General features: G+C 50.1%; 50 protein-coding genes and 3 tRNA genes (2 of these 53 cut by a window edge). 27 read left to right on the forward strand and 26 right to left on the reverse strand.

Annotated elements, in window-relative coordinates:
- A protein-coding gene (gene rlmKL / locus HNR75_RS07960; protein WP_188026452.1) for a bifunctional 23S rRNA (guanine(2069)-N(7))-methyltransferase RlmK/23S rRNA (guanine(2445)-N(2))-methyltransferase RlmL crosses the window boundary here: on the reverse strand, window positions 1–608 show its 5' portion. It extends 1,522 nt beyond the left edge of the window; only the first 608 of its 2,130 coding nucleotides appear in the window; the start codon lies at window positions 606–608; the stop codon falls past the left edge of the window.
- 189 nt (window positions 609–797) lie between these two features.
- Between rlmKL and HNR75_RS07965 the strand changes: the two genes are divergently transcribed.
- The 3 genes from HNR75_RS07965 (at window position 798) to HNR75_RS07975 (ending at window position 2,182) form a co-directional block, all read left to right on the forward strand.
- Window positions 798–874: transfer RNA gene (locus HNR75_RS07965), tRNA-Met, on the forward strand.
- Between the two features lie 131 nt (window positions 875–1,005).
- Window positions 1,006–1,389 (forward strand): YidH family protein, encoded by a 384-nt coding sequence (locus tag HNR75_RS07970; RefSeq protein ID WP_188026453.1) that lies wholly within the window; start codon window positions 1,006–1,008, stop codon window positions 1,387–1,389.
- A gap of 49 nt (window positions 1,390–1,438) precedes the next feature.
- On the forward strand, window positions 1,439–2,182 hold the full coding sequence (locus HNR75_RS07975) for an SPL family radical SAM protein (RefSeq protein WP_188026454.1): 744 nt from the start codon (window positions 1,439–1,441) through the stop codon (window positions 2,180–2,182).
- 2 nt (window positions 2,183–2,184) lie between these two features.
- On the opposite strand, the gene HNR75_RS07980 is transcribed toward HNR75_RS07975, so the two are convergent.
- Together HNR75_RS07980 and HNR75_RS07985 are read right to left on the reverse strand one after the other, a co-directional pair.
- Window positions 2,185–3,066 carry a DUF1848 domain-containing protein gene (locus HNR75_RS07980; RefSeq protein WP_188026455.1) on the reverse strand — a complete coding sequence of 294 codons (882 nt, stop codon included), beginning with the start codon at window positions 3,064–3,066 and terminating at the stop codon, window positions 2,185–2,187.
- 2 nt (window positions 3,067–3,068) lie between these two features.
- Window positions 3,069–3,530, reverse strand: coding sequence for a YccF domain-containing protein (locus tag HNR75_RS07985; RefSeq protein ID WP_188026456.1), 462 nt, complete (start codon window positions 3,528–3,530; stop codon window positions 3,069–3,071).
- Between the two features lie 161 nt (window positions 3,531–3,691).
- Between HNR75_RS07985 and HNR75_RS07990 the strand changes: the two genes are divergently transcribed.
- Together HNR75_RS07990 and rsuA are read left to right on the forward strand one after the other, a co-directional pair.
- On the forward strand, window positions 3,692–4,321 hold the full coding sequence (locus HNR75_RS07990; RefSeq protein ID WP_188026457.1) for a YigZ family protein: 630 nt from the start codon (window positions 3,692–3,694) through the stop codon (window positions 4,319–4,321).
- Between the two features lie 68 nt (window positions 4,322–4,389).
- A complete protein-coding gene (rsuA, locus tag HNR75_RS07995; RefSeq protein ID WP_188026458.1) occupies window positions 4,390–5,085 on the forward strand; it encodes a 16S rRNA pseudouridine(516) synthase RsuA in 696 nt (231 codons plus the stop codon).
- On the opposite strand, the gene HNR75_RS08000 is transcribed toward rsuA, so the two are convergent.
- Together HNR75_RS08000 and HNR75_RS08005 are read right to left on the reverse strand one after the other, a co-directional pair.
- Entirely contained in the window at window positions 5,082–5,966 is an 885-nt protein-coding gene (locus tag HNR75_RS08000; RefSeq protein WP_188026459.1) for a DMT family transporter, read from the reverse strand. The genes rsuA and HNR75_RS08000 overlap by 4 nt on opposite strands.
- 63 nt (window positions 5,967–6,029) lie before the next feature.
- Window positions 6,030–7,169, reverse strand: a complete 1,140-nt coding sequence (locus tag HNR75_RS08005; RefSeq protein ID WP_246358835.1) for a PilT/PilU family type 4a pilus ATPase — start codon at window positions 7,167–7,169, stop codon at window positions 6,030–6,032.
- Between the two features lie 199 nt (window positions 7,170–7,368).
- On the opposite strand from HNR75_RS08005, the gene HNR75_RS08010 reads away from it, so the two are divergent.
- The 4 genes from HNR75_RS08010 to hxpB all read left to right on the forward strand — a co-directional run bounded on the left by HNR75_RS08010 (window position 7,369) and on the right by hxpB (window position 10,701).
- Window positions 7,369–8,235 carry a fructosamine kinase family protein gene (locus tag HNR75_RS08010; RefSeq protein WP_188026461.1) on the forward strand — a complete coding sequence of 289 codons (867 nt, stop codon included), beginning with the start codon at window positions 7,369–7,371 and terminating at the stop codon, window positions 8,233–8,235.
- Window positions 8,236–8,306: 71 nt separating this feature from the next.
- Window positions 8,307–8,516, forward strand: coding sequence for a YaeP family protein (locus HNR75_RS08015; RefSeq protein ID WP_188026462.1), 210 nt, complete (start codon window positions 8,307–8,309; stop codon window positions 8,514–8,516).
- 43 nt (window positions 8,517–8,559) lie between these two features.
- Window positions 8,560–9,918 carry an MATE family efflux transporter gene (locus HNR75_RS08020; protein WP_188026463.1) on the forward strand — a complete coding sequence of 453 codons (1,359 nt, stop codon included), beginning with the start codon at window positions 8,560–8,562 and terminating at the stop codon, window positions 9,916–9,918.
- A 132-nt stretch (window positions 9,919–10,050) separates the two neighbouring features.
- A complete protein-coding gene (gene hxpB / locus HNR75_RS08025; protein ID WP_188026464.1) occupies window positions 10,051–10,701 on the forward strand; it encodes a hexitol phosphatase HxpB in 651 nt (216 codons plus the stop codon).
- Between the two features lie 55 nt (window positions 10,702–10,756).
- Here hxpB and aroG read toward each other — a convergent pair whose 3' ends face one another.
- A complete protein-coding gene (gene aroG, locus HNR75_RS08030; RefSeq protein WP_188026465.1) occupies window positions 10,757–11,809 on the reverse strand; it encodes a 3-deoxy-7-phosphoheptulonate synthase AroG in 1,053 nt (350 codons plus the stop codon).
- Between the two features lie 194 nt (window positions 11,810–12,003).
- Between aroG and HNR75_RS08035 the strand changes: the two genes are divergently transcribed.
- Window positions 12,004–13,374: a DEAD/DEAH box helicase gene (locus HNR75_RS08035; protein WP_246358816.1), complete on the forward strand. Its 1,371-nt coding sequence runs from the start codon at window positions 12,004–12,006 to the stop codon at window positions 13,372–13,374.
- A gap of 24 nt (window positions 13,375–13,398) precedes the next feature.
- On the opposite strand, the gene HNR75_RS08040 is transcribed toward HNR75_RS08035, so the two are convergent.
- Genes HNR75_RS08040 through HNR75_RS08050 form a run of 3 tightly spaced genes read right to left on the reverse strand, consistent with a single transcriptional unit; the run spans window position 13,399 to window position 17,941 of the window.
- Window positions 13,399–15,417, reverse strand: coding sequence for a response regulator (locus HNR75_RS08040; RefSeq protein ID WP_188026467.1), 2,019 nt, complete (start codon window positions 15,415–15,417; stop codon window positions 13,399–13,401).
- On the reverse strand, window positions 15,395–16,525 hold the full coding sequence (locus HNR75_RS08045; protein ID WP_188026468.1) for an FIST signal transduction protein: 1,131 nt from the start codon (window positions 16,523–16,525) through the stop codon (window positions 15,395–15,397). Before HNR75_RS08045 ends, HNR75_RS08040 begins: the two co-directional genes overlap by 23 nt.
- A gap of 33 nt (window positions 16,526–16,558) precedes the next feature.
- Window positions 16,559–17,941, reverse strand: coding sequence for a sigma-54-dependent transcriptional regulator (locus HNR75_RS08050; RefSeq protein WP_188026469.1), 1,383 nt, complete (start codon window positions 17,939–17,941; stop codon window positions 16,559–16,561).
- 188 nt (window positions 17,942–18,129) lie between these two features.
- Between HNR75_RS08050 and pabB the strand changes: the two genes are divergently transcribed.
- Together pabB and HNR75_RS08060 are read left to right on the forward strand one after the other, a co-directional pair.
- Entirely contained in the window at window positions 18,130–19,449 is a 1,320-nt protein-coding gene (pabB, locus tag HNR75_RS08055) for an aminodeoxychorismate synthase component I (RefSeq protein WP_246358818.1), read from the forward strand.
- Between the two features lies 1 nt (window position 19,450).
- A complete protein-coding gene (locus HNR75_RS08060) occupies window positions 19,451–20,017 on the forward strand; it encodes a CoA pyrophosphatase (protein WP_188026471.1) in 567 nt (188 codons plus the stop codon).
- Between the two features lie 46 nt (window positions 20,018–20,063).
- Here the strand turns inward: HNR75_RS08060 and HNR75_RS08065 are convergent.
- The 4 genes from HNR75_RS08065 to sohB all read right to left on the reverse strand — a co-directional run bounded on the left by HNR75_RS08065 (window position 20,064) and on the right by sohB (window position 24,128).
- A tRNA-Cys gene (locus tag HNR75_RS08065) sits at window positions 20,064–20,137 on the reverse strand.
- 5 nt (window positions 20,138–20,142) lie between these two features.
- Window positions 20,143–20,218: transfer RNA gene (locus tag HNR75_RS08070), tRNA-Gly, on the reverse strand.
- A gap of 124 nt (window positions 20,219–20,342) precedes the next feature.
- Window positions 20,343–22,952 (reverse strand): type I DNA topoisomerase, encoded by a 2,610-nt coding sequence (gene topA / locus HNR75_RS08075; protein WP_188026472.1) that lies wholly within the window; start codon window positions 22,950–22,952, stop codon window positions 20,343–20,345.
- A 156-nt stretch (window positions 22,953–23,108) separates the two neighbouring features.
- Window positions 23,109–24,128, reverse strand: coding sequence for a protease SohB (sohB, locus tag HNR75_RS08080; RefSeq protein WP_188026473.1), 1,020 nt, complete (start codon window positions 24,126–24,128; stop codon window positions 23,109–23,111).
- A 114-nt stretch (window positions 24,129–24,242) separates the two neighbouring features.
- Here sohB and HNR75_RS08085 point away from each other — a divergent pair, with 114 nt between their 5' ends.
- A complete protein-coding gene (locus tag HNR75_RS08085; RefSeq protein ID WP_188026474.1) occupies window positions 24,243–25,199 on the forward strand; it encodes a LysR family transcriptional regulator in 957 nt (318 codons plus the stop codon).
- On the opposite strand, the gene HNR75_RS08090 is transcribed toward HNR75_RS08085, so the two are convergent.
- Window positions 25,186–26,355: a sugar efflux transporter gene (locus tag HNR75_RS08090; RefSeq protein ID WP_188026475.1), complete on the reverse strand. Its 1,170-nt coding sequence runs from the start codon at window positions 26,353–26,355 to the stop codon at window positions 25,186–25,188. The genes HNR75_RS08085 and HNR75_RS08090 overlap by 14 nt on opposite strands.
- 86 nt (window positions 26,356–26,441) lie before the next feature.
- Here HNR75_RS08090 and HNR75_RS08095 point away from each other — a divergent pair, with 86 nt between their 5' ends.
- The gene (locus tag HNR75_RS08095; RefSeq protein ID WP_188026476.1) at window positions 26,442–27,596 is read left to right on the forward strand and encodes a MalY/PatB family protein; all 1,155 of its coding nucleotides are present in this window, start codon (window positions 26,442–26,444) and stop codon (window positions 27,594–27,596) included.
- A 50-nt stretch (window positions 27,597–27,646) separates the two neighbouring features.
- Window positions 27,647–28,642, forward strand: coding sequence for a TAXI family TRAP transporter solute-binding subunit (locus tag HNR75_RS08100; protein ID WP_188026477.1), 996 nt, complete (start codon window positions 27,647–27,649; stop codon window positions 28,640–28,642).
- Between the two features lie 79 nt (window positions 28,643–28,721).
- Here HNR75_RS08100 and tyrA read toward each other — a convergent pair whose 3' ends face one another.
- The 6 genes from tyrA to HNR75_RS08130 all read right to left on the reverse strand — a co-directional run bounded on the left by tyrA (window position 28,722) and on the right by HNR75_RS08130 (window position 35,893).
- Window positions 28,722–29,849, reverse strand: coding sequence for a bifunctional chorismate mutase/prephenate dehydrogenase (tyrA, locus tag HNR75_RS08105; RefSeq protein WP_188026478.1), 1,128 nt, complete (start codon window positions 29,847–29,849; stop codon window positions 28,722–28,724).
- Window positions 29,850–29,914: 65 nt separating this feature from the next.
- Window positions 29,915–30,982, reverse strand: coding sequence for a 3-deoxy-7-phosphoheptulonate synthase (locus HNR75_RS08110; protein ID WP_188026479.1), 1,068 nt, complete (start codon window positions 30,980–30,982; stop codon window positions 29,915–29,917).
- Between the two features lie 197 nt (window positions 30,983–31,179).
- Window positions 31,180–32,145: an ABC transporter permease gene (locus HNR75_RS08115; RefSeq protein WP_188026480.1), complete on the reverse strand. Its 966-nt coding sequence runs from the start codon at window positions 32,143–32,145 to the stop codon at window positions 31,180–31,182.
- Complete coding sequence (locus HNR75_RS08120; RefSeq protein ID WP_188026481.1) at window positions 32,145–33,251, reverse strand: ABC transporter permease; 1,107 nt, start codon at window positions 33,249–33,251, stop codon at window positions 32,145–32,147. The genes HNR75_RS08115 and HNR75_RS08120 overlap by 1 nt, the downstream gene beginning before the upstream one ends.
- The gene (locus tag HNR75_RS08125; RefSeq protein ID WP_188026482.1) at window positions 33,248–34,810 is read right to left on the reverse strand and encodes an ATP-binding cassette domain-containing protein; all 1,563 of its coding nucleotides are present in this window, start codon (window positions 34,808–34,810) and stop codon (window positions 33,248–33,250) included. The genes HNR75_RS08120 and HNR75_RS08125 overlap by 4 nt, the downstream gene beginning before the upstream one ends.
- An 81-nt stretch (window positions 34,811–34,891) precedes the next feature.
- Window positions 34,892–35,893 (reverse strand): BMP family lipoprotein, encoded by a 1,002-nt coding sequence (locus HNR75_RS08130; protein WP_188026483.1) that lies wholly within the window; start codon window positions 35,891–35,893, stop codon window positions 34,892–34,894.
- A 201-nt stretch (window positions 35,894–36,094) separates the two neighbouring features.
- On the opposite strand from HNR75_RS08130, the gene HNR75_RS08135 reads away from it, so the two are divergent.
- The 3 genes from HNR75_RS08135 to HNR75_RS08145 all read left to right on the forward strand — a co-directional run bounded on the left by HNR75_RS08135 (window position 36,095) and on the right by HNR75_RS08145 (window position 40,502).
- Window positions 36,095–37,816 (forward strand): sensor histidine kinase, encoded by a 1,722-nt coding sequence (locus HNR75_RS08135; RefSeq protein WP_188026484.1) that lies wholly within the window; start codon window positions 36,095–36,097, stop codon window positions 37,814–37,816.
- The gene (btsR, locus tag HNR75_RS08140) at window positions 37,804–38,520 is read left to right on the forward strand and encodes a two-component system response regulator BtsR (RefSeq protein WP_188026485.1); all 717 of its coding nucleotides are present in this window, start codon (window positions 37,804–37,806) and stop codon (window positions 38,518–38,520) included. Before HNR75_RS08135 ends, btsR begins: the two co-directional genes overlap by 13 nt.
- Before the next feature lie 161 nt (window positions 38,521–38,681).
- Window positions 38,682–40,502, forward strand: coding sequence for a carbon starvation CstA family protein (locus tag HNR75_RS08145; protein WP_188026486.1), 1,821 nt, complete (start codon window positions 38,682–38,684; stop codon window positions 40,500–40,502).
- A 69-nt stretch (window positions 40,503–40,571) separates the two neighbouring features.
- Here HNR75_RS08145 and HNR75_RS08150 read toward each other — a convergent pair whose 3' ends face one another.
- Window positions 40,572–41,768, reverse strand: coding sequence for an acetate kinase (locus tag HNR75_RS08150; protein ID WP_343043268.1), 1,197 nt, complete (start codon window positions 41,766–41,768; stop codon window positions 40,572–40,574).
- Between the two features lie 524 nt (window positions 41,769–42,292).
- Window positions 42,293–42,892: an HAD family hydrolase gene (locus tag HNR75_RS08155; protein ID WP_188026488.1), complete on the reverse strand. Its 600-nt coding sequence runs from the start codon at window positions 42,890–42,892 to the stop codon at window positions 42,293–42,295.
- A 251-nt stretch (window positions 42,893–43,143) separates the two neighbouring features.
- Here HNR75_RS08155 and serA point away from each other — a divergent pair, with 251 nt between their 5' ends.
- Window positions 43,144–44,376: a phosphoglycerate dehydrogenase gene (gene serA / locus HNR75_RS08160; protein WP_188026489.1), complete on the forward strand. Its 1,233-nt coding sequence runs from the start codon at window positions 43,144–43,146 to the stop codon at window positions 44,374–44,376.
- 299 nt (window positions 44,377–44,675) lie between these two features.
- Entirely contained in the window at window positions 44,676–45,887 is a 1,212-nt protein-coding gene (locus HNR75_RS08165) for an aldose 1-epimerase family protein (protein ID WP_188026490.1), read from the forward strand.
- Between the two features lie 69 nt (window positions 45,888–45,956).
- Here HNR75_RS08165 and aroA read toward each other — a convergent pair whose 3' ends face one another.
- From aroA to HNR75_RS08185, 4 genes are all read right to left on the reverse strand, one after another.
- A complete protein-coding gene (aroA, locus tag HNR75_RS08170; protein WP_188026491.1) occupies window positions 45,957–47,240 on the reverse strand; it encodes a 3-phosphoshikimate 1-carboxyvinyltransferase in 1,284 nt (427 codons plus the stop codon).
- 173 nt (window positions 47,241–47,413) lie between these two features.
- Window positions 47,414–48,502 (reverse strand): 3-phosphoserine/phosphohydroxythreonine transaminase, encoded by a 1,089-nt coding sequence (serC, locus tag HNR75_RS08175; protein ID WP_188026662.1) that lies wholly within the window; start codon window positions 48,500–48,502, stop codon window positions 47,414–47,416.
- 335 nt (window positions 48,503–48,837) lie between these two features.
- A complete protein-coding gene (locus tag HNR75_RS08180; RefSeq protein ID WP_188026492.1) occupies window positions 48,838–49,584 on the reverse strand; it encodes a hypothetical protein in 747 nt (248 codons plus the stop codon).
- A gap of 799 nt (window positions 49,585–50,383) precedes the next feature.
- Window positions 50,384–51,256 carry a hypothetical protein gene (locus tag HNR75_RS08185; RefSeq protein ID WP_188026493.1) on the reverse strand — a complete coding sequence of 291 codons (873 nt, stop codon included), beginning with the start codon at window positions 51,254–51,256 and terminating at the stop codon, window positions 50,384–50,386.
- Between the two features lie 128 nt (window positions 51,257–51,384).
- Between HNR75_RS08185 and HNR75_RS08190 the strand changes: the two genes are divergently transcribed.
- The 7 genes in view from HNR75_RS08190 to HNR75_RS08220 are tightly spaced (at most 18 nt apart) and all read left to right on the forward strand, a layout consistent with a single transcriptional unit that may run on beyond the window.
- Window positions 51,385–52,410: an efflux RND transporter periplasmic adaptor subunit gene (locus tag HNR75_RS08190; protein WP_188026494.1), complete on the forward strand. Its 1,026-nt coding sequence runs from the start codon at window positions 51,385–51,387 to the stop codon at window positions 52,408–52,410.
- On the forward strand, window positions 52,407–53,651 hold the full coding sequence (locus HNR75_RS08195; protein ID WP_188026495.1) for an ABC transporter permease: 1,245 nt from the start codon (window positions 52,407–52,409) through the stop codon (window positions 53,649–53,651). The genes HNR75_RS08190 and HNR75_RS08195 overlap by 4 nt, the downstream gene beginning before the upstream one ends.
- Window positions 53,648–54,322, forward strand: coding sequence for an ABC transporter ATP-binding protein (locus tag HNR75_RS08200; protein WP_188026496.1), 675 nt, complete (start codon window positions 53,648–53,650; stop codon window positions 54,320–54,322). The genes HNR75_RS08195 and HNR75_RS08200 overlap by 4 nt, the downstream gene beginning before the upstream one ends.
- Before the next feature lie 18 nt (window positions 54,323–54,340).
- Window positions 54,341–55,486: an MlaE family ABC transporter permease gene (locus tag HNR75_RS08205; RefSeq protein ID WP_188026497.1), complete on the forward strand. Its 1,146-nt coding sequence runs from the start codon at window positions 54,341–54,343 to the stop codon at window positions 55,484–55,486.
- Window positions 55,486–56,277, forward strand: a complete 792-nt coding sequence (locus HNR75_RS08210; RefSeq protein WP_188026498.1) for an ABC transporter ATP-binding protein — start codon at window positions 55,486–55,488, stop codon at window positions 56,275–56,277. Before HNR75_RS08205 ends, HNR75_RS08210 begins: the two co-directional genes overlap by 1 nt.
- Before the next feature lies 1 nt (window position 56,278).
- Window positions 56,279–57,217, forward strand: a complete 939-nt coding sequence (locus tag HNR75_RS08215) for an MlaD family protein (protein ID WP_188026499.1) — start codon at window positions 56,279–56,281, stop codon at window positions 57,215–57,217.
- Window positions 57,214–57,671 carry the 5' portion of an ABC-type transport auxiliary lipoprotein family protein gene (locus HNR75_RS08220; protein WP_188026500.1) on the forward strand. Its footprint extends 181 nt past the window's final position, so 458 of the gene's 639 nt are visible here — the first part of the coding sequence; it begins with the start codon at window positions 57,214–57,216; its stop codon lies off the right edge, out of view. Before HNR75_RS08215 ends, HNR75_RS08220 begins: the two co-directional genes overlap by 4 nt.

Below are 57,671 nucleotides of genomic sequence, written 5' to 3' on the forward strand. Positions count from 1 at the left end.
AGCAAAGTACCGGAACCACACATCGGGTCCAGCAATGGTTCATTCTGCCAGCCACTACGCGCCAGCACGGCAGCCGCCAGATTCTCTTTCAGTGGTGCTTCGCCGGTTTCATCACGGTAGCCACGCTGGTGCAGCGCCGGGCCGGATAAATCCAGAGAGACGCTGACCGTCTCTTTTTTCCAATGAACCAGCACACGGGCATCAGGGATTTTCTTGTCAACGGACGGACGAATACCGGAGCGCTTGGTGAAGCGATCCACAATGGCATCTTTGACCTTTAAGGCACCATACTGGGTATTGTTGATGGCTTTTGACGTACCGGAGAAATCGACCGCAAAGGATTGATCGACAGAGAAATGCGTTTCCCACGGCACATTGAAACAGCCAAGATAGAGATCCAGATCGGTATCAGCGCGGAAGGAAGTCAGCGCCAGCGCGATACGGGACGCATAACGACTCCACAAACATGCCCGGTACGCCACTTCCAGTTCACCACTGAATGCGACACCTGCGACGGTTTCTTTTACGTCGGATGCGCCCAGTTGGGTTAATTCAGCAGCCAGTATAGATTCTAACCCTTTCGGGCATGTTGCAAAAAAGTCAGCCATTCGTCTCTAATTCATTGGAACAAATAAACGCGTATTATAGCCGTGAATTGCTAAAACAGATATGAATTGCAGGTAAGTTACTGATTGCTGAAATTTAACGCGAATTGCCAACTTATTGAGCAATTGACTAATAATCGGAAAATACCGCTTGCCATCCGTGATCATGATCACTAATATGCGCTCCATTGACGCGGGATGGAGCAGCTTGGTAGCTCGTCGGGCTCATAACCCGAAGGTCGTAGGTTCAAATCCTGCTCCCGCAACCAAATTTAAAAGGCCACTCAGACGAGTGGCCTTTTTCGTTTGCGCTTCCCGTACAAACCTCTGTATGACTGCTGATTTCCGCTATCCTTAATGAAGAAAAACGATGCTTTGACTCATTCAGGACACCATCTTTATGCCCATATCCGAATCTGATCCTCGTGTATTTTTTGCTGCCGAGCGTACCCTGCTGGCATGGTTACGCACAGGACTCACCATTATTGCTCTTGGTTTTGTTGTATCCCGCTTTGGATTATTTATTCAATTGTTTGAAACTCAATTACAAAGCACCCCGGCAGTATCACATACGTCTTTATCCGCCTTCATGGGTATCCTTTTTGTTCTCACCGGTTCGTTGACCATCATTGTGGCCGCCATTCAGCACTACCGGTATATCTCTCTGTTACCTCAGGCCGATCTGCCCCCCAGATATTCCAAATCGTTTGTCGTCTTTTTATCGTTTCTGCTTGGAATACTCGGGATAGGCCTTGCCGGCTATCTGCTACTGAGTCAGCCCTGAGTCATGAGATCACAGCCTTCATATACTTTTTCCTGAGGGTAAATAATGTATGAACGTAAACGAGATTCAATCAAAGTCGATTCTTTCTGCATCTAAAGTGTATGACTATGTGATTAATCCTTATGTGGGATGCCAGCATGGTTGCTCATATTGTTACGCGCGATATATGAAACGGTTTACCGGACATAAAGAACCCTGGGGCGAATTTGTTGATGTAAAAGTTAATGCTCCCGAGCTATTACAAAAGGAAATCATCAGAAAAAAGAAAGCCCAGGTATGGATCAGCGGAGTATGCGACCCCTATCAACCGCTGGAAGCAAAATATGAGTTAACCAGAAAATGTTTACAGATATTGGCTCAGAATGATTGGCCCGTTGTCATTCAGACGCGTTCGCCGCTGGTGCTCCGCGATATCGATATTATTAAACAGGCAAAACACTTCGAAGTCGGGTTTTCCGTCACAACTGCGGACGATGAGATCAGGAAACTGTTTGAACCACATGCACCTTCAATAATGGATCGCTTAAACGCGCTATCCGAGTTGCATCAGTCCGGTATCAGAACTTATGCAATGATTGCCCCTATCCTTCCGGGCGCAGAATATTTGGTAGAAAAGCTCGAAGGGATCGTGGATTACATCTATGTTGATCGCATGAATTACAATTATGCGGATTTCATTTACAAAAAGTACCATCTGGAAGATAAACGCTCTGATGAATACTTTGAATTTGCGGGTCAGGAAATTATGTATCAATGCAAACAGCGGGGCATCGCGTGTCAGGTATTCTTCTGAATTCAGCTCTGCAAGAATGGGCTGGCCGGATCATGCTGTTTATAATTTCTGACCGCCTGCTGATGATTGTAGGTTGCATAGCAATACTGGCAGCCATGCACACAGGTGTTATACGCGCCGATATCAACGCTGTGCGCACATAAACATTCTGCGCGCTGATTTTTATCTTTCTTCAATGACAAATTCAGATGAAATAGTTTTTCTATCAATGCCGCATCAATACAGGCGCCATGAGGAATATCCTGTTCCGGAATGACCGCTTTTTCTGAACAGGTCCTGATCTCCATTCCATTTGCCGCGGCAATCATCATAAACGCTTCCGATACGCGCAAATAATCAGCCTCATTTTGCATAATATCACGCGAATTTAACTCGCTGATGCGCAGCAGATTTCTTTCCGTTTTCTTATAAAAATCGGCAAAACTGATAACAACCCGTTCTGTATATCCGGCTAATAAACCGGCAATTTTCGAGAATAGCCGGATGTGTTCCCCGACCGGCAACAGATCACATAACAACACCGGATCATATCGCCAGATCACTTTCTCCCTGCCAATCTGTTGCGACAACTGAATAAAATGATCGATCGCTTTTAATGGATGCAGGGTTGCCGTTTCCAATGTCCGGGGATAACCGGTGATCGTGTACTGAAAATAATAATGGTAACCCATGTCATCCAGTAATTTCAGATCGGATTGCAAAGGTGCGCTGTTGCGGGTCCAGAATACGATGACATCAACGTCTTCAGGCCGTAATGAAATCTGCCTGGTTTGATGATAATTAAATGGATTCCGCGTCATCACAAATCCGGCTTTTATCCGGTTCATAAACCAGGTGGAATAAAAAGCCGGAATATCAGTCCGTCGGCTGACGCTGATGATCATATTTATCGCTGTGAACGGCGCTTATTCAGTTCTGCTGCCGCACTCTGACCACGGACGGCTTCCGCTAATTCTTTCGGCACGATAGTCATACCGATCGGTGCCAGCGCAATACCTGCCAGTTTCAGATGCTGAATGGCAAACGGAATACCGATGATGGTGACAAAACAGGCGATGGCAGAACAAATGTGCCCGAATGCCAGCCAGATCCCGGCAAACAAAAACCAGATCACATTACCAATCAGACCGAACGGCCCGGTACCAATATCTTCTTGCAGATAAAGATCTTTACGGCTGACCGCTTCTTTCCCGAACGGGAAAAAAGAAAACTGACCAATGACAAAACAGGCTTTTGCCCATGGAATACCCACAATGGTAATTAATGCCAGTAAACCAGCCAGCCACCAGCCCAATCCCATCAGTACGCCACCAAAAACAAACCAGATAATATTGCCCAGTAAGCGCATCGTTCTCTCCCGTTGTTTACAAAGCGTTATCAGGTTATCCGTATTTCCTGAAAAACAGCTTAAGTGCATCAATAATCATTTTTACTCAAGATCCAGCGTAAATGAAATTCAACGCAAATTCATGACATAATGCATTGATTCAACCATCTCGAACGCCGTCCATGTCTGCTTCTTATAACATTCCTGCCGCTGAAAACCAGTTCGAATTCGAAATCAAACGCAGTCAGTTCATTAGTTATGCCGCGCAGGCCAGTAATCGCCAGGCTGCAGACACCTTTATTCGCTCAATCCGGGATATGCACCCACAGGCCCGTCATGTCTGCTGGGCTTATATTGCCGGTGCACCCAATACGACCGAAATGTCGATGAGTGATGATGGCGAACCCAGCGGTACCGCCGGACGCCCGATGCTCAAAATTCTGCAGCACAGCGGCCTCGGCGAAATCGTTGTGGCAGTGGTCAGATATTATGGCGGTATCAAACTGGGTACCGGCGGACTGCAGCGGGCATACTCCGATGCGGTCAGTGGTGTACTGGATAATTTATCTGTAAAACTGAAAGTGCCGCGGACAAAAATAGCACTGCGCTATGACTACGCGCTGGAATCGCCGGTGCGGCACGTACTGAGCCGTTACGATACAGCAGAGGAAGAGCAGAGTTATGATCTGCAGGTTGCAATGACGTTACAACTGGCCACGGCACAGCTGGCTGCCTTTAGAACCGAACTGACCAACCATTGCGCCGGAGCTGTAGAAATCATGACCGTAAACACAGAAGAAAATCTGACTTAATGGCAGACAAGATTCAAAAGCCATACACTACCCGGCAATCAATACTCTCTGTTACAGACTGACAAATCATGCGATTAGATAAACATCTTCATCAATGTCTTGGTATTTCCCGTTCTCAGGCATCTCAGTTACTGAAAACCGGCCGTATCAGCGTCAACAATCTGATCATCAAAAGTGGCGCGCACCATGTAACAGAGCAAGATCTCATTCTGCTGGATGGTGAACCACTGGATACCCCCGGCGAAAAACATTATTACTTTATGCTGCATAAGCCACAGGGGTATGTATGTGCTAACGGTGATGCCAGCCATCCGGGTATTGCACGGCTGTTTGATTTGCCTGGTGCCAGTGAATTGCATGCTGCCGGCCGGCTTGATGTCGATACTACCGGGCTGGTGCTTGTTACCAATGATGGACAGTGGTCTCACCGCGTCACCTCCCCCCGGAAACAATGCGATAAAACCTACCGCGTATGGCTGGCCGAACCACTCTCCCCAGAAACAGAAGAAGTATTCGCTAACGGTATTTTACTACGCAGTGAAACCCAGGTGACACGACCGGCGCAACTGGAAATCATTACCCCGCAGGAAGTGTTACTGACCATCCATGAAGGAAAATATCATCAGGTCAAGCGCATGTTCGCGGCCGTCGGCAATCATGTGGAACGGTTACACCGTGAACGCATTGGTGAACTGGTGCTGGATCCGGCTGTCCCGGAAGGCAGTTACCGGGAGCTGACCCCTGAAGAGATTGCTCTCTTCTAGCGGGCCAGTACCAGCGCCGTTCCGGTCACGACTAATACAGCCCCCAGCCATGAGCCGGCGCCGGGTCTCTGCCGGGTAAAAATCCAGAGGATCGGCAACAGCATCACCGGTGAAGTGGATGACATAATGGCCACTAATGTCACGTTGCCATGCTTCAGGGCAAACAAGAAGATCGTCATCCCGAGCACCATCGCCAGCAGACCATTCAGTGTGATGATACCCAGAATCCGCAAATTGATCGGTGATATGGCTTTGCTGAACGGCACTTGTGTCAGCCTCAGCGCGGCATGTGCAGCAAAAGCAACCAGCATCCGGATACATGACGCGGCAATGGGATCTGCCCCGGCCATCATCACCGGTTTGGCAATAATAGTACCCAGCGACTGACACAATGCCGCCATGAGTCCCAAACACAGGCTCAGCCACAAGGCACCATGGCTATATTCGAGTTTTTGTGTTTGAGAACCACTAAAAGCGACCGCAATCAAAACGCCGGCAAATACCAGCGCAGCCCCACTCCAGCCTTGCAAAGAGAGCTGTTCCTGAAACAACCAGATACCGAATAGGGCCGAGAATGCCGCATGCGTAGCGAAAAGCAGACTGGATCGGCGGGGACCAATACGGTTCATGCAGGCATACAGACAGGTATCGCCGATAAAAATACCGATCAATCCGGAACTGGCCATCATTCCCACCTGAGTCAGGGATAGAGAATAAAAACCACCACTGACCAGCCCCATCACGCCCAGCATCAGACTGACACAGGCCATTCGCCAGCGACTGAACGCAAACGTACCCAGATGTCTTGCCGGAACAACAGATAACAGACTGGCACAGGCCCATAAAAAAGCTGACACTAGGGCCAGCCATTCCAGAGACATAACAACCTCAAGACAACACGGCAGATCGGCCAGATCCGACCTGCCTCAGAAAAGAGTTACCGATCAGAGAAGACCCGGTTCATCACGTTTCAGCGGATCCAGTTCCCAACTCAAAGCCGGACCTTTAATTTCCACCTTGCCGTTCTCATCATGTAATTTGATCTTCAGCTTCAGGTTATTGACGGAGTCTGCGTTACGCAACGCTTCATCTTCATCAATCACCCCTTCGCAATAAAGCTCAAACAGACACTGGTCAAATGTTTTCATGCCCAGGTTGACCGATTTTTCCATAATATCTTTGATATTGGAGAAATCGCCGCGACGGATCATATCCTGAATCGTTGCCGTTCCTAACAGCACTTCGACGGCTGCACGGCGTTTGCCGTCCACGGTTTTTACCAGACGCTGGGAAACGAAAGCCTTCAGGTTATTACCCAAATCGTTCATTAACTGCGGATGACGCTCTTCCGGGAAGAAGTTGATAATACGGTCCAGTGCCTGGTTCGCATTGTTGGCGTGTAGTGTCGAGATCGCCAGGTGACCTGTTTCGGCAAATGCCAGGGCGTGTTCCATCGTTTCACGATCGCGGATCTCCCCGATCAGAATAACGTCCGGCGCCTGACGGAGTGTATTTTTCAGTGCCGCATGAAAACTGCGGGTATCCACACCGACTTCACGCTGGTTGATGATGCTTTTCTTGTGCGGATGAATATATTCAATAGGGTCTTCAATGGTGATGATGTGCCCGCTGGTGTTTTTATTGCGGTGATCGATCAGTGCCGCCAGCGACGTTGACTTACCAGAACCGGTCCCGCCGACAAACAGCACCAGACCGCGTTTTTGCATAATGACATCCAGCAGCACCGGCGGCAGCTTCAACTCTTCAAACGTCGGAATATCCAGTTTGATGTTACGGGCGACAATCGAGATTTCATTACGCTGGCGGAAAATATTGACACGGAAGCGGCCAACCCGGGGTAAAGAAAGCGCCAGGTTCATCTCCAGCTCTTTTTCAAACGCGATTTTTTGTTCTGCATCCATGACTTCGTCGGCAATCGCCGCCACTTCGCCCGGCTTCATCGGAAGTTCCTGGATCGGTGTCAGTACACCATTAAATTTGATACTGGGTATTGCTCCTGTAGAAAGATATAAGTCTGAGCCATTTTCATAGGCCAGCTTAATCAGCATATCCAGAAACTCCATCGATTCGACAACAGGCATGTCACGTCTCCCTAGCGTGCTTATGTTTTATATGGCGTGTATTTTGCCGGTTTATTTCCGTCATGTACCAGAAATATATAGAAAAATTTACACAAGTCGCATCTGTGACCAAAGATATCCGCCTAATCCAGCAACCTGCTCTATACTTTAAGCAGCGTGTGGACTGAGTCTGGAGGTTTATATGTGGCAATCCATTACAAAACAGATCTCCGAATGTATGGATACACCGTTTACTATCGAGAAACGTCAGTTGTTGCTGCATAACGAAGACTCGAATTATTACCGGATAACCGATCAAACCCGGGATATCTCTTTTGTCATACGGATCACGCCCAAATCCCTGTCCACCAAATTTGATATTGTAACCCGTAACCAGGCCCTTATGGCTGACTGGCTGACCTCCCCTAAAATTATTTTATACGGTTCAACTTCGGATCAATGCTTTGTTGTTTTCCAGCCGTTTGAGGTAAAAGACGCCCAGCCCACTTCGGATGAATGGTATGACTTAGGCAAACGCTTTGCCGGCATGCACAAAAATTGTCAGCAAGGTATGTATGGCTGGGAAGAAGATACCTATATATTCCAGCAAATTCAGCCTAATCGCTGGCAAAAAAACTGGGCCTCGTTCTTTTCTGAGCAGCGGATTGGCTGGCAGTTGCAGTTACATGAGGAAAAGGGAAAACACCTGATCAATATTTCAGATATGACCAGCGTGATACACCGTCTTCTGCATCATCATCATCCTGAGCCCTGTATGCTGCACGGGCAATTATTACCAGACAACATACTGACCACTGATGATGGTCTTTTCCTGCCCGATAACGCCTGCTACTGCGGGGATCGGGAACTGGATCTGGCCTGGCTGGCAGCCTTCTCGCCCGACCAAACCGATTTTATGCGCGGCTACCAGGAGGTCTGGCCACTACCCCACGGGCACGATGTCCGGCAGGTCATCTATACGTTATATCCGTTACTGGTGCAGTTACATAATGATCCTGTGGTGGAAACCCGGGTGCAGCATCAGATTGCGCTAATTTTAGCCATTTGAGAGAGATAAACTGGCGGGTTAAGCCACTTATGGCTATAGTGTCGGCGGTTTAAAATAACAGAGACTGACCGATGAAACACCTCGCCTACTGCGAAAAAATCAGGGAGGTTTACAGTCAAATCGGGAGCGGTGATCAGGGCTATATGCCAAATGCTATCGGTGTTGTGTTAACCACACTGGATCAAATTGCCGCCAATCCGGATCTGCCTGAAGACGTTCGTAACAGAGCAGCGTTTGCTGCAGCCAATCTGCTAATCAGTGATTACTCCGAAGACGCCTGATATTCAGGCGTCTTTATTTTCTTACACGTATAAAGGTCATGTTGTGATTCAGTATCAACAGGAGATCCGCCGCCTGGTCCGGCTGGCATTCCCTATTCTTCTGGCGCAAGTCGCCCAAACAGCGATGACGCTGGTGGATACCATTATGGCTGGCCGGTACAGCGCTATCGACCTGGCCGCTATCTCCGTTGCCAGCAGCTTCTGGCTGCCCATCGTATTAACCAGTCAGGGCATCATCATGGCGCTGACGCCGATCGTTGCGCAACTCAACGGAGCCCAGAAAAAAGACAAAATACCCAATGCGGTGGCACAGGGGTTGTGGCTGACCTTACTGGTATTGATTCCTGCCGGACTACTGCTGTATTTCAGTCCGTTGTTACTTCACTGGATGGATGTTTCCAGCGTGATGGCGGATAAAACCACCCGCTATCTGCATGCCATGCTGCTGGGGCTGCCAGCCTATCTTTATTATCAGGTATTACGGAATTACGCCGAGGGGCTGTCGCACACCATACCCGGCATGTGCATCGCTTTTGCCGGTCTGCTGCTCAACATTCCGCTTAACTATCTGCTGATCTACGGTGTCTGGGGATTACCTGAATTAGGTGGTGTCGGCTGCGGCTTTGCATCCGCCGCTGCCATGTGGTTCATGGCCATCGTCATCACAGTATATGTACTGAAATCACCGGCTTACCAGGAATACCGCCTGTTCCGTCAATACATCGGCTGGCAATGGAGCAGCATGGCTCGCATCTTCAAACTTGGTGCGCCCATTGCAATGGCACTGTTTTGTGAGGTGACCCTGTTTACCGTGGTTGCCTTGCTGCTGGCACCGCTCGGCCCGGAAATTGTTGCCAGCCATCAGGTTGCGTTGAACTATTCTTCACTGATTTTCATGCTGCCTTTGTCTCTGGGATACGCCATTACTATCCGGGTTGGACACTCGATGGGAGAAGAACAGCCAGCGCAGGCCCGCGTTGCAGTATTCAGTGGTCTGATGGTGGGCTTATCAATCACCGTCATCACCGCGACTTCCACCATTTTGCTCCGGCACTGGATAGCCACACAATACACCAGCGAACCTTCCGTGATCACATTAGCCGCCCACCTGATCATCTTTGCGGCAGTTTATCAGTTCTCTGATACCGTGCAGGCCATATCATCCGGCGCTTTGCGTGGATTCAAGGATACCCGAATCATCTTCCTGATCACTCTGTTCGCATATTGGCTGATCGGCATTCCAACCGGCGTCCTGCTGGGATTAACGGACTGGGTCACGCCGCGGATGGGACCTCAGGGTTTCTGGATCGGCATCATTCTTGGTCTGACGACCGCGGCAGCTCTGCTGGCCTTCCGCTTACGGACCACCTTACGGAAAACACTTAGCCAGCAGATTAGCTAGTCAGAATGCGAGCAGATGAAATGGGACACAGTTCACTGTTCGCACCCATGAAACCGGTTTCATCTTTACAGTCGACATGAATACCCATACCTTTCGTAAAGTCATTATTCCTTAATATTCAGAGACGCCCAGATGCAGAAAAAAGCCGTAATTTTCGATATGGATGGTGTATTGATCGACTCAGAACCTTTCTGGCAACAAGCCCAGATTGAAGTATTAAAAGATCTGGGTATCGAGATCACGCCTAAAGAATGTGAAGAAACCATGGGACTGCGTATTGATGCGCTGGTCGCTCACTGGTATGCCAAATATCGTTGGGAAGGTCCGGGTATTGAGGAAACGGCTAGCACCATTGTCGGCCGGGTAGCCAGTAATGTGATGCTTTCAGGCGTGGCAAAAGAAGGGGTTCGGGATGCACTGAAAGTAGTGTCCGACCAGGGGTTTGCCATCGGTCTGGCCACGTCCTCCCCCATGGAGCTCGTTCATGCCGTTCTGGCTCGTCTGGAAATCAGCCATTATTTTTCTATATGTCATTCCGCCGAGTTCGAAGAGTATGGCAAACCACACCCTGCGGTTTATCTGCAGACCGCGGTTCAGATGGGTGTTCATCCGAAAGAATGCATCGCAATCGAGGACAGCTTCAATGGGCTACTGGCTGCCAAAGCCGCAACCATGAAGGCGATTGTGATACCAGAATCTGTTCATGCCGCTAACCCGCGTTTCTCTATTGCGGATATCTGTTTATCCAGTCTGAAAGAGCTGACAACAGATCATCTGGGCTGAAAAAAACAAAGCCCGCATTCCGGCGGGCTTCTCTTCGCATGCACATTAACGTGAATTAGCCACGGCGTGCTTTTACGGCTACCGCCAGCTGACGCAGCAAATTGGCAGTATCATCCCAGCCGATGCAGGCATCAGTGATACTTTGGCCACAGATCAGCTCCTGACCTTCAACCAGATCCTGACGACCTTCAACCAGATGACTCTCCACCATCACACCCATGATGTGGTGATTGCCGGACGCGATTTGACCACAGACATCAGCACACACTTCCATCTGTTTCTTGAACTGCTTGGAACTGTTGGCGTGGCTGAAGTCGATCATCATCTTGGTTGGCAGATCGGCTTTTTCCAGATCTTTCACTACTGCAGCAACATGTTTGGCACTGTAGTTTGGCTCTTTACCACCACGCAGGATGATATGGCAGTCTTTGTTGCCTTCAGTAGACACGATGGCTGAATGACCGAATTTGGTGACAGACAGGAAGTTGTGTGGCGCACCTGCCGCGCTGATCGCATCGATCGCGACTTTGGTGGTACCGTCAGTGCCGTTTTTGAAACCCACCGGGCAAGACAGACCGGAAGCCAGTTCACGGTGAACCTGAGATTCGGTAGTACGCGCACCGATAGCACCCCAGCTCATCAGATCCGCCATATACTGTGGCGTGATCATGTCGAGGAATTCGGTAGCTGTTGGCATACCCATATCATTCAGGTCCAACAGCAATTTACGGCCAATACGCAGACCGTCATTGATCTTATAGCTGTTATCCAGATACGGATCGTTGATCAGGCCTTTCCAACCAACTGTAGTACGCGGTTTTTCGAAATAAACGCGCATTACGATTTCCAGTTCGCCCTTCAGCTCGTCACGCATTGCCAGCAAACGCTTACCGTATTCGATAGCCACTTCCGGATCATGAATAGAGCAAGGACCAATCACGACCAGCAGACGATCATCCTGATCATTGAGAATATTATGAATCGCCTGACGGCTCTGAAACGCCGTCTGAGTGGCGGTTTCAGTCGCAGGATACCGCTCCAGCAGAGCAATCGGCGGTAATAATTCTTTAATCTCTTTAATCCTTACATCGTCTGTCTTATACATCATGACCTCTACGCTATTTTCATATACAGGCAATTCCTGTTTGCCCGTTTGTGGCGAATTAATCTAGTTAGATTGCCCCGCTACGTCAATCATATTGTGACTTTGTTCGCCCGGAACCCCGGCTCAGGGTATAATGATTAGAAATTTTATCTGTTGTTCCAACCAGGAGATTTACATTGCGCTTTGATGAACTAACGATGCACAAACGCTTAAAAGAGGCCATGGCGCATCTTGATTACACGGAGATGACCGAAGTACAGGCTCAGACTATCCCTTATGCGTTAATAGGGCGGGATCTTGCCGTGGCTTCCAGAACCGGATCCGGTAAAACACTGGCCTATCTGCTTCCGTTGATGCATCGGTTGTTAACCTCAAGAGCGCTTTCAACCCGCGGCCCCCGCGCCCTGATTCTGGCGCCAACCCGGGAACTGGCAAAACAGGTCTATGCCCAGTTGCGTTTTCTGGTCGCCGGAACCCAAATCCACTGCAGTCTGGTGCTGGGTGGTGAAAACTTTAACGATCAGATCAAGGCACTGCGTAAAACGCCTCAGGTTCTGGTCGCGACACCTGGCCGTCTGGTCAACCATCTGGAAGCCCGTAGCTTCCTGTTCGATGGGGTTGAAATCCTGGTTCTGGATGAAGCGGATCGTATGCTTGATCTCGGATTTGCCGATGCGTTGAAATCTATCCACTCGGCAGCCTCGCACCGTTTACGCCAGACCTGGTTATTCTCGGCCACGCTGCACCACAAGGCCGTTGAAATGCTGTCCGGCTATATCCTGAAAGCACCGCAGACCATTTCTATTGGTGAAATGCACGCGGTTCATGCGGATATCAACGAAGTATTCTATTTATGTGATCATCTGGATCATAAACAGGCATTGCTGCAGCATCTGCTGTCCCAGCCTGATTATCAGCAATCGATTGTGTTTCTCGCCACGCGTGAAGATACCGAGCGTCTGGCCAGTCACTACAGCAGCCTGAATATCCCGGCACTGGCATTATCCGGTGACATGAAGCAAGCGCAGCGTAATCAGGTGATTGATCAGTTCTCCCGCGGCCATGCCAAAGTGTTGTTTACCACCGATGTCGCGGCCCGTGGTCTTGACTTGCTGCATGTCTCGCTGGTGGTGAACTTTGATATGCCTAAGCAGGCTGAAGAATATATCCACCGTATCGGACGTACGGGTCGTGCCGGTAATCAGGGTACGGCGGTCTCACTGATCAGTCCGAAAGACTGGGGCTCTTTCCAGAATCTGCTGACATTACAGCGTCGGGAAATAACATTCAGTGTGATTGAAGGTCTTGAAGGTAAGTTCAAAGGCGTACTGGCACCGAAGAACAAGAAATTCTCCGGCAAGGAACTGCATCCGCTGGCAGCAGCAAAAGCGGCGCAGGGTAAGCGGACCGTCAATAAGAAAGGCGGACCGGCCGCCAGAAAAGGACCCGGACGTAAAAGCGAAGCCTGGGAACGCGATACCGATGGTTTTGCACCGGTGCGCCGCAAGGCCCCGGCGGAAAACAACTACACCGATAACGATACTGGTAACGAGACAGAAGCCGAGTAATTGTTTCGGCAGCCGGTTAAGTTGTTAGCCTAACCGGCTGTGTAACGCCTGCCATGAGGCTTCAGCAACATTGGTCGTTGCCTGCAGTAATGCCGCAATGTGTGGCTTTGACTCCCGGCAAGCAATTTCAAGCTGACCACACATATCCTGCAATGCCACCGCCCCCAGCGCACCAGCGCTGCTTTTTACCGCATGAGCCCGTTTCGCGGCAGCGGCCGAATCTCCTTGCGGGATCAATTGTGCCATGGCATCAAAATGCTCCCGGCTTTCCTGCAGGAAAATGATAACCAGCTGTCTGAACAAGTCCGGACTGATATCATTGAGCAGAGTCTGAATAATGTGCTCGTCAAGAATCGGCTTCGTTGTGCCAATCATGGTAACGGGCGGCGGCAGTGTCTCAGTAACAGTCCCCGTGTCTTTGCTCAATGTCCATTTTTTCAGCAATGAGTAGAGTTGTTCCCGCTGTAGTGGCTTACTCAGGTAATCATTCATTCCGGCTTCCAGACAGGCTTCCCGATCATGGGCAAACGCATGCGCCGTCATCGCCAGAATCGGCAATGTCTGATATTTGCCGCCCAGAGCCCGGATCCGCCGGGTCGCTTCCAGACCATCCATTCCCGGCATGGAAACGTCCATCAGCACAATATCAAAATCAGCCTGCTGAACCTTTTCGAGTGACTCATAGCCGTTATTGGCAATGGTTAGCCGGCAGCCCGTTTTTTCCAGCATGGCCGTTGCCACCATCTGATTAGTCTGGCTATCTTCCACCAGCAAGACATTGACAGGCTGTAGCCCGGAGCTATCCGTCCTGCTCTGTTCATGCACGGTGCCATTGGTTCTGACCGGCAAGGTAAACCAGAAGGTGCTGCCAACACCCGGCACCGAATGGCAGCCAATTTTTCCGCCCATCAGCATGACCAGTCTTGCCGCAATCGCCAATCCCAGACCAGAACCACCAAACCGGCGATCCAGATTCGTATCAACCTGAGAAAACTCCTGAAATAACCGTTGCTGATCCTGTTCTGAAATACCGATCCCGGTATCGCTGATATGGAAAATCATCATGGGCACATTACCGGCTCTCTGTTGCTCCTTTGGCAACATCTTCACCGTCACGCTGACACTGCCCTTTTCCGTGAATTTAATCGCGTTCGCCAGGAGGTTTTGTAATATCTGACGCAACCGGGAAGGATCTGCGGCAATGACTTCAGGAACATCGTCGCCGATACTCAGCCCGAAATAGAGTTTTTTCAGCGCTGCATCTTTCTCAAACAAGGATGCCAGCCCGTCCAGCAGATCATGCAGTCTGAACGATGTCGTCACCAGCTCCAGCCGGCCAGCCTCTATCCGGGAAAAATCCAGTACATCATTCACCAGCTGTAGTAGCGAACGGCCACCTTCGCAAACACCCTGGATTAATTTTCGTTGCCGGTCATCCAGCTTCGTTTCCAGCAACAGTTCTGACAGATTGATAACCGCATTCAGCGGGGTTCTGATCTCATGACTCATCGTCGCCAGAAAATGGCTTTTCGCCTTATTGGCGGCCTGAGCCTCATCTCTGGCCTGAATCATGCTCTGCTGTGCCAGCTTCAGCCGCTGATACTGGCGACAACTGACTAACGCCAGTGCTAGCTTATTGACCAGCGGCTGGATTTCCCTGAGCAAGCCATCGCGGAACTGGGTGCTGCGGCCCAGTAATAATGCGCCGAAATCCTGTACCGGCCAGGCATAATAGTAGAGTCCGGTCGACTCAAAATGACACAGGGGAACAGGTAAGGGTTCATGAACGGTCAGGCATTCTACCGAGCGGTTAATAGCCTGGTGCAGATGATGATTACGGACAGCTGCCCGCGGTAAAATATAAGTAGGGGTATAAAACTCATCCTGCTCATCCCGCAGTAACACCGCTGCGGTCGCACATCCCAGTCCACGCAGAAAAACCGGAATGCACTCTGCCAGCATGTTCTCCATTTCAATACTCTCGCCAATCGACATGGCGATTTCATGTAATACTTCCTGCTCAATTAGTCCCTGACGTATCACTGGCCAGTAATCCTACTACCGAAGTTTTGTTATAAAGTTCCAGATAATCATAGCCACAGTTGGCTATTTCACCCACCGTCAGAGCACCGGCAAGCGGAACCCCCGGCATAGACACATTGGAGATCTCCCGGGCAAATAATTCCCCCAGAAACAGAACGCGGGAAATACAATCCATAAACAGCATCAGATTCGGTGCCCGCCCCTTCAGATTCTCAGCCGCTTTCTGACGGGCTCTTCCAGCTGCAGCCGAAACATAGTCCGGCTTCCCGTGCATCACATGCACATAAGATCCGCGGCGAACATCCCCGACACAGACAATACGCTGACCATTGAGCGCGATAGGATCCCGGATAACCAGTTCATCGGCGAGTTTTGCAATACCAAACGGATATGCCCGTGCTATTTCCGAAAAAGGTATTTCAGAAAAACGAATGCCGGAATGATCTTCAACTACATTACGGTACACATCAATCGCAGGGCGCCAGTCAATGGAGATAATCTCATTACCTTCCACTTCAGTGACCTTGAACGCCCGGGAGATGGATTGCCAGCCATGTGCGACCCCGATACCACTCGGGACATCTGCCATGACTAACACCGCCGCATCAGACAGAATCCCCTGCGGAGTGATCACACAGGGTTGATTCAGCTTTTTCAGGGAGCCACAGCCACCGCCAATGTAGTTTATCTCCAGACCATACTGGTTAAACAAACCATCAATAAGTCGCTGTACCCCCGAACTCATACCATGAACGAAAGTAAACAACGTACCCCGTCCGGTATTCTGCCAGGGAAGCTGTCTTTGTAATTCGGCCTCCATCTGGCCGTTTTTACTTAACTCGGGAATGACCGCCATACTATACGGACAGGAGAATCCGATAAGCACAATGCCGCTCGCCAGCAGCGATTTGTCATACAGGACATAAGGGAAGACACCGCCGATAACAGGCTTTGAATTGGTCACCAGCAGATGATTGATCTTTTCATGAGCAATATCTGTTTGTACCGCCAGCAGCATCATAATGAACCGGATCTCCGGATCATCATTTAACGCCTGCAATTCAAGCTGCAACTGAGCAACGCCAGCCGATACCAGCACACATTTCATAACCCCGACTCCGTCTTACACTTATGCAGGCCTTCAGTTTGACTGCCAGGCCAGCCTTTTGCGATATATGGTAGAGGGACTCAGTTCCAGCAATGCCGCCGCCTGCGGAATGTTACCTGAACACGCCGCTATCGCATTTTCAATGGTTTCCTTTTCTACCAGCCACATCGGGCGGATAGCATCAGCACTGCTGACAGCCACCGGCGCAGAGGTAATGGCCTGAGCAACAGGAACAGTGACCGGCACCGTATTCAGCGGAGGCGGGAACATGGCAGGCAGTACCTTCTCCCCATCATGCAGAACCACAATATTGCGGACGACATTCTGTAATTGTCTGACATTTCCGGGCCACTCATAGTTCAGCAACATCTGCGCTGATTCCGGGCTGAAATCGGTGAAATGCTTGTTTTCCTCTTCGGCGAACTGACGAAGAAAACGGCGGGCGATCGCCAGTACATCCTCACCTCGTTCACGTAACGGTGGCAGGTTTACCGGAATAACATGCAGCCGGTAATATAAATCTTCCCGGAAACGGCCAGCTTTAACCTCTGCGATCGGGTCACGGTTGGTTGCACAGACAAAACGAACATCCACCGTCTCCAGTTTGCTCCCCCCGACGCGCTGGAAAGTTCCGGTCTGAATAAACCGTAGCAATTTAGCCTGCAGATCCAGCTCCATTTCACAGATTTCATCCAGGAACAGCGTTCCCCCGTCAGCACGGGCCGCCGCCCCTTCGCGATCTGCCTGGGCACCAGTGAATGCGCCTTTGACATGACCAAAAATTTCACTTTCGATCAGATCCCGGGGGATCGCGGCACAGTTCAGCACCACCAGCGGTTTATCTTTCCGCGGACTGATTTTATGCAGGGTTTCGGCACAGACTTCCTTGCCGGTACCACTCTCCCCGGTAATAAAGACGGTCGCCTTGCTGGGCGCCGCACTTTCCAGAATACGGTATACCGACTGCATTTGCAGTGAACTGCCGATGAACCCGCCAAAACCGGACAAATCGTAGTTTGCCCGGTAGATATCAACCAATGAGGTCAATTGCTGATGTTTGGCCGCATTGCGCACGGTCGTGCACAAACGCTTGCCATCAAAAGGTTTGGTCAGAAAATCAAATGCACTATGCCGCATCGCCTCAACGGCAATGTCAACCGAGCCGTGAGCAGTGATGACCACCACACTGGTGGGCAGCCCTTGTTCACTGACATAACGCAGCAAGTCCATACCATCCATATCAGGAAGTTCAAGATCCAGCAGCAGCACCTGTGGCGGCTGTTCCTTTAAGGCATCCAGACCTTCTTTGCCAAAGCGGAATGCCCTGATGTCATAGGATTCTGCACGCAAATAATCCTGATAGAGCATGGACAGCATTTCGCTGTCTTCTACCAGATAAACCAGTGGACTCGTCATTCTTGTTCTCTTCGTTATTCTAGTGTGATACCCAGATCGGCAGTTGCAAATGATTAGAATTATTCGTTACCAAAGCTCTCTTATGATACGCTTTGCGCATCTCTCCTGCTATGTAACATCGTGTTTTCTATCACATGTCTTCAACATTTAGCTTAAAAACTTTTCCGATTCAATCGACAACACAGCAGATGTTCTCAAAAATTGCACATCTGCCATGGTCAGTGTTACTTGAATCTGCTAATCCTGACCATATTGATAACCGATTTGATATCTTCTCTGCTGATCCAGTTGCCACCGTACAGACCACGGGAAACCAAACCACCGTGACGGAAGGTGAACAAAAGATCAGTTATGCCGATCGTTCACCGTTGCAACTTTTGAAAGACGTGCAGCAACGCGTGCTGGGTTCAGACCCCGGCTACCAGGATGAACTCCCGTTTACTGGCGGCAGCATTGGTTTGCTCGGCTATGACCTGGGCCGGCAATTCGAAAAACTGCCTGAGCAGGCTTCAAGGGATATTGATTTACCTGATCTGGCAGTCGGCATTTATGACTGGGCATGGATCATCGATCATAAAACCGGACAAGCGCATTTTCTGGTTTGTGGTTCGCAAACTGACTTGGAACACCGCTGGGAATGGTGGCAACAGCAGGTAACAAGAAATAGTGAGACATTCGAATTAAAATCCAGCTGGAAATCGAATCTGTCGCAACAGGAATATACGGAGCGCTTTAATGCGATCCAGCGTTATCTGCGGGCCGGCGATTGTTATCAGATCAATCTGACCCAACGTTTTCAGGCTGAATACAGTGGCGATGAATGGCAGGCCTATTGCCTGTTATCACAAGTCAATCAGGCGCCTTTTTCCGCCTTTATGCGCCTCCCGGACGCAGCTATTCTCAGTTTATCACCGGAGCGTTTTCTGGCACTGAATCAGCAGCATGTGGAGACCAAGCCAATCAAGGGAACCCGCCCCCGTTATGCTGATCCCATCGCCGATCAGGCCAGTATTACAGCATTACAACAATCTCCCAAAGACCGGGCGGAAAACCTGATGATCGTTGATCTACTGCGTAATGATATCGGCCGCGTTTGTAAGCCAGGAACAGTCCGGGTGCCGAAATTGTTTGATATTGAATCGTTCAAGGCAGTGCATCATATGGTCTCGACCGTCACCGGTACGCTGGCTGATGAATACGGTGCAACCGAACTGCTGCAGGCCTGCTTTCCGGGCGGTTCCATTACCGGCGCGCCCAAGGTCCGAGCCATGCAGATTATTGAAGAACTGGAACCTCATCGCCGTTCTGCTTATTGCGGTAGTATGTTCTATATCAGTCGGCATGGCCGGATGGATTCAAGTATTACCATCCGCACACTGATTGCCTGGCAGCATCAATTGTATGTCTGGGCTGGTGGTGGCATCGTTGCCGACTCTGATGCCGACGCCGAATATCAGGAAACATTTGATAAGCTGGCCAGAATTCTGCCGATACTGGAAAAACGCTGATATGGACCGAGCCGGGCATTTTCTTAACCGCTTTGTATTGCAAACCGTTCACCAGGAGCGAACGGACAAACCATCGCAGATCCGTGATGCAGCCGTCATTATCCCGCTGATACAACGTCCCGAAGGCTGGTTTGTGCTATTCACCCAGCGTAGCTGGCAGTTACGGCATCATCCTGGTCAGATCTGCTTTCCGGGCGGCAGAAAAGACAGCGGTGATTCATCACTACAGATGACCGGTCTGAGGGAAATGGAAGAAGAACTAGGCATTCCAGCCAGCCAGGTTGACATTATCGGTGAACTGGCTGGAGGGCAAACGCTCACCGGTTATCAGATCCATCCCTATCTTGCGCGGTTACATACCCCTTTCATACTTTCTCCGGCCCAGGCGGAAGTAGCCGCAGTGTTTGAACTGCCACTGAGCACATTACTTGATATCAGGAACTACCATTCATTAATGATCGTCCGGAACAATAAACCACATAAGATCATCGGTCTCACCGTGAATGGCTGGTTTGTATGGGGAGCAACGGCACGAATGCTTTATCAGCTGGCGAAACAATATGGCTGACGGACGATTATTTTTCAGATGAAAATCAGGATAAGAAAAGAAAATCTGGAGGCGCGTCCCGGAGTCGAACCGGGCTAGACGGATTTGCAATCCGCTACATAACCGCTTTGTTAACGCGCCATATTTGGAGCGGGAAACGAGACTCGAACTCGCGACCCTAACCTTGGCAAGGTTATGCTCTACCAACTGAGCTATTCCCGCTTTAATGATGTGTTGCCTTGGCAACGGGGCGCATTATACGCAGAGGCAGAGTGAAGGCAAAATACTTTTTACAGAACAATGAACTGACTGCTTAGTATTTCCGCACTTCACTCCTGATTGATGATTACTTGGCCTTTCCGGCAGAAACCTGCCACAGGCCGTTTGCATAATAAGCCGCCCAGCCGGTCGCTTTGCCTTCTACCTCGGAAGCCACATACTGCTCTTTGGTTTTACGGCTGAAACGAACCACGGTCGGATTACCCTGCGGATCGGCCACCGGTGCTTCGGCCAGATACCGGTGTTTCGGCGCTAACCGATCTTTAAACCGGACCAGCTCAGAAACCAGAGGCGCGCGTGTTTCCCGTGATTTCGGGAAGGTACTGGCCGCCAGGAACAGACCCGCAGCGCCGTCACGTAGTACAAAATGCGCATCCGATTTGCTGCATTTCAGTTCCGGCAATGGCACAGGATCTTCTTTTGGCGGGGCTACATCGCCATTTTTCAGGATCTTCCGCGTGTTCTTGCACTCCGGATTGGTACACGCCATAAACTTGCCAAAACGGCCTGTTTTCAGCTGCATATCCGCACCGCAACGATCACATTCGACCACCGGGCCATCGTAACCTTTCAGGCGGAAATTACCTGTTTCAATTTCATACCCGTCACAGTCCGGATTATTACCGCAAATATGGATCTTGCGGGTTGCATCCAGTACGTAGGAATCCATTGCGGTACCGCATTTCTTGCAACGGTGCATCGCACGCAGCGCATCAACTTCACCATCCTCGGAGTCTGCAGCAATAAACTCATCACCCGGAACCAGGTTAATCGTCTGTTTGCAACGCTCTTTCGGTGGTAACGCATAACCGGAACAACCCAGGAATACCCCGGTCGACGCAGTACGGATGCCCATTTTGCGGCCACAGGTCGGACAATCGATATCCGTCAGCACCATCTGGTTACTGCGCATACCGCCGGCCTCGCCTTCCGCTTTCTGTAGATCGGCTTTGAACTCGGCGTAAAACTCATCCAGCTGCTTATGCCAGTCCAGTTTGCCCTGAGCAATATTATCCAGTGAGTTTTCCATCTGCGCGGTGAAGTCGTAACTCATCAGATCAGTAAAGCTCTCGACCAGACGATCCGTAACGATTTCGCCCATCTTTTCTGCATAGAAACGACGGTTTTCCACCTTCACATAACCCCGATCCTGAATCGTGGAAATGATTGATGCATACGTGGATGGACGGCCGATACCGCGTTTTTCCAGTTCTTTAACCAGCGCCGCTTCAGTAAAACGTGCTGGTGGTTTGGTAAAGTGCTGTTTTGGATCCAGTTTGACCAGTTGCAGGATATCGCCGGCATTAACTGCAGGTAACTCAATATCGTCACCTTTGCGTCCCATCGGCGGTAAAGCTTTGGTCCAGCCAGCGAAACGCAGAATACGGCCTTTCGCTTTCAATTCAAAATCAGCCGCCGTGACAGTCAGCGTGCTGGTGTCATATTGTGCTGGTGTCATCTGACAGGCAACAAACTGACGCCAGATCAGGTCATACAGACGAACCGCATCCGCTTCCATATCTTTCAGTGCATCGGCTTTCACTTCCACATTCGATGGACGGATCGCTTCGTGCGCTTCCTGGGCATTGGCTTTAGCCCCGTAAGTCAGCGGATCTTTCGGCAGATATTTTTTGCCGAACTGCTGTTCAATATATTCACGAACCGCGACGACAGCTTCCTGACTCAAATTAGTTGAGTCGGTACGCATATAGGTAATATGCCCGGCTTCGTACAGACGCTGTGCCATCATCATGGTCTTTTTCACACCGAAACCAAGGCGCGTACTGGCAGCCTGCTGTAAAGTCGATGTGATGAATGGCGCCGAAGGCTTGCTACTGGTCGGTTTATCTTCGCGATCACGGACCTGATAGGCAGCATTTTTCAATGTCTGCACTGCAGCCATCGCTTGCTGTTCGTTCTTCGGATCGAACGCTTTGCCTTGCTGCGAAGTAACCTGCAGTCGCAGCGCTTCGCGGGTTGGTGTCTGTGTATCGGCGTGAATATCCCAGTACTCTTCCGGTACAAAGGCTTTAATCTCACGCTCTTTTTCAACAATCAGACGCAGTGCAACGGATTGAACACGGCCGGCAGAAAGTCCGCGGGCGATTTTTTTCCATAACAGCGGCGAAACCATATAGCCAACCACACGGTCCAGAAAACGGCGGGCCTGCTGCGCGTTCACGCGTTCGATATTCAGTAGTCCCGGATGGGAAAACGCTTCCTGAATGGCTGTCTTGGTAATTTCGTTGAAGACCACGCGTTTAAAACGGGACTCATCGCCGCCAATCAGCTCACGCAGATGCCAGGCAATGGCTTCCCCTTCTCTATCCAAGTCGGTTGCGAGATAGATGGTATCGGCCTGCGCCGCTAAAGTACGGAGTTCCGCAACAACTTTTTCTTTACCGGGAAGCACTTCATAGCGGGCTTTCCAGCCATGTTCCGGATCAATCCCCATCCGTGACACCAGAGACGAATATTCTTTTTGCGCTTTATCAGCAGCACTGGCTTTCGTGCCTTTTTTCGCTCCTGCTTTATCGGCTGAAGGAGATGCGCTGCCACTCGTAGGCAGATCTCTGACATGACCAACACTGGATTTGACGACAAAGTCTTTACCCAGATATTTATTGATTGTTTTGGCTTTTGCCGGGGACTCTACAATGACCAGTGCTTTGCCCATATGACCGACGATTTCCTTATTAACACGCAAAATTAAGCAAATTTAATAGCTTCGCCCGGCGTCAGGCGAAGTCTCTTCTTTTTATAAAATGGTTGGAGCTTCGGTGATAATCAACTTTTATTTACAGTAAAACTGCAAAATTCTCATTTTTAGCCATCAGAACGGAATCTTACAGGTCTCAATGACACGATATATCGCCTTTTCTACGGCCAGTGACGCGGCATGAGAAAAACGATCGGCGAGCCCTTTTTTGTTGTGCCAGGTCACTTTGATCACCTGTTTATTCTCAAACTGAGACAACAGATAATCGTCGCTGGTACGTAATTCATCCACCAGGCCCAGCTTCTTCGCTTCCGCCGCCAGCCAGTGTTCACCGGTTGCAATCTGCTCAATATCCATCCGCGGACGATGTTCACTCACAAACTGTTTAAACTGCTGATGTACCGTTTCCAGTTCCGCCTTGAATTTCTCACGGGCCTTATCATCATTCTCACCGAAGATGGTCAAGGTACGTTTGAATTGCCCTGCAGTATGCAACTCGACATCAACATCGTGTTTTTTCAGCAAGCGGTTAAAGTTAGGCAATTGCGCGACGACACCGATAGAACCCACGATGGCAAAAGGTGCGGCAAGGATCTTCTGCGCCACACAAGCCATCATATAACCACCACTGGCAGCGACTTTATCAATGGACACGGTGAGGAACAAACCCCGGTCCCGGATCCGCTGTAACTGGGATGCTCCCAGTCCGTAGCCATGAACGACACCGCCACCTGACTCCACGCGCACCAGCACTTCATCATCACTTTTGGCCATGGTTAAAACCGCCGAGATTTCCTCACGCAGTGATGACACTTCACGGGCATCCATTCCACCTTTAAAATCAATCAGAAACAGACGAGGCTTGACCGAATCAGACGCATTTTTCTTTTGAGCTTTGGCTTCTTTTTTCTGTTGCTTCGCAAAAGCTTTCAGCTGATCTTTCGTCAGCAAGGATTCTGTCAGATGCTGTTTGTTCTGCTGATAATCAGCGGACAAATCCGTAATTTCCAATGAGCCTTTGCGTACTTTATGTCGTGCAATTGTTGTTATGATTGCGATCACACCCAAAACAATCACGAGGACAAGTGTGATACTCTTGGCAGCGAATAAACCATACTCATAAATAAATGCCATTCATGCTCTCCTGAAAATGAAAAACTGTTGCATTCTACGCGGTTAGACTAGCAGACAAAATCACTTCCGGGTGACTGGTTCAGAGACGGCAATAAAATTATTGGAGACGATTCAATGTTTCGTCCTAAAAGTACACTGGAACAATGGCGCATATTTCAGGCAGTGGTTGAGCATGGTGGCTATGCTCAGGCAGCCGAAAAGCTCAACAAAAGTCAGTCATCCCTCAATCATGCCGTTGCAAAACTGCAACAGACGCTTGGGGTGGCATTGCTTGAAGTCCGTGGTCGGAAAGCCTATCTGACGGACGCCGGTGACATGTTTTTACGCCGGGCCAAACTGCTGAATCAACAGATGCAGGAACTGGAGTTGCTGGCGCACAACATTCATCAGGGATGGGAAGCCGAAATCCGTCTGGCCATTGAATTAGTCCATCCCCGCCGTCCACTGAATCGCGCATTACAAAATTATTATCCGCTCTCCCGTGGTACTCATCTACAGATGTTCGATTCCGTACTGAGCGGAACGCTGGAATATATTCATGAACAAAAGGCCGATATTGTTATCTCCGGCCATGTACCCAAGGGATTTCTGGCCGAACCACTGGCTGAGGTCACTCTCTTGCCGGTTTGTCATATACAGCATCCGCTAGCGCTGGAAAAAGGGATGCTGAGCCCGGATGAACTCAGTCAGCAACTGCAGATAGTGATCCGCGATACCGCGAAGAATCCGAAAGAATTAACAGGTTGGCTGAAAGCCGAACAACGCTGGACCGTCACCAGCTTTCATGAAGCCATCGAAGTGTTACTGACCGGAATGGGATTTGCCTGGTTACCCCAGCATCTGGTGGAAGGTTTTATTCAGCGCCAGCAACTACACCGTATTTCTTTACGCGAAGGTAACGAACGTAAATTTTTCACGCATCTGATTGTTCCGGCACCGGATCGGCTGGGACCAAGCGCAAATTGTCTTCTGGAGTGTCTACGGCTCTCTCACCCGCTGACTGCGAGTTACTGGCTGAACAACAAGAAAGCAACCGCCGTTGAGCTGACGCCTCCTACTACAATGAGCTGATCCGCCATAATGCGAGCAATGCGCAAAGAGATAATCCAAGCGCACAGATAAATACCCCGTCAAACTGAAACCATTCCACAATAGTACCCGCCAGCATACCGGCGACAATGCCGCCGCAGCGGATACTATTGCTGAATAGCGTCGACGCCTGGCCAGCATAGCCCGGCAATAGATCCTGGAAACAGGTCATACCTATCCCGGCCAGAATGCCAATGAACAGGGCATTTAATATCTGCGCCAGAAACAGCACCGATGGTTGCTGCGACAAAAGCAGGACCACATAGAACGCCACCGCAGACATGCCGGATATCAGCATGAGTTTGCGATTGCCAATACGCAGGCTATAACGGCCTGCGAGCAGCATCACCGGTATTTCCAGTCCGGCAGCTAACCCCATCAGCCATCCGGCCAGCCCTTGCGACCAGTGCAGTGCCTTGCTGATATAAAGCGGCATCGTGATTAGATACATGCTATTGCAGGTCCATAGGAGAAAAGAACTCAGAAACAGCAATAACAGGCGCCGGTTCTGCCAGATATTACCCGATGAGGTCAGCTTGGCAGCAGCTTGTCTTGGGATCACCGGCAGATACCGCGCCATGATCACGACGCACAATAAATACAAAACAGCGACGCCGGCAAACAGACGGGTAAAGTCAAAATGCGCGACAATGAAAAAAGCCAGCGGCGGACCGATCACCCAGGCCAGCGAGAACTGCGCACGCATAACGGTACCGAACGTCACCGCCTGCTTATTCTCGGCATCCGTATATTCCCGGGCCAATGCGTAGAGTTGTGGTGTAATGGAACCACAGACACTCATCAGCACAATGCCCAGACTGATCAGCACGCCAAAATGACGATCAAAGGCATATAACAGACTCCCCAGAATACCGGCTATACCACAAATAATGATCAAGGGTTTCCGGTTAGTGAGATTGTCTGAATACCTAGCCAGTATCTGTCCGATAATGATCCCCATCACCGCATTTGCAGTAAAAAATGCTCCTATCAGTAATGGTCTGACCTTTAATTCATCGCTGAGAAACAAGCTCAACACCGGAACAAGAAACGCTATAGCCAGACCGGTCAGAAATGTCACGCCCATAAAGCTCATTTCAACCGGGTTTCGCATGAAAGCGGGTAATAAACGTTTCATTTGCTTTTGTTTCTCCTTGCACCACTCCGAAATTCACCCTAGAGTGACCATTCTTTGATATTGCTCATTAATGACAGGGATGCAGCATGTTTGATTTCGATAAGCAGATTGATCGCCGCGGTACAAACAGCCTGAAATGGAACAAATATAAAGATCAGGATGTTATTCCGTTATGGGTAGCTGATACCGACTTCATGGCACCACAGGGTGTCATCGATGCATTGCATCAGCGCGTTGCTCATGGCGTCTTCGGTTATAGCCGTCCATCCCCGCGCCTGATCGAGCTGATTATTGAAAGAATGCAGCAGCGGTATGGGTGGAAAATTGAACCCGAGTGGCTGTTATTCATGCCTGGTGTGGTACCGGGCCTAAATTTTGGCATCAAAGCATGGTGTCGTCCGGATCAGCATGTTATCACACCTAAACCGGTGTATTACCCATTTCTTCATGCGCCTGAATATAACGAACGCCCCGTCAGCCACTTACCAATGCAGTTGGTAGACAACCGCTGGTTGCCGGATTATGAGCAACTGGAACAGTTGGCAAAAACAGCGGATGTCCTGCTGTTATGTAATCCGCATAATCCGGGTGGTACCGTATTTACCCGTGATGAACTGCAACGTATTGCTGACATAGCGATTCGCCACGATTTGATCGTGATTTCAGATGAAATCCATTGCGACCTGCTACTGGAACCAGGAGCACAACATATTCCGTTTGCGTCACTTTCACCTGAAGCCGCAGCCCGCAGTGCAGTTCTGATGGCACCAAGCAAGACATTTAATATTGCCGGCTTATGCAGCTCCTTTGCAATCATTCCGGATAGCCGCCTGCGCTTTAAACTGCAGCAGGCGATGCGCGGATTAATGGCAGACAACAATCTGATTGGACTGGTTGCCGCCGAAGCTGCCTATGAGTATGGTGACGAATGGTTACAGGCCCAGCTGGTATACCTGCGGGCTAACCGGGATTTAGTGGAACAAACACTGGGCTCTATTCCGGGTATCAAAATTGCCAAACTGGAAGCGACCTATCTGGCATGGATTGATGTTTCCGGCTTAGGAATGGAAGACCCTATCGCCGCATTTGAAGCCGGTGGCGTTGGTTTATCACCTGGCGCACAGTTTGGGGACAAAAATTTTGTCCGCCTCAATTTCGGCTGCAGCAGAGCTTTACTGCAGCAGGCCCTGGAGCGGATGGTAAAAGTGATTCAAATGACACGGCTGGCGGTTCAGAAATAAAACAGGGATAATCCCGCTTTTGCATATGAACAATAACCATAGGAAAAACTATGTCTTGCATGCGTTTATGTGGCGTATCTCTGACAAATGCACTGACATGGATGTGTCTCACATTGGGAATCAGCAGTAGTGCCTCAGCAGCAACGCCTGTCAGTCTGACCATAGCGACCGGAAATGTTTCCGGCGTTTACTATCCGGCCGGCGGCGCCATTTGCCGGCAGATAAATAAAAGTCAGAGACAGCATATGCTGCGTTGCTCTGTCACTACCAGCGAAGGTTCCGTGGCAAATATTCAGAAGCTCCGTAACAAAGAAGTGCCTTTGGCGCTGGTTCAGTCAAATATTCAGCAGTACGCATTTACCGGTACAGCTGGATTTGCGCAGAACGGAGCAATGCCTCAGTTAAGAGCGCTATTCAGCCTCTACCCAGAAGCATTTACTTTGATTGCCCGTCAGGACAGCAATATCGCTCGGTTTTCCGATTTGAAGGGGAAACGGGTAGATATCGGCAATACCGGATCAGGTGAGCATGCAACCATGCAACTGTTACTGCCGTTATTCAACTGGAAACTAACCGATTTTTCTGTGCTTTCAGGCCTGAATGCGGATGAACGGGCGCAGGCACTCTGTGATAACCAGATCGATGCTTTTGTTTATATCGTTGGCCACCCTAACGGCGCTATCAGAGAAGCAACGAACAGCTGTGATACCCGGTTGATCTCCTTCTCTCCGGAGGAAATCAAGACCATTCTTTCTTCTTATCCGGAATATCATGCCATGACCATCCCCGGTGGACTGTACCAGGGAAACGATAATGATATTAATACGTTTGGCGTTACATCTACGTTGCTGACTACTGAAGATCTGGATGAAGAAACTGCTTACCAGATCGTAAAAGCCACGATGGAAAATCTGACACAACTGGAACGCAGTCATCCGGCATTAAGAGGGCTTAAACCGGAAACAATGGCCACCGAAGGCCTGACCGTACCACTGCATCCCGGCGCACTGCGCTATTACCGGGAACATAACATTCCGGTGAAATAATTCCTTTGAGTCAAGATAAAAAAGAGAGGCCAGCAAATGCTGACCTCTTTTTTTATCTTTTTTCAGACTGATTGCTGAATCAGTCGTGATGACGACGATCACTGGCCTGCGCCAGCAGTTGCTTACTCTCTCTGAGGAATTGCTGTGCATAATCGCCGAAGTACGCTGCAACTTCCTTGAAATGGGAAATAAAGACCTGCTTATCACCTTTTTCCAGTCGCTGAATAGCTTCGCCCATACGCTGATGATAACGACGGATAAGCTGCAGATTCTGTTCGGATGACAAAATAATATCGGCATACAAAGCCGGATCCTGCGCGAAGAGTCGCCCTACCATGGCTAGTTCCAACCGATAAATCGGAGAACTCAGCGCCAGCAGACACTTGATATCCGCTTTTTCTTCAAATAAATGATAGCCATACGCATAGGTGGTGAAATGACGCAGAGCCTGAATAAAGCTCATCGCATCATCATGTTCTTTAGCTGTCACACTTTGCAGACGAGCACCCCAGATCTGCATCTGTTCCAGTAACCACTGATACTGTTCTGCACCGCGGCCATCACAGCAGACAATCACCTGCTTCGCCAGGCTGGCCACATCCGGACCAAACATCGGGTGCAGGCCCAGAACCGGCCCTTTATGCGCAGCCAGCATATGCTGCAATGGCTTCTGCTTGATACTGGTGATGTCAACCAGCAGACAATCCGCCGGTAAATGAGTCAGACGGTCGATGATCTGACAGGAAATATCAATCGGTACCGCCACCAGAACCACACTAGCCCCTGCCAACAGGGTATCTGCTTGTTCCCAGTCGTCTTTTTCCAGGATATCAACCTGATAGCCGGAAAGGCGGAACATCTGGACAAACAGGCGCCCCAGTTGTCCCTGGCCACCGACCACAACAATACGCCGCAGCTCAGGCTTGACACACTTGAAACCAGAGTCATTTTCACTACTGTAGGATTCACGCATAACGCGGCGCAGTACATCTTCAATCAGATCAGCCGGAATTCCTGCGGCTTCCGCTTCCGCTCTGCGACTGGCCAGCATCGCAGCTTCACGCTCCGGAGCATAAACAGGTATACCATACCGGCTTTTAACTTCCCCTACTCCGGCAACCAATTTCAGACGCTGTGCCAGAAGATCAACCAGTTGCTTGTCGACGTGATCAATCTGATCACGCAACGCATTCAGCTCTTCATTCATCCGTATGCTTCCATTAAAAAAACTCCGGCCTTAAGGCCGGAGTACATTATGCATTGTGTTCAGGCTCAGAGTCGATCTCTCAAAGGCTCTTTCAGCTCTTCGTAGCAGCCTGCCAGCAGTTTTTCTGTCGCATGCCAGTCAATACAGGCATCGGTAATCGATACACCGTACGCCATATCGCATTTTGGCTGTTCACTGGACTGACTGCCTTCCCCGATGTTGGACTCCAGCATAATACCAATGATGGATTTATTGCCATCCTGAATCTGACGGATCACGTTTTCAGCGACCAGCGGTTGCAAGCGGTGGTTTTTGTTGGAGTTACCATGGCTGCAGTCTACAACCAGACACGCAGGTAGTTTCGCCTTCGCCAGTTCCTGTTCAGCCAGAGCAACATTTACAGAATCATAGTTCGGCTGTTTACCGCCACGCAGGATGACATGGCCATCCGGATTACCCTGGGTCTGCAGCAGCGCCACCTGGCCTTGCTGGTTGATACCCATGAAAGTATGCGAAGAAGAGGCGGCTTTCAGTGCATTGATGGCTGTATCCAGATTACCATCGGTGCCGTTTTTGAAACCAACCGGCATAGACAGACCGGATGCCATTTCGCGGTGTGTCTGAGATTCAGTGGTACGCGCACCGATAGCAGACCAGCTGAACAGATCGGCCAGATATTGCGGGCTGATCGGATCCAGCGCTTCAGTCGCCAGCGGCAGACGCAGTTCACCTAACCAGGAAAGCAATTCACGCGCTTTTTGCAGACCCAGTTCGATATCAAATGTGCCATCCAGATTAGGGTCATTGATAAAGCCTTTCCAGCCGACGGTGGTACGTGGTTTTTCAAAATACACACGCATTACGATATACAGAGTGTCAGCATATTTGTCATGCAGCGCTTTCAGACGAGTGGCGTAGTCTTTCGCTGCTTCCATATCATGGATAGAACAAGGGCCGCAGATCACCAGCAGACGATGATCTTTATGATGAACGATATCAGAAATCTGACGACGTGCGTCGGCGATGAAAGTCAGCGTTTCGTCTGACACAGGCACTTTCGCTTTCAGCTCTTCCGGCGTCAGTAGTACTTTTTCTGATTGGATGTGAATATTATTCAGTAAATCTTTCTGCATGATGGCACCACTCTGTAAACCTTTCTTTACACCAACACTGCATCCTGAATTTTAATCTCGTATTGACATAATTCTGAATTAGCATTAGCTCCGATGACAAAATACCAGTCTCAGCTATTTTTGCAAGTCCTAAACATCAGATAAAAAAGAGCAACCCAAAGGTTGCTCTTCACAGGAACGAAATGAGACAGAAAGGGTTATTCCCTTTCCTTCACGTATGCCGTCCCCAGCGCTTTCGGGGCAATGGCTTTACCAATAAATCCGGCCAGCAGGAATACCGTCAGCACATATGGTAAGGCTTCAATGAACTGAACCGGAATGGTATGTCCGGCAATTTCAACACCTTGCAGGCGGATCGCCAGCGCATCCAGAAAACCGAACAGCAGGCAGGCACTCATGGCTGGCCACGGGCGCCATTTACCAAACACCAGGGCCGCCAGTGCCATATAGCCTTTACCAGCACTCATATTAGGAATGAATTGCGCGGTCTGAGCCATAGAGAGATAGACGCCACCCAATCCGGCCAGCAATCCACAGATCAAGATGGCGCTGTAACGCATACGGATGACAGAGATCCCGGCGGTATCAACCGCCGCCGGCGCTTCCCCAACGGCTCGCAGACGTAATCCAAACCGGGTGCGGTATAAAACCCACCATGCGGCGGGTACCGCAAGAAAGGCCATATATTCCAGGACAGTGTGGCCACTCAGCAACTCGGAATAGAGCTGACCGATCACCGGAACATCAAACAATTCCTTTTCAAACGGGAAATGCAGCGGCGCAAACCGGGCATCGCCATCCAGCGCCGGCGTTTGTCCACCCTGATCAAACCAGTAACGCCCCAGCGTCACCGTGAGACCAGCCGCCAGAATGTTCACCGCCATACCACTGACAACCTGATCGCCACGGTGAGTAATCGTTGCAAAACCATGCAGTAAAGACATGGCGATGGATACCACCACACCAGCCAGCAAGCCCTGAACTGCGGATCCCGTCATGGATGCCGTTGCGGCGCCGGCAAAAGCCGAAGCCAGCAAGTTACCTTCCAGACCGATATTAACCACACCAGAACGTTCACAGAACAAACCGGCCAGTACAGCAAAGATCAGCGGTGTCGCGACACGGATGGTGGAGTCCAGCATCAAGATTAATGTTTCGTACATTATTCAGCCTCCTGCTTACCGGCCAGCCGGAGATAAAGTGTTTCAAGCTTGGGTTTGAACATATGTTCCAGCGCACCGGAAAACAGAATCACCAGCCCCTGCAGTACCACCACGATGTTACGATCCACGCCATATTCAAAGCTGAGTTCTGCCCCACCCTGATACAGGAAACCAAACAACAAGCTTGCCAGGATGACGCCAACCGGATGATTACGGCCCATCAGCGCGACGGCAATCCCGGTAAAACCAAACCCTTCCACATAGTTCAGTTTGATCTGATGCAGTTCCCCCTGGATGACATTCAAAGCGAAGAAACCGGCCAGCATACCGGACATAACCATCGCGATGATTGTGACCCGGGAATAAGAAATACCTGCATAGCCGGCGGCATGCACGTTAGAACCGACTGAACGGATCTGATATCCCCAGCGGGTGTACCACAGAAATCCCCAGACAAAGACCGCACATAGCAAGGCCCAGATCAGACTGGCATTGACCGGACTCGCCGGTACTTCAATACCCATACCGGCCAGTATGGCATGCAGTTTGGGTAACCAGCTTGCCTCGGCAAAGACCGCACTCTCGGGCGCCATGGTAGTGGCCGGTTTCAGCACATCCACCAGCAGATACGCCATCAGCGATGAGGCAATAAAATTGAACATAATAGTTGTGATGACGATATGACTGCCACGCTTTGCCTGCAGATACGCCGGGATAAATGCCCAGGCGGCACCAAACAGACCGCCAGCCAGTAATGCCAGTGGCAACAATAGCCAGAAAGGCAATGTATTCCCCAGCCACAGACAAACCAGACCCACGCCCAGTCCGCCGACATAAGCTTGTCCTTCACCACCGATATTGAAGAGACCCGCGTGATAGGCTACGGCAACCGCCAGCCCGGTAAAAATAAAACCGGTGGCATAGTAAAGCGTAAAGCCAATCCCTTCGGCATAGCCAAACGCGCCTTCCCACATTACCTTCACTGCATCCAGTGGATTAATGTCAATGTAGTAAAACAGCAGCACAGACACGGCAAACGCCATTAAAAGATTAACCAGCGGAATTAATCCGACGTTGATCCAAAGCGGGATCCGTTGCTGACTCATACATGATCCCCTTGTTTAGCCTGTAAATGATCAGGAACAATATTGGCCATCATTAAACCCAGTGTTTTTTCATCCGCCTGTGCAGCAGATACTTCACCGACGATAGCGCCATCAAACATCACCAGAATACGATCGGCGAGTGAGAGAATTTCATCCAGCTCTACCGAGACCAGCAGCACGGCTTTGCCGGCATCACGCATTGCAATAATCTGTTTATGAATAAACTCTATTGCACCGATATCCACCCCACGGGTTGGCTGTCCTATCAGCAGTACATCAGGATTTTTTTCCACTTCCCGGGCAATAACCAGTTTCTGCTGATTCCCGCCGGAGAAATTGGCGGTTTTGAGTTGCGGATTCGCCGGACGGACGTCCCATTTATCCATCTTTTCCTGGCAATCACGCAGGATCGCATTTTTATCCTGCAATACACCCCGGTTGTACATCGAATGATTGTGATAGCCCAGAATGAAGGCTTCCTGCGCCGTAAACTTATTGATCAGCCCCATCTTGTGACGATCTTCCGGTACATGCGCCAGACCGTATTTGCGCATGGTCGCGGCATCGGCCGGCATATCGGCACCAATCTGGTGTTCACCGACCGAGAATGAGCCGCTGACCGGCTGAATAATACCGCTCAGTAATTCCAGCAGTTCCGACTGACCATTACCGGAAACCCCGGCAATGCCGACCACCTCACCGGCACGAACATGAAAGGAGACCGATTTAACCCGTTCTACCCCGTTGGCATCGATGTAACGCAACTTGTCTGCACGCAGCAATACATCCGCCGGGTGTGCTTCCTGCTTATCTACTTTGAGGCGAACCTTGCGACCCACCATCAGCTCGGCCAGGTCCTCACGCGAGGTTTCTTTCGTCGCAACATGCGCGACCATTTCGCCACGGCGCATGACTGATACCTGATCTGTTATCGCCATGATTTCACGCAATTTATGCGTGATCAGAATCACCGTGGTCCCCTGCTCTTTCAATTTCGCCAGAATAGCGAACAGGTGTTCCGCTTCCTGTGGAGTCAATACCCCGGTTGGCTCATCCAGAATCAGAATTTCGGCGCCACGATACAGCGCTTTCAGGATTTCAACCCGTTGCTGCAAGCCAACCGGCAGATCGCCGACATAAGTATCGAGCGGCACTTCCAGCCCATATTGCTCCGCCAGCTCTTTCAGTTTCTTTCTGGCGGAAGAAAGACTTGGCTCCAGCATCCAGCCCTGCTCAACACCCAGAATGATGTTTTCTAATACTGTGAAGGTATTTACCAGCATGAAGTGCTGATGAACCATACCGATACCGGCGGCAATCGCATCCTGCGATCCCTCGGGTTGATAAGGAACACCTTTGACTTTCATTTCACCGCTGTCCGCGTGATAAAAGCCATAGATGATGCTCATTAATGTCGATTTTCCCGCACCGTTCTCCCCAACGATGCCATGGATCGAGCCTCTCCGAACCTGTAAATCAATATGCTTATTGGCATGAACCTCACCAAATCGCTTATCAACACCACTCAGTTCTAACGCATATGAGTCTGATTGCGTCACAGTATATTTCCCAGGCCACAGGTTAATAAATACACAAAACCGGCCCCTGTGAGCCGGTTTCATGAGTTTCACAGATAGAAATCAGTATTTGCAGGTGTTATCAGTCATGTAGTCATGAATCTGAATTTTGCCCGCAATAATATCTTTCCGGATCTCTTCCATTTTAGCTTTCATTTCTGGTGTGATCAGTTTTGCATTGTTTTCATCCTGCGCCCAATCCACCCCGTTTTCTGCCAGACCCAGGGCTTTTACCCCACCTTTCCATTTACCCTGAGCCGCATCATCCCAGCTCTGGAAGGACGCCAGTCCCACACTTTTCACCATGGAGGTCAGCATTGTGCCCGGATGCAGGTGGTTCTGGTTTGAATCCACGCCGATTGCCAGCTTGCCGGCATCTTTCGCAGCCTGATATACGCCCAGACCGGTACCACCAGCGGCAGCATAAACAACATCAGCGCCTTTGGAGAACTGGGTTTTCGCCAGTTCCGCACCTTTAGCCGGGTCAGCGAATGCCGCTGGCGTAGAACCGGTCATATTCTGGAACACTTCTGCTTTAGGGTTGATATATTTTGCACCCTGCTCATAGCCACATTCAAATTTGCGGATCAGCGGGATATCCATCCCACCCACGAAACCGACTTTGCCGGTTTTGGAGGCCTGCGCTGCCAGAGCACCAACCAGGAAGGAGCCTTCATGCTCTTTAAAAACAACAGACTGGACATTTGGTTTATCAACGACCGCATCAATAATCGTAAATTGAATATCCGGAAACTCGGCAGCCACTTTTTCAACGGAAGATGAAAAATTGAAACCAACCGCGACAATAGGACTGAAACCTCGGCTGGCCAGACGACGCAGACCCTGTTCACGCTGTGCTTCGTTCTGCGGCTCGAATTCTTTAACCGTAATATTTTTGACCTTTTTGTACTCTTCAACGCCATCACGGAAAACCGCTTCGCTAAATGATTTGTCAAATTTGCCCGCGGTATCATAAATAACAGCTGGCTCAGCAGCTTTGGCATGAGCGCTTAATGAAGTCAGTGTAAACGTCGCTATCGCTGCCATTTTCAGAATATTATTCATTTTTTTATCCTTTCAAAGGTAATCTGGCCTGAGCCCGGAGAAAAGCACAGTATATAAGTCTATGAAACGCCGCATTCTGGTCAAGTTTTTTACCGTAAAACTTGCGCTCTCAATGATTTATTGCATAAAAATGAGCTGGTGCAAGGTCAGCAGCCATGTCACCTCCTAAAATGAGACAAACCAATCGGGGTCCATATCATCATGAGTCTTCAGCAAATCACGCTTATTGTGTCGCTTTTGCAGCAGATGTGCGTCTATGTCGTCATTGTTTATCTGCTCAGTAAAACGCCTCTTTTCCAGCTGCTGACACAGGTGACGATCAGATTACCCAATAAAATCCTCTGTTATCTGATCTTTTCCGCTTTTTGCATTATGGGGACCTATTTCGGCCTCCGCATTGACAACTCGATTGCCAATACACGCGCAACCGGCGCTGTGCTGGGCGGTATTGTCGGTGGCCCGATGGTTGGTTTTATGGTCGGTCTGACAGGCGGAATCCATCGTTACAGTCTAGGTGGTTTTACTTCTTTTGCCTGCATGGTATCAACTATTGCGGAAGGTGTGTTGGGCGGATTGGTGCATCGTTACTATCTGAGACAACGACGTCCGGAGCAGTTATTTAATCCCTGGATCGTCTTCTCTACCGCTTTAGTCGCCGAATGCCTGCAGATGGGAATTATCCTGCTACTGGCACGCCCTTTTGATCAGGCATGGCATCTGGTGCAAAACATCGCATTACCGATGATGCTGGCCAACAGTTTTGGCGCGGCGATCCTGATGCAGATGTTGCTGGACCGACGAGCCATGTATGAAAAGTATTCCGTCGCTTTTTCCGCCCGCGCCCTGAAAATCGCCGAACGCTCCATGGGGATTCTGAACAAGGGCTTTAATCAGGAAAACTGCAGCCAGCTTGCCCGGATACTACTGGAAGAAACGAATGTCGGAGCGGTTGCGCTGACCGATCGGGAAAAACTGCTCGCCTTTATTGGTATTGGTGAAGACCATCACTTGCCCGGTTCACCGATTACTTCTTCGCATACACTCAGGGCGATAGCCAACAATGAAGTGGTTTACGCCGACGGTAACCTGATCCGTTATCACTGTACCCTCGATCCGCGCTGCAAACTCGGTTCCACACTGGTGATCCCGCTGCGGGGTGAAGATAACCAGGTCATCGGCACCATCAAACTCTATGAACCGAAGCGAAAACTGTTCTCCTCGCTGAACCGGACACTGGGTGAAGGCGTGGCAAGACTGCTTTCCACCCAGATCCTGGCCGGGAAATATTCCGCACAAAGTGAACTGTTAGCTCGTTCGGAAATAAAACTACTGCATGCGCAGGTTAATCCGCATTTCCTGTTTAACGCATTAAATACGCTGGCTTCCGTTATCCGCACCGATCCGGAGAAAGCCCGGCAGTTAGTCCAGCACCTGTCGCTGTTTTTCCGTAAAAATTTACGCCGGGAAGCGGAAGAAGTGACTCTGAAAGAGGAGCTGGAACACGTAAACAGTTATTTACAGATAGAACTGGCCCGGTTTCCTGATCGGCTAAAAGTCAATTTAGAGATTGATGAATCACTGCTGCAGCAAAAATTGCCGGCGTTCTCACTGCAACCAATCGTGGAAAATGCGATAAAGCACGGTATATCTCACGCTATGGATGGTGGAACAGTGTCGATCAAAGGACAACCGTACGCTGATCACTGGCAACTGCTGGTCGAAGATGATGCCGGTTTATTTGATGCCCCTGCGCAGCCGGAGAAAAGCGAGAGTAGTAATGGCCTGGGCATGAATCTGGTTGATCGCCGCATTAAAGCACATTACGGGGAACAGTATGGCGTACAGGTTAAATGTCAGCCGGAAGTATTAACCCAGGTCATCATTGAATTACCGTTTTCAGAGGTTCAGCCATGTTGCGCGTGATGATCGTTGATGATGAATTACCTGCCAGAGAGGAATTACGCAGTATTCTTGCAGACTATGATGGTCTGGAGATCATAGGAGAATGCAGTAATGCGCTGGAAGCAATTCCGGCTATTCATAAATTACATCCGGATGTCGTCTTTCTGGATATCCAGATGCCTCGAATCAGCGGGCTGGAAATGGTGAGCATGCTGGATCCCGAGCAAATTCCTGCGATTGTCTTTGTTACCGCTTACGATGAATTTGCGCTGAAAGCGTTTGAGGAAAATGCGTTTGACTATTTGCTGAAACCCATTGAACCAGCCCGGCTGGAGAAGACGCTGCACCGGTTACGCAAAGAGCTGCCCCCCCAATCCTATCAACCACTGACTGAACTGGCGCCGTTGCGCTCTATTCCCTGCTGTGGTCATAACCGGATTTTTTTAGTGCCACTGACGGAAGTGGAATATATTCACAGTGATCTGGCCGGCGTGCATGTCTGCAGTGCCAAACAGGCCGGCGTCACCCAGCTGACCATGCGTACGCTGGAAGAGAAAACACCATTCCTGCGCTGTCACCGGCAGTACATGATTAATCCGGATCAGGTGGCGGAAATTCAGTTACTGGAAAACGGCAGTGCCGAAGTCATTACCCGTGCACAGCAACGGATCCCAGTCAGCCGCCGTTATCTGAAACCGCTTAAACAGAGTCTGAACATTCCTTAAATACATAAAAACCACTCCCCGGCGAATTAAAACCGCTTAAATACGTCATACAACCGCTCACCTGATTAGAAATGTGATTCCTGAAATGAGTCTCCTAAAGTGAACCTGTACCGCCAGAAAGGATCTGGCGTCAGTTTCCACTTAAATCAGGAGTAACACACATGACGCATGCAATTACATTTGTCATCAGTGCACTGTGTATTCTTGCCATCTGCTATCGGTTCTACGGTATTTTCTTCGTGCGTAAAGTACTGCAGGCTGATGACAGTCAGGTCACGCCTTCTCATGCGTTATCTGATGGCAAAAATTACGTGCCAACCAACCGTTGGGTTAACTTCGGTCAGCATTTTGCTGCTATCGCGGCTGCCGGCCCGCTAGTTGGTCCGGTTCTGGCCGCCCAGTATGGCTACCTGCCCAGCTTCCTCTGGCTGCTGATAGGCTGTGTCATTGGCGGTGCGGTGCATGATACGGTTGTGCTGTTTGCCTCAATGAAATATCAGGGTAAATCCCTCTCTGAAGTTGCCAAAGCCGAGCTTGGTCCGGTAGCCGGCTGGTGTACTGGTCTGGCGATGCTGTTCATCATCACCATTACTATGGCGGGTTTGTCTATGGTGGTTGTGCATGCGCTGGAACGTAACCCATGGGGTACTTTCGCGGTATTCATGACGATTCCGATTTCCATGGTGGTTGGCCTGTATCACAAATATACCGGTGATCTGAAAAACTCATCCATCGTTGGTTTTATTGCCGTGCTGGCCTGTGTGTTCTTCGGCCCGTATATTCAGGGCACCGTGTTCGGTGACTGGCTGACCCTGCACGAAACCACCATCAGTCTGGCACTGCCAATCTATGCCTTCTTCGCGACCGCCCTGCCAGTCTGGTTACTGCTGACTCCTCGCGGCTACATTTCTTCTTTCATGAAGATTGGTGTATTCGGTGCGCTGGTGATCGGTGTGGTATTCATCAACCCCGAAATCAAGTTCCCTGCTCTGACTCAGTTCATTCACGGCGGTGGTCCTGTTCTGGGTGGCCCGGTATGGCCATTTATTTCTATCACCATCGCTTGCGGTGCCATCTCAGGTTTCCATGCCTTCATCGGTTCAGGTACTACACCGAAACTGGTCGACAAATGGAGTGACATCCTGCCTGTCGCATTTGGCGCCATGCTGGCGGAATGTGTGGTTGGTGTGATGGCGCTGATCGCTGCTACTGCCTTACATCCTGCAGATTATTTTGCCATCAACTCATCTCCGGCTGCCTTTGCAACGCTGGGCATGAACGTGATTGATTTGCCGCAACTGTCTCAGGAAATTGGTCTGGACCTGTATGGCCGTACCGGCGGTGCCGTTACTCTGGCTGTTGGTATGTCTTATATCTTCACCAAAGTCAGCTGGTTCAGCAGCCTGGCCTCTTACTTCTTCCAGTTCGTAGTTATGTTTGAAGCCGTGTTCATCCTGACTGCGGTTGACTCAGGTACTCGTGTGTCACGCTATCTGATCCAGGACTTCTTCGGTGAATTCTATGCGCCACTGAAACGTCTGGACTGGTTGCCAGGTGCTATCGGCGCGAGCGTACTGGCTTGTGTGATGTGGGGCTACCTGCTGATGTCCGGTGATATCGGCTCAGTCTGGGCACTGTTCGGGGTTTCTAACCAGCTGATGGCTTCTGTGGGCCTGATCATCGGTACAACCATCATCCTGCGACTGTCCCAGAAACGTCGTTACGCCCTGACCTGTCTGATCCCACTGGCCTATCTGTTCGTGACAGTGCAATACGCCGGTTACTGGATGATCAAAAATGTTTACTTCAATCCGGTTGCCAAAGGTTACAACATCTTCAACGGCTGTATTTCCATCATCATGCTGGCATTGGGCATCATCATCCTGATCTCTGCCATGCGTAAATGGAAAGAATTGCTGGCAAAACCTGCATCGCAACGCGCACAGGAAGCTATCGAATCAGCGGCTGAACAAGCTGGTTAAGATAGAGATTCCAGATAGCAAAACGGCCCTTAACGGGCCGTTTTTTATATCCGTCAAAACTGACAGAAATTATTTGGCGAACTCAGCCGCGCCTTGTGCAATCACCAGCTCTTCGTTAGTAGGGATAACGAACGCTTTAGTGCTGCCAGCTTTGGTGATCAGGCCTGAATTGCCGAAACGAGCTGCTGCGTTACCAGCTTCGTCTTCAACAAAACCGAAGCCTTCCAGCAACTTCAGTACCGCACTGCGCATTGGCATGGAGTTTTCACCGATACCACCGGTGAAGATCAGTGCGTCTACTTTGCCTACGGCAACGTAGTAAGAAACGATATATTTCGCCAGACGGTAGCAGTAGATATCAAATGCCTGCTGGCACTGCTCATCACCCTGCTCCAGACCTTCGATAACACCACGGAAATCGCTGGTTTTACCAGACAGACCCAACAGACCTGATTTTTTGTTCAGGGTGTTGCGTACATCTTCAACAGAGTAGCCCAGTGTGTCGATCAGGAAGAACACGATGGATGGATCGATATCACCACAACGGGTACCCATCACGATACCTTCCAGCGGAGTCAGACCCATACTGGTATCAACACATTTACCATTTTTGATTGCGCTGACAGAACCACCATTACCCAGATGTGCAGTAATGATATTGGTTTCTGACATCGGTTTACCCAGCAGTTTCGCCGCTTCGGTAGTCACATAATAATGGCTGGTACCATGTGCGCCATAGCGACGGATCGCGTGTTCTTTGTACAGCTCGTTCGGGAGCGGATACATGAACGCTTTAGCTGGCATGGTCTGATGGAAAGCGGTATCAAAAATAGCGACGTGAGGAAGTTCGGAGAAGAGACGGCGGGCTGCTGCAATACCTAACAAGTGAGCCGGGTTATGCAATGGTGCCAGAGGGATGCACTGTTCAATGCCTTTTACCACTTCGTCAGTGATCAATGTTGGATGAGTGAACAACTCACCGCCATGAACCACACGGTGACCTACTGCGATGAAAGATTTCATCAGCTCTGGTTTACCTTCAAGAATATGCTCTTCAAGATAAGTCAGTGCTGCAGTGTGATCCGCGCCGGAGGCCAGACTATCTTTCCGCTTCTCGCCATCACCGAAACGCCAGCTGATCTGAGCTTCCGGTAAACCTAACGCTTCCGCAAGACCACTCAGGTATTGCTCACCAGTCACTGGATCGACAATAGCAAATTTAAGAGATGAACTACCGCAGTTCACAACCAGAACGGTTGGATTGATTGTTACTTCCATTCTTTCCTCGCATGGCTTAAGACACTCTGTGTCCAAGCAGTTCAAGGTCAGGGCGAACGAATATTGGATTAAACGCTCGGCGATGGCCTATTTGTATAGGTAACGTCTAAAAACCGGCTCAACGACTTATTCTTCATAAGTTTCAGCTTTTAGATGCAGCCTGTATTACTGTCTGAACAACTCAGACAACCATTACTGCAAGGCAATCATAATTTATGCCAACCCACAAAAACGGACCCATTTATCATCTGTTCACCCCAAAACCGCAGTGGTATGGCGTTACAGGCTGACAGTCTGACAGTCTGTTTGTGCGCCGTTTGTAACAAACGACACATTCAAAAACAGGGTGTCACGTTCTTGTGGTTATCAGCACAATAAATTGGTAATACCAATTACTGATTGGCTTGCAGGGCTATTCTCCCTCATTCCAACCCATCAGTCACCTGTTTAAATAAGATTTAAATTAACGTTAATACTGTTAAATGATTTAGATCATTTTTCTGTATCAGCCGCTATTCTGCCCATGAAATGTACTTTCTTAATTCAGTTGTCATCTGAGTTACAGACTGAAAGTGAATGCCTTTGATTCCCAGATTTTCTGCAACCTGAACGTTAATCAGCGAGTCATCGATGAAGATGCAATCAGAATTGGTCAGACCATTATTTTTTAGCAGATATTCGAATATCGCCGGATCCGGTTTAACCAGTTGCACTTCGGCAGAAATCACTCTGGCATCAAACTCATTCCAGAATGGTGCAGTCGCAGCAAGATATGCTGCAGATTCATGCCCCATATTGGAGAGAGCATAAAGACTAAACCCAGCCTGCCGGAGTTGTTGTAGTACAGCGATATTTTCAGGGATAGGAGTCAATGAAGCAGGAACAGAACGATAAATGGCAGTCACGATATCCTCATCAATATCGGTACGCTCTACAGCACGGGCGATGACATCCGGAATTGAAAGACACCCCTTATCCACCTCCTGCCAGTCAGAATGAGCAAACAAATGCTCCGCGACCCGGACTGCCCCCGGCGCGTTAATCACTGAACGCACGATATTGACCGGATCCCATCTGACCAGCACATTTCCGATATCAAAAATAATATTCATAACCACCCTCATCTGTAATTCCGGTAACAATATGAACATACAGTCAGACTGTCCATCAGTTATTCAGTATCCGGTTTTTTATTACGGTATATTTTTTGCTTAATCTTGAATCTCTCTGATGCATATTGGTATAGCGCATTAGTCATATAGAAAATTTGTATTACGTTAAGGCAATCTTCCTTGGCGCAGACTCCCCTTTTTTGTTAATTTACTACGCAATCCAATGACGTTGCGTAAAAGGGAGCGCAGACATGACCAAATATTCTCTCGACAAGGACAAGATCAAGGTTTTACTGCTGGAAGGTGTGCATCCGAACTCAGTAGATAACTTCAAATCTGCTGGTTACACCAATGTGGAATATGTGAAAGGTTCACTGGAAGAAGAAGCGCTGATCGAAAAAATCCGCGACGTGCATTTCATTGGTATCCGCTCCCGTACTCACCTGACTGAAAAAGTTCTCGACGCAGCGCAAAAACTGGTTGCCATCGGTTGCTTCTGTATCGGCACCAACCAGGTTGATCTGGCAGCAGCTGAAAAACGCGGTATTCCTGTATTCAACGCGCCATTCTCAAATACCCGCAGCGTAGCTGAACTGGTATTGGGTGAAATCCTGCTGTTATTACGCGGTATTCCGCACAAAAACGCCGGCGCTCACCGTGGCGATTGGGACAAGAGCGCAACCAATTCCGTTGAAGCCCGTGGTAAAAAACTGGGTATCGTGGGTTACGGTCATATCGGTAGCCAGCTGAGTGTTATCGCTGAAAGCATCGGTATGAAAGTTTATTACTACGATATCGAAAACAAACTTTCCATGGGTAACGCTATTCAGGTCGCGACACTGGATGAGCTGCTGGCTCAGTCTGACGTGATCACGCTGCATGTTCCGGAAACGCCATCCACCAAAGACATGTTCGGCGAAGAACAGTTCGCGAAGATGAAAGCCAACTCCATTTTCATCAACGCTGCCCGTGGTACCGTTGTTAAAATCGACGACCTGGCTGCAGCACTGGAAAGCGGTCATATTGCCGGCGCCGCTATTGACGTATTCCCGGTTGAACCAAAAGCGAATGGCGAGAAATTTGTTTCTCCGCTGCAGAAGTTTGACAACGTGATCCTGACTCCGCACATCGGTGGTTCTACTCAGGAAGCACAGGAAAACATCGGTATCGAAGTTTCCAGCAAACTGATCAAGTACTCCGATAACGGTTCAACCCTGACTGCAGTGAATTTCCCTGAAGTATCACTGCCAGAAGTGAATCGTAAAACCAGCCGTCTGCTGCACATTCACCGCAACCAACCTGGTATTCTGAACAAGATCAACCAGGCATTCGCTGATGAAGGCATCAATATTGCTGGCCAGTTCCTGCAAACCAATGCAAACATCGGCTACGTTGTGATCGAAGTTGAGACAGAGCACAGTGATGTTGCTCTGGCGCGTCTGAAAGAAATCGACGGCACACTGAAAGCACGTATCCTGTTTTAAGCGTATTCTGTTCTAAGACAAAAAAGTTATCTTATCCAACCCGGCTATATGCCGGGTTTTTTCTGCCCGATAGATTTTCCCACCCCCGAGAAAAAAACGAAAAGTCTCATTCAGATCTCAATTAAATTGCAAATGGTCACAATCGGAAATGTGATTCAGCAATCGCAATAAAGCTGAATCAATTCAGCTTTACTTTAAGCGTGATAGCGATCACAAATAAATCTCATATCAGTTATTACCATGTAAGAAGAATCGTTTCAGCAACACAAATGAATCCAATAAACATGGGAATTACTGTTATGAAAAAAACACTGTTGTCCTTGAGTATTTCTGCATTACTCCTCTCTCCTGCTGTTTTCGCCAAGGACTTCATCCTGACCGATGTTGCCGACAATACCGAAGTCGCCAACTGGAAAGTCACCAGTGATGAGCTGGGTCTGAAAGATGCTCCGGCCTTTACTGTGACCAAAAAGACATTGCACGGTGGAAAACAGGAAGGCAGCACCCTGATCACCATTGATGCCAAGGATCTGCAGGTATCCCTGATCCCAACCCGCGGTATGGATATTTATGAAATCAAAAGCGGCGATGTCCGTTATGGCTGGAAATCCCCGGTGGATGAAATCGTCAATCCAGCCTATATGAATCTGGAAATGCGTAATGGTCTGGGCTGGCTGGACGGATTTAACGAGATGATGGTTCGCTGTGGTTATGAATGGACCGGCCATCCTGGCGAAGAAAATGGCAAACTGATGAGTCTGCATGGCCGCGCCGGCAATACGCCAGCCTCCAAAGTGACTGTCAGTATTGACGAGACCGCACCTTACGCGATTCATGTTAAAGGCCTGGTGAAAGAGAATACCTTCAAGCTGAGTGCGCTGGAAACATGGACACAACTCACTGTTGTTCCTGGTCAGAAATCGGTGAAAGTACATGATGAACTGACAAATAACAGCGACTATGACCGCGATTACCAGATCATCTACCACAGCAATTTCGGCGCACCTGTCCTGGAAGAAGGGGCCAAGTTTGTTGCGCCAGTGAAAGAAATCTCTCCGTTTAATGACTATGCGAAAAAAGGTCTGCAAGACTGGCAAACCTATCTGGGGCCAACCAAGGGCTATGATGAGATGGTCTTTAATCTGATCCCCTATGCCGATAAAGATGGGATGACAACCGCTATGCTGCATAACAAGGCTGCCGATAAGGGTATTGCCATCAGTTATGATACTAAACAACTGCCAGCCCTGACCTTGTGGAAAAACACGGATACCCTGAAACAGGGTTATGTCACCGGCATTGAGCCAGGCACCAGCTACGCTTATCCGCGTCAGATTGAACGTGAACAAGGTCGTGTAAAAACACTGCCGCCACTGGGCCGTCAGGCATTTGATCTGGAATATCGTGTCATGACGACAACGGAAGAAGTTTCTTCTGTTCAGAAAGAAATCGACACGATCACCGCCGATCAGAAAACCAAAGTAACAACCAAACCGATAGCAAAAGAATAATTTGCCGGGATGAAGTAAGAAAAAAGCCGGTGTTTCATCACCGGCTTTTTATTGATCCGAATACCAGAATCAGCGTTTAGAAATAGACGCGAACTTGGTGAAATAATCCGGGAAGGTTTTAGAGGTACAGTCCGGATCATTAATGGTGACTGGAGTATCACTCAGAGCCACCAGCGAGAAGCACATTGCGATACGGTGATCATTGTAGGTATCGATGGCTGCATGTTTCAGTTGCGCCGGTGGCGTGATTTCGATGAAATCATGCCCTTCCACTACTTCGGCACCCACTTTACGCAGTTCGGTAGCCATCGCCGTCAGACGGTCGGTTTCCTTGACGCGCCAGTTATAGATGTTGCGAATCGCCGTTTTACCGTTGGCAAACAATGCCGCTGTGGCAATCGTCATCGCCGCATCCGGGATCTGGTTCATATCCTGATCAACCGCCTGCAATTCACCGACGTTTTCAGCCTCGATATAATCATCACCCCAGGTAATTTTCGCACCCATGTTTTCCAGTACATCGGCAAAACGGATATCGCCCTGGATACTGTCTTTACCAATACCTGTCACGCGGACTTTGCCTTTAATGGCGCCCGCAGCCAGGAAGTAAGAGGCTGAAGAAGCATCGCCTTCCACCAGGAAAGTACCTGGAGAAACATAAGTCTGATTACCACGCACATAGAACACCTGATAATTATCGTGCTCTACGGTGACACCAAACTGTTTCATGATATGCAGGGTGATGTCGATGTAAGGTTTGGATACCAGCTCGCCACGAATACGGATGCGGACATCGCCGGAAGCCAGTGGCGCCGCCATCAGGAACGCAGTCAGGAACTGACTGGAAACGGAACCATCGATAACAACTTCCCCACCCCACAGGCCTTTGCCTTCAATGGTCAGCGGCGGATAGCCATCTTTTTTCAGATAGTGAACATGCGCACCAGCCTGACGCAGCGCATCAACCAGATGCGCGATCGGACGTTCTTCCATCCGGGGCTCGCCAGTCAGCGTAAATTCGCCATTACCAAGACACAACGCGGCACACAGAGGGCGCATTGCAGTACCTGCATTACCCAGGAACAGACTTACCGGCTCGGAAGAAGAAAATGCACGGCCTAATCCATGTACGGTGCATTCGGTCTTGTCCGCGGACAACTCATAGCTTACGCCCAGTGTTTTCAGTGCGTTCAACATATGACGGATATCGTCACTATCCAGCAGGTTAGTTAATCGGGTTGTTCCACGAGCCAGAGCAGCCAGCAATAAAGCACGGTTGGAAACGCTCTTGGATCCAGGCAGGTTAACCGTTCCTTCTACACGCGCAATCGGTTCCAGAGTCAGGGTTTTCATAGTGTTCCTGTTACAACGAAAAATTCTTATTGTTCGGGCAATGAGCAAGGCTCATCGATTCCACCAGAAAAATAACGCCGGATAATCCGGCGTTATCCTCTTACATTTAATATTACACTGCAGCGCAGAGGAACGCTGCTTTAAATCACGTCAGGTTATGACTGATTCGCGGATCACGCATGTTTCTTGGCGAAATCATCCATGAAACTGACCAGCGCCTTAACACCTTCCAGCGGCATGGCGTTATAAATGCTCGCACGCATACCACCAGCAATACGGTGACCTTTCAGCGCCATCAGACCCGCCGCTTTTGATTCAGCCAGGAAAGCAGCATCCAGTTCAGGATTTGCCAGATGGAATGGTACGTTCATGCGTGAACGGAATTCAGGATCAATGTTGTTGCTGTAGAAGCTGCTGTTATCAATGTAGTTATACAGATAATCCGCTTTTTCCTGATTCAGCTTGTCCATTGCTTCCAGACCACCGATACGTTTCAGCCATTTGAACACCAGGCCTGCCAGATACCAGGCATAAGTTGGCGGCGTGTTGAACATGGAATCGTTTTCTGCAGTCAGTTTGTAATCCAGAATTGCAGGAACATCAGCACGAGCCTGGTTCAGCAAGTCATCACGTACGATGGCAATACACAGACCGGAAGGGCCGATGTTTTTCTGAGCGCCAGCATAGATGATGCCGAATTTGGACACATCCAGAGGACGGGACAGGATGGTAGAAGACAGGTCTGCCACCAGCGGAATATCACCGGTGTCCGGCAGATCGACCATTTCGATCCCTTCGATAGTTTCGTTCGGGCAGTAATGCACATAAGCGGCATCAGGACGGAACTGCAGATTTTTGTTTACAGTAGTACGACCCTGCGCATCTTTTGTGATGCAGTCTACGGCAACCATATCGCCATATTTTTTGGCTTCAGTCAGTGCAGCTTTAGACCAGACGCCGGAGACGATGTAGTCTGCTTTTTTGTTCTCGCCACCCAGCAGATTCATTGGCACTGCAGCAAACTGGCCACGGCCACCGCCATGCATGAACAGGACTTTGTAGTTATCCGGGATGTTCAGCAGGTCACGCAGATCCTGTTCCGCTTCAGCCGCCAGCGCCATGTATTCCTTGCCGCGGTGGGACAATTCCATTACAGAGACACCTAAGCCTGCGTAGTCAATGAACTCGCTTTGTGCCTGTTGCATTACTTCCACCGGCAACATAGCCGGGCCTGCGCAGAAATTGTACACTTTCTTCATAATGTCCTTATACCTCAGCGTCTTATAGCTAAATAACAAAACGGAACTGTCAGCTTTTTGCAATGTGTTGCGGAATTCCGGATAACGAAGGAAAAAGCCAGGCAGATTTGATCTGGATCTCATCATACAACATTGCGCGGGCTGGGACGGAGTGGTTTTTTTACTAAATATTCTGAGATCTGATCTCGTTGATTTTCGGGATATGGAATAACCGGAATACCTTTAATCTGATTTCATTTGGATTAACTTTCTCACTAATCCATGTATCCCCTGTTCATTGATGGACAGGGGATACTTTATGCCCGGAGATAAAACACCTCCGAATGGAGCTGTTTTTATTACCGTCTGCCGCCACCTCCTTTGGTGGACAACGGGATATCGATGTAGACTAGGCCACCTTCATCACCAAGAGCGGAGTCACCTTTGGCTATGATGTTCGGGGAGAAGTTCTCACCGACATTCACAAGCTGAGTGCCGCCAAGAGGACCGAACATGGTTGCCAGCGCTGTTGGGCACTGAGGTCCTTCTGTATCGTTACCATCCAGCACAAAGGTCAGGCGATACGTCCCTGTGGCAGCAGTCTTGGCGTTCCAGTTGTAGCCATATACAATGCTGCCACCTGAGGTAATTTCAACCGACCAAGGGCTAGTAGTCGAGTAAGTAGCAACGTTGACCATCGGTACATCCACGCCTGCGCCAACCCACCGACCAGTGGTCTTATCCCAAGTCGGCGTTCCGCTGATTTTCTGGATCACCAGACGTGCACACTGGGAATATACCAGCGCGTGGACCGGGATAGAGGTACCCTCGGAAGTTAACGCTTGTCTCACGCTAGTCGGGTCAACCAGAGCTTGTGTGCCTGGGTATGAACCGTCACCAGAGCCGAAGTCTGTGCCCTGCATCTCGTTACCGGACTGTTCAGTACCGGGCACCGCCCCGCTCATGCCTAGGGCTGCGAAGCAGCCAATGCTGGTATTGCCTCCCACCTCATTAGGTATGTTGCATTCCGTCGGAATACCGGTGGTAGGCCACTCGGTTACAACATAGGGGCTCAGAGGGCTACCTGTCTCTGGTACGCTCTGCAACAGGTTGAACTCGACTCGGATCTGCCGCGTGGCAAGCGACGGGGTGGATTCCAGCAGGTCACCAACATCGACCGCACTCACGACTAGTGGTGTGCCGGTGTTATTCCCAACGGTCAGCGCTTTCCAGAAGTTCTGTGTACGTTTTTGCAGCCACCAGACCCTGGTTGGCTCGTCAAATTGGAGCTCGCCAGTCTCCGATATTACGGTGATATGTCGTCCGTAGTAGCACAGGTAGTTAGGCGGTACCGGCTCACCAGCGGTCACGCCAGTTTCGCCAATACACTCACTTTGCGGAGTGGTGATCGGGGCGAATCGCCAGACACCGTCAGCTGGGAAGGGGCCGGTGTTGTCTGACAGGATCACCGGGAAAGATAGGTTGTTGGAGCCTGTTTCAGTGGTAGGTGGTTCACCTCCGCTTCCTCCACCGCCAGGGCCGCCCTTCGCTGCGTAGACGCCGGCACTCATGCCAATTAATAACGCTGCAACCACGATTTGCCGCAGCCTGTTTAATTTGAATGCGTTCATATTACGTTCCTTTTTATGAATGTAATCAAGGTTCAGGGAACGGATTACCCAGGCGCTTGAGTTCCGGCGCGTCTGGCGCAACTCCATAGAGACCGTGAAGGGCCTCTTTTTTAATTATAGATAAATCGATAAATTCGTGATAAGGGGTGTATTGTTTTGGACGTATAGTGTGAGGTGTGTAACGTAGCGCCTATTTCAAAAAATATATGATCCGCAATAAAAATCCGGAGCCAACTTAAAGCTGAGCCCCGGATTCGTTCGTTTTACAAAGAGTTTATTTACTATTGCCGCCGCTTCCGCCGCCGCCACTATTTCCACCACTTCCGCTATTTCCGCTGCTTCCACTACTGTTTCCACTTCCTGCGCTACTTCCGCTGCTTCCACTACTGTTTCCACTTCCTCCGCTACTTCCGCTTCCGCTGCTACTACCTCCCTGGCCCATTCCCATACCTTTACCCATGCCCTGACCGTTCATCATTGGCATGTCTGGCAAGGTTATGCCCTGAGCTTTAGCACGTTCAAGCATTTGTTCCCGGTGTTGCAGACGGATTTGCTGACGCTCTTCATCAGTTGCAGCATTCTGCATCTGAGTACGGAACTGCAGCCGTTCTTCCATCGTCATCATCTGACCACCAAAAACAACTTCGTCGCCAGGAGTTATAGCTGGCGGGTCAGTCAAGGTGACGCCTTGGGCCTTGGCGCGCTCAAGCATCCGTTCCCGGTGCTGAAGACGGATCTGCTGACGTTCTTCGTCAGTTGCAGCATTCTGCATCTGAGTACGGAACTGCATCTGTTCCTGATTCGTCATCATCCGACCACCAAAAACAGGTTGCTCACCAGGCGCAACCACAGGTGGTTCAGGTAAGGTGACGCCTTGAGCCTTGGCGCGCTCAAGCATTTGTTCGCGGTGCTGAAGACGGATCTGCTGACGTTCTTCTTCTGTTGTAGCCGTTTGCATTTGATTGCGGAAAGTTGCCCGTTCTTCCTCAGTCATCAGTTGGTAACCATAAATAGGTTCTTTGTCTGCAGTAGCGACAACCGGCGTTTCTGGCTTAGCCGGCGGTATGGGCTTGTCAGCGGCCACACTCAAAGCCGGCAGCAATAACAAGCCGAGCAATGCAGATTTTTTAAACAAACCAGATTGCATGTTAACCTCCAATGTTCATTGATAGCTGTTAAACCGCTATCAGGATTTATCTTAATAAGTATAGGTCACGATGACCGGAACGAGGCTATCTATACTTAACTTAAGGCGGAACAAATCAGGAGCGGGATGTGCTGACCTGGCGAAAGGCATTTCTCATTTTTCTGTTACTGACAGTGGCAGTTGCAGGAGCCATTTATTTTTATCTGCCGCTCAGTGTCAACGTGGCCTATCCTTCCCGCGGACAGGTAGTAGAGGCCGTTTACACCACCGGCACGATTGAACCTGACCCACCGATTCGTGTGGCAACAGAACGGGCGGCAAGGCTGACAGCCTTACTGGCCGATGAGGGAATGCAGGTGAAAACCGGTCAGGTGCTTGCCCGGTTTGATGATGCAGAGTTGCAGGCGACACTGCGGGAAATGCAGATCCGACAGCGTAACGCCGAGAATAATTTTTCCCGTGTGGGAAGGCTGTATCAGCGAAGCATGGTCAGTGCAGAACAGCTGGATCAGGCCCGTACAGAAGCAGAAGCGGCACGGGAAGTGACACGGCGAACGCTGGCACAAATAAAAGCGCTGACGCTTATCAGCCCGGTGGATGGTGAAATCATCAAACGTGATGGTGAAGTCGGTAATTATATACCCGCCAATCAGGTGGTTTTCTCCCTGAGAAAATCAGCTACGCAATTGCGTCTGACCGCCGAGGTGGATGAGGAAGATATTCCCAGGGTCAAACCGGCGCAACGCGTTCTGATCACTGCGGATGCATTTCCGGGAAAAGTATTTGAAGGCAGCATCCGGGAGATTACCCCTGAAGGTGATCCTGTCACCCGCAGTTACCGGGTGCGGATCAGTCTGTCTGACGATGTACCGTTTTTCATTGGCATGACAGCGGAAAGCAATATTCTTGTCTCACAACGGGATAACGCCTTGCTGGTGCCCAACTCCAGCGTCCTGGATAATGCTGTCTGGCTGGTCAAGGATGGCAAAGCGTTCCGCCAACCGGTCAAAACCGGGGTGAAAAACGCGGATAAAACAGAAATAACGGAGGGCTTAACCGGGAAAGAAGCGGTCATTGTTGATCCACCCGAAAAGCTGACCAACGGGCAATCCGTGCGTGAAGCCTGGTTACGTCAGTCGGACAAATCATCATGAATCTGGCCACATCCATTGCACTCAGCCATCTGATGTCGCGTCGCCGGCAAACCGTCGTTTCTGTGCTGGGCATTTCGCTGGGTGTTGCTTTTTTTCTGGCTATTTCAGGGTTGATGCGCGGCTCTGAAGAGGATTTTATACAGCGTCTGGTCGACAATTCGCCCCACATCACCGTTTACGATGAATATCGTCATCCCCGCTTGCAGCCGGTTGAAATTGTTTATCCCGATGCCGTTTACGAATTACATGGCATTCAGCCACGTACCGAGATCAAGGGAATACGGCAATACAAAGAAAAACTGGCCCGGATCGCCCTGCGACCTGATTTACAGATCGCACCTGTTTTACAAGGACAAGTGATCGCTTCCTATGCCGGCATGACACGGGGCGCAACGATTTCCGGAGTTGAACCGGAGCTGATGAAGAGTGTCAGTTCCCTGACAAAATATTTCATTCACGGCTCACTCGACAGTCTGTCGGTGAATCCGAATGGTGTCATTATTGGTGCCGGACTGGCCGAGAAATTCCAACTGCAGATGGGCGATAAACTGACCATTACCTCTTCCTCGGGCACGGTGCGTCTGATGAAAATTGTGGCCATCTTCCGTACCGGCACTGCCAATTATGATGATCGCCAGATCTATGCCCTCTTAAACCGGGTACAAAATCTGCTGGAACAGCCGAATATCGCCAACATGCTGATTATCCGGCTTTCTGATCCGGCGCTGGCACCCACTGTCGCGCATCAGATTGAGCAGGATCTGGGTTATAAAACGCAGTCCTGGCAAGAAGCCAGTGAAGATCTGATGAGCATGGTACTGATCCGGAATCTCATCATGTACAGCGTCGTCAGTGCGATCCTGCTGGTTGCGTCATTTGGTATTTATAACGTGATTTCGACAGTGGTACTGGAAAAGACCAAAGACATCGCCATTCTGAAATCGATCGGCTTTGATGCAAGTGATATTGAGCGTATTTTTCTAATTGAAGGCACACTGCTGGGTCTGTTCGGCAGCCTGCTTGGGACTACCCTTGGCTTGTCACTGATGTATGGCCTTAGCCGTATTTCTTTCAAAAGTCCGTTTTATACGGCGGAGGCTTATATGCCGGTTTACTGGGGTATGGATCAACTGCTGCTGGCAATCGCGTTTGCCATGTTGTCAGCCCTGTTTGCTGCCTGGTTACCTGCGCGAAAAGGCGGACGCGTCAGACCAGTCGATATTCTGCGGGGTGCCGAATGAACAGTATTTTGCGCACAGAAAAACTAACCCGGGTTTTGCCGGGTGAAGTGCCCGTGACGCTGGTACAAGATATCGATCTGACGATCGGAAACAGTGAATTTGTGGCGATCATGGGCCCGTCAGGCTCGGGAAAATCATCGTTGCTGTATCTGCTCGGTCTGCTTGATTCCCCTACTTCCGGAAAATTATGGCTGGAAGATGAGGAAACCAGCCTGTTCAATGATAGTCAGTTGGCACAGGTTCGTCTGCAGCGGATTGGTTTTGTCTTCCAGTTTCACTTTCTGCTGGCCGAGTTCTCGTCACTGGAAAATGTCATGCTGCCAATGCGCAAACTGGGGCTGCTTTCCGAATCACAGGCTAGGGAGAAAGCAGGCATGCTGCTGAATAGTTTAGATATGCAGGAACATAAACATAAGCTTCCCAGCCAGCTTTCCGGTGGCCAGCGGCAGCGGGTGGCGGTAGCCAGAGCACTTGCCAATGACCCGGTACTGATTCTGGCTGATGAACCCACCGGCGCCCTGGATACCAAATCCAGCGCCAATGTCCGCGACATCCTGCACGATCTTTCCCATCATCAGAAATGTGCCATTGTGGCGGTGACGCACGATCCAGAGTTTGCCCAGGCAGCTGACCGGCAAATTCATCTGATCGACGGGCATCTGGTGCCCTGAATCACGGAGGACAAAGTGATGACATCACAGATATCTCCCGGTTTGCTGTCGTTACAACAGGATTCCGCACCGCCGGTATTACGGATCAGCGGCGACTGGACGCTGCACCACTATGCCACCCTGAAACACCGGATCGCGGAGTTCAGCGAGCCGCTCCCGTCTGACACCCTCATTGACTGGGATGATACAGTCGTGCTGGACACCGCCGGGGCCGCGTTGCTGGCCGAATTACTGGGTACGGCGCGTATCGCCGGTCTGACAACACAAAACACCAATCTGCCGGCTGAACGACTGGCATTACTGCACACCATCGCCACGGCGCTCGCTGAATGCGAGAAAACAACACCCCAGCCCGGACATTCAACCCTCAGCGAAATACTGGCTCATATCGGCGAAGTCATGATCCGGTTATGGCAACAGCAAGTCGCATTAACCGGCTTTATCGGGCTGACGCTGGAAACCCTGGTCAAAAGTCTGTTCCGGCCTGCTCGCTGGCGGGTTACCGCATTGGTCGCCCATATCGAACAGACCGGACTGAACGCCGTGCCAATTATTGCTTTACTGACCTTTCTTGTCGGTGCAGTCGTCGCCTTTCTCGGCGCCACGGTCCTCTTTGATTTCGGCGCCAGTATCTATACCGTCGATCTGGTGGCCTTCGCCTTTCTGCGTGAATTTGGTGTCTTGCTGACCGCCATATTAATGGCAGGACGCACAGCCAGTGCGTTCACGGCGCAGATCGGTTCGATGAAAGCCAATGAAGAGATAGATGCCATCCGGGCGCTGGGGCTGAATCCCATTGAATTGCTCGTTCTGCCCCGCGTGCTGGCTATGCTGATTTCTTTGCCCATTCTGACGTTTATTGCCATGGGATGCGGCATCATCGGAGGGGCCGTAGTCTGTTCTCTGGAACTGAATATCTCCCCCCGGCTGTTTCTGACCATTATGCAGCGCGATATCAGTCTGACCCATTTTTGGGTTGGTATCAGTAAAGCGCCGCTGTTTGCGTTTATCGTGGCCGTCATTGGTTGTCTGGAGGGATTTAAAGTCAGCGGTAGCGCGCAGTCCGTCGGTGAACACACGATTTCCAGCGTGGTGCAGTCTATTTTCATGGTGATCCTGCTGGATGCACTCGCGGCCCTTTTCTTTATGGAGATGAGCTGGTGATGAGCACAACACAACCGCTGGTCAGTGTGCGCGGACTGATTAACCGCTTTGGCGATCAGGTCGTACATGAGAATCTGGATCTGGACATTCAGCGTGGCGAAATCACGGCGATCGTCGGTGGCTCCGGTACAGGGAAATCGGTGCTGCTGCGCAGTATTGTCGGGTTGCATCAGCCGAATGCCGGCGACATCCGGATTTTTGGCCGAAGCCTGACGACGTTATCCGCAGAAGAGCGTTCTGCTCAGGAGCAACGTTTCGGCATTCTGTTTCAGCGCGGCGCTCTGTTTACATCGCTCACTGTGCTGGAAAATACCGCGCTGCCCCTGATGGAGCATGCCGGCCTGCCCCGGTCCGATGCCGGTTATCTGGCGCGGATGAAATTAGCTCTGGTTGGATTACCTCCGAATGCTTGCGACAAGTACCCCGATGAACTATCCGGTGGCATGATTAAACGAGCCGCGTTAGCCCGTGCGCTGGCATTGGATCCGGAAATCCTCTTTCTGGATGAGCCCACCGCCGGGCTGGATCCTATCGCGGCAGCCGCATTTGATCAGCTGACGCTCACGTTGCGCGACGCATTGGGTCTGACGGTGTTTCTGGTGACTCATGATCTTGATACGCTCTACAGTATTTGTGATCGGGTAGCAGTATTAGCCAATAAGCAGGTGCTGGTAACAGATAATATTGAAACGGTCGCCAATACTGATAATCCATGGATTCGTGAATATTTTCATGGACCCCGCGGCCGGGCTGCGCGTAAAGCGGCAGAGAAACTGAAGGAGAAATCCTGAGATGGAAACACGTGCTCACCATGTGATCATCGGGTTGTTTGTCATCAGCGCATTTGCCGGCATAGTGCTGTTCTCCCTTTGGCTGGGAAAATCCAGTGCCGAGAGGGAGTTTGTTTACTACGACATTGTATTCAATGAAGAGGTCAGCGGCCTGACCCCGGGAAGTCCGGTGGAATACAGCGGCATTAAAGTCGGTGATGTCGACACACTGCAACTGGCGCCGGACGATCCACGGAAAGTCATCGCCCGCGTCCGCTTATCCGCCAGTACCCCTGTAAAAAAGGATACGCATGCCCGGCTGGCACTGGCGAATATTTCCGGCAGCGCCTTGATCCGTCTGTTTGGCGGTTCGCCGGGAAGCCCGTCGCTACAAGCCAGTGAGGAGTTCATTCCCGTTATTATTGCCGATCCCTCACCCATCAGCCGTTTTCTGGCCAATGGCGAAAGTCTGATGGCAGACCTGAATAGTCTGGTCACGAATGCCAACCGGTTACTTTCCGAGGATAACATCAAAAATCTGAGCAAAATGCTCAACAATGCGGAACAGGTGACCGGCATCGTTGCCACACAGAAAACCGAACTCTCCGATACGCTCCACCAGCTCAATCTATTGAGCAAACAGGCCAACACGGCCATGCAGGATATTTCCGCGCTGGCCGCTAACGCCAACGGATTACTGACCTCTCACGGGCGTCAGGCGCTGGACAACGCCGCCCGCTCCATGACAACACTGGAGCAGACGACCCGTCGAATCGATCAGTTACTGGCGAAAAACAAGGTGCCTCTCGAAAATGGACTGCAGAGTCTGAACGACCTGGGCCCGGCGTTGCAGGAACTGCGTATCGCGCTCGCCACGCTTAATCGTCTGAGCCGCCGCATTGAGGAAGATCCGTCCGGTTTTCTGCTCGATCGGGAAAAGAATAAGGAGTTTCAGCCATGAGCATCCCTCTGCGCAGTCTGCTATTTCCATGCCTTATCCTGCTGCTCAGTGCCTGCTCTCTCTTGCCTGAAAGCAGCCCCGTCAGCATCTATACACTGCCAGCGAGCCCGGCAGACAAAAATACAGACCAAAATACAGCCACACTGGACTGGTCTGTGCGGGTAATGACACCTTATGCCAATCAGACATTAGACAGTACCCGCATTGCCGTCATCCCCGAAGCCAACCAGATCAGTCATTATAAAGATGCCCGCTGGAGTGATCGCGCGCCGGTTTTACTGCGGGAACGGCTCATTGATGCCTTGCGTAGTGATGGCCGGATTAAAACCATTACCGGCGATACCAGCCTGCTGGCTGCCGATACCGAATTATCCGGCGAACTGTACGCCTTCCAGAGCGAATATCACGATGGTCGCCCTGAAATCCATATCCGGCTTGATGCACAATTGATACA

This window comes from Tolumonas osonensis (assembly GCF_014202415.1).
Lineage (GTDB): Bacteria > Pseudomonadota > Gammaproteobacteria > Enterobacterales > Aeromonadaceae > Tolumonas > Tolumonas osonensis.

Coding starts and splice junctions, on each gene's coding strand:
- HNR75_RS08050 (WP_188026469.1), bottom strand. CDS start 17,941: ATGACGAGTCCACTGGTTTATCTGGTAGAAGACAGCGAAATGCTGTCC.
- HNR75_RS08085 (WP_188026474.1), top strand. CDS start 24,243: ATGTTTCGTCCTAAAAGTACACTGGAACAATGGCGCATATTTCAGGCA.
- HNR75_RS08165 (WP_188026490.1), top strand. CDS start 44,676: ATGAAAAAAACACTGTTGTCCTTGAGTATTTCTGCATTACTCCTCTCT.
- HNR75_RS08130 (WP_188026483.1), bottom strand. CDS start 35,893: ATGAATAATATTCTGAAAATGGCAGCGATAGCGACGTTTACACTGACT.
- HNR75_RS08110 (WP_188026479.1), bottom strand. CDS start 30,982: ATGCAGAAAGATTTACTGAATAATATTCACATCCAATCAGAAAAAGTA.
- HNR75_RS08010 (WP_188026461.1), top strand. CDS start 7,369: ATGTGGCAATCCATTACAAAACAGATCTCCGAATGTATGGATACACCG.
- HNR75_RS08215 (WP_188026499.1), top strand. CDS start 56,279: ATGGAAACACGTGCTCACCATGTGATCATCGGGTTGTTTGTCATCAGC.
- aroG (WP_188026465.1), bottom strand. CDS start 11,809: ATGATGTATAAGACAGACGATGTAAGGATTAAAGAGATTAAAGAATTA.
- HNR75_RS08205 (WP_188026497.1), top strand. CDS start 54,341: ATGACATCACAGATATCTCCCGGTTTGCTGTCGTTACAACAGGATTCC.
- HNR75_RS08145 (WP_188026486.1), top strand. CDS start 38,682: ATGACGCATGCAATTACATTTGTCATCAGTGCACTGTGTATTCTTGCC.
- HNR75_RS08005 (WP_246358835.1), bottom strand. CDS start 7,169: ATGGAGTTTCTGGATATGCTGATTAAGCTGGCCTATGAAAATGGCTCA.
- HNR75_RS07980 (WP_188026455.1), bottom strand. CDS start 3,066: ATGATCATCAGCGTCAGCCGACGGACTGATATTCCGGCTTTTTATTCC.
- serA (WP_188026489.1), top strand. CDS start 43,144: ATGACCAAATATTCTCTCGACAAGGACAAGATCAAGGTTTTACTGCTG.
- tyrA (WP_188026478.1), bottom strand. CDS start 29,849: ATGAATGAAGAGCTGAATGCGTTGCGTGATCAGATTGATCACGTCGAC.
- HNR75_RS08210 (WP_188026498.1), top strand. CDS start 55,486: ATGAGCACAACACAACCGCTGGTCAGTGTGCGCGGACTGATTAACCGC.
- HNR75_RS08135 (WP_188026484.1), top strand. CDS start 36,095: ATGAGTCTTCAGCAAATCACGCTTATTGTGTCGCTTTTGCAGCAGATG.
- topA (WP_188026472.1), bottom strand. CDS start 22,952: ATGGGCAAAGCACTGGTCATTGTAGAGTCCCCGGCAAAAGCCAAAACA.
- HNR75_RS08195 (WP_188026495.1), top strand. CDS start 52,407: ATGAATCTGGCCACATCCATTGCACTCAGCCATCTGATGTCGCGTCGC.
- HNR75_RS08155 (WP_188026488.1), bottom strand. CDS start 42,892: ATGAATATTATTTTTGATATCGGAAATGTGCTGGTCAGATGGGATCCG.
- hxpB (WP_188026464.1), top strand. CDS start 10,051: ATGCAGAAAAAAGCCGTAATTTTCGATATGGATGGTGTATTGATCGAC.
- HNR75_RS08090 (WP_188026475.1), bottom strand. CDS start 26,355: ATGAAACGTTTATTACCCGCTTTCATGCGAAACCCGGTTGAAATGAGC.
- HNR75_RS08100 (WP_188026477.1), top strand. CDS start 27,647: ATGTCTTGCATGCGTTTATGTGGCGTATCTCTGACAAATGCACTGACA.
- HNR75_RS08045 (WP_188026468.1), bottom strand. CDS start 16,525: ATGAAATGTGTGCTGGTATCGGCTGGCGTTGCTCAGTTGCAGCTTGAA.
- HNR75_RS08060 (WP_188026471.1), top strand. CDS start 19,451: ATGGACCGAGCCGGGCATTTTCTTAACCGCTTTGTATTGCAAACCGTT.
- HNR75_RS08015 (WP_188026462.1), top strand. CDS start 8,307: ATGAAACACCTCGCCTACTGCGAAAAAATCAGGGAGGTTTACAGTCAA.
- HNR75_RS07975 (WP_188026454.1), top strand. CDS start 1,439: ATGAACGTAAACGAGATTCAATCAAAGTCGATTCTTTCTGCATCTAAA.
- btsR (WP_188026485.1), top strand. CDS start 37,804: ATGTTGCGCGTGATGATCGTTGATGATGAATTACCTGCCAGAGAGGAA.
- HNR75_RS08035 (WP_246358816.1), top strand. CDS start 12,004: ATGCACAAACGCTTAAAAGAGGCCATGGCGCATCTTGATTACACGGAG.
- HNR75_RS07985 (WP_188026456.1), bottom strand. CDS start 3,530: ATGCGCTTACTGGGCAATATTATCTGGTTTGTTTTTGGTGGCGTACTG.
- HNR75_RS08115 (WP_188026480.1), bottom strand. CDS start 32,145: ATGTACGAAACATTAATCTTGATGCTGGACTCCACCATCCGTGTCGCG.
- HNR75_RS07970 (WP_188026453.1), top strand. CDS start 1,006: ATGCCCATATCCGAATCTGATCCTCGTGTATTTTTTGCTGCCGAGCGT.
- HNR75_RS07990 (WP_188026457.1), top strand. CDS start 3,692: ATGTCTGCTTCTTATAACATTCCTGCCGCTGAAAACCAGTTCGAATTC.
- HNR75_RS08200 (WP_188026496.1), top strand. CDS start 53,648: ATGAACAGTATTTTGCGCACAGAAAAACTAACCCGGGTTTTGCCGGGT.
- HNR75_RS08120 (WP_188026481.1), bottom strand. CDS start 33,251: ATGAGTCAGCAACGGATCCCGCTTTGGATCAACGTCGGATTAATTCCG.
- HNR75_RS08185 (WP_188026493.1), bottom strand. CDS start 51,256: ATGCAATCTGGTTTGTTTAAAAAATCTGCATTGCTCGGCTTGTTATTG.
- HNR75_RS08000 (WP_188026459.1), bottom strand. CDS start 5,966: ATGTCTCTGGAATGGCTGGCCCTAGTGTCAGCTTTTTTATGGGCCTGT.
- rsuA (WP_188026458.1), top strand. CDS start 4,390: ATGCGATTAGATAAACATCTTCATCAATGTCTTGGTATTTCCCGTTCT.
- aroA (WP_188026491.1), bottom strand. CDS start 47,240: ATGAAAACCCTGACTCTGGAACCGATTGCGCGTGTAGAAGGAACGGTT.
- HNR75_RS08095 (WP_188026476.1), top strand. CDS start 26,442: ATGTTTGATTTCGATAAGCAGATTGATCGCCGCGGTACAAACAGCCTG.
- sohB (WP_188026473.1), bottom strand. CDS start 24,128: ATGGCATTTATTTATGAGTATGGTTTATTCGCTGCCAAGAGTATCACA.
- pabB (WP_246358818.1), top strand. CDS start 18,130: ATGTTCTCAAAAATTGCACATCTGCCATGGTCAGTGTTACTTGAATCT.